General features: G+C 32.7%; 57 protein-coding genes (1 of these 57 running past the window's edge). 26 read left to right on the top strand and 31 right to left on the bottom strand.

What is annotated here, in order from left to right; all coding sequences use genetic code 11:
- The 9 genes from H6622_09890 to H6622_09850 all read left to right on the top strand — a co-directional run.
- Positions 1-242 carry the 3' portion of a hypothetical protein gene (locus tag H6622_09890; GenBank protein MCB9061821.1) on the top strand. The gene continues 220 nt to the left of window position 1, outside the view, so only the last 242 of its 462 coding nucleotides appear in the window; its start codon lies beyond the left edge, outside the window; the stop codon is at positions 240-242.
- Between the two features lie 120 nt (positions 243-362).
- The gene (locus tag H6622_09885; protein MCB9061820.1) at positions 363-899 is read left to right on the top strand and encodes a translation initiation factor IF-3; all 537 of its coding nucleotides are present in this window, start codon (positions 363-365) and stop codon (positions 897-899) included.
- Between the two features lie 88 nt (positions 900-987).
- A complete protein-coding gene (gene rpmI / locus H6622_09880; GenBank protein ID MCB9061819.1) occupies positions 988-1,185 on the top strand; it encodes a 50S ribosomal protein L35 in 198 nt (65 codons plus the stop codon).
- Between the two features lie 73 nt (positions 1,186-1,258).
- Positions 1,259-1,603 carry a 50S ribosomal protein L20 gene (gene rplT, locus H6622_09875; GenBank protein ID MCB9061818.1) on the top strand — a complete coding sequence of 115 codons (345 nt, stop codon included), beginning with the start codon at positions 1,259-1,261 and terminating at the stop codon, positions 1,601-1,603.
- Between the two features lie 248 nt (positions 1,604-1,851).
- A complete protein-coding gene (locus tag H6622_09870) occupies positions 1,852-2,628 on the top strand; it encodes a hypothetical protein (protein MCB9061817.1) in 777 nt (258 codons plus the stop codon).
- On the top strand, positions 2,621-3,607 hold the full coding sequence (locus tag H6622_09865) for a hypothetical protein (GenBank protein MCB9061816.1): 987 nt from the start codon (positions 2,621-2,623) through the stop codon (positions 3,605-3,607). Before H6622_09870 ends, H6622_09865 begins: the two co-directional genes overlap by 8 nt.
- Before the next feature lie 168 nt (positions 3,608-3,775).
- A complete protein-coding gene (locus H6622_09860; GenBank protein ID MCB9061815.1) occupies positions 3,776-4,732 on the top strand; it encodes an HD domain-containing protein in 957 nt (318 codons plus the stop codon).
- 54 nt (positions 4,733-4,786) lie between these two features.
- Complete coding sequence (locus tag H6622_09855) at positions 4,787-5,623, top strand: hypothetical protein (GenBank protein MCB9061814.1); 837 nt, start codon at positions 4,787-4,789, stop codon at positions 5,621-5,623.
- A gap of 14 nt (positions 5,624-5,637) precedes the next feature.
- Entirely contained in the window at positions 5,638-6,000 is a 363-nt protein-coding gene (locus H6622_09850) for a response regulator (GenBank protein ID MCB9061813.1), read from the top strand.
- Here the strand turns inward: H6622_09850 and H6622_09845 are convergent.
- The 6 genes from H6622_09845 to fsa form a co-directional block, all read right to left on the bottom strand.
- Positions 5,984-6,451: a DUF962 domain-containing protein gene (locus H6622_09845; protein ID MCB9061812.1), complete on the bottom strand. Its 468-nt coding sequence runs from the start codon at positions 6,449-6,451 to the stop codon at positions 5,984-5,986. The genes H6622_09850 and H6622_09845 overlap by 17 nt on opposite strands.
- Positions 6,452-6,505: 54 nt before the next feature.
- Positions 6,506-8,848 carry a hypothetical protein gene (locus H6622_09840; GenBank protein ID MCB9061811.1) on the bottom strand — a complete coding sequence of 781 codons (2,343 nt, stop codon included), beginning with the start codon at positions 8,846-8,848 and terminating at the stop codon, positions 6,506-6,508.
- Between the two features lie 362 nt (positions 8,849-9,210).
- The gene (locus H6622_09835) at positions 9,211-10,077 is read right to left on the bottom strand and encodes a sterol desaturase family protein (GenBank protein MCB9061810.1); all 867 of its coding nucleotides are present in this window, start codon (positions 10,075-10,077) and stop codon (positions 9,211-9,213) included.
- A 274-nt stretch (positions 10,078-10,351) separates the two neighbouring features.
- Entirely contained in the window at positions 10,352-11,209 is an 858-nt protein-coding gene (locus H6622_09830) for a matrixin family metalloprotease (protein MCB9061809.1), read from the bottom strand.
- Positions 11,210-11,302: 93 nt separating this feature from the next.
- Entirely contained in the window at positions 11,303-11,812 is a 510-nt protein-coding gene (locus tag H6622_09825; protein MCB9061808.1) for a hypothetical protein, read from the bottom strand.
- A 7-nt stretch (positions 11,813-11,819) separates the two neighbouring features.
- Positions 11,820-12,464 (bottom strand): fructose-6-phosphate aldolase, encoded by a 645-nt coding sequence (gene fsa, locus H6622_09820; protein MCB9061807.1) that lies wholly within the window; start codon positions 12,462-12,464, stop codon positions 11,820-11,822.
- Between the two features lie 65 nt (positions 12,465-12,529).
- Here fsa and H6622_09815 point away from each other — a divergent pair, with 65 nt between their 5' ends.
- Both H6622_09815 and H6622_09810 read left to right on the top strand, forming a co-directional pair.
- Positions 12,530-13,363 carry a hypothetical protein gene (locus H6622_09815; protein MCB9061806.1) on the top strand — a complete coding sequence of 278 codons (834 nt, stop codon included), beginning with the start codon at positions 12,530-12,532 and terminating at the stop codon, positions 13,361-13,363.
- A gap of 213 nt (positions 13,364-13,576) precedes the next feature.
- The gene (locus H6622_09810; protein MCB9061805.1) at positions 13,577-15,178 is read left to right on the top strand and encodes a hypothetical protein; all 1,602 of its coding nucleotides are present in this window, start codon (positions 13,577-13,579) and stop codon (positions 15,176-15,178) included.
- A 6-nt stretch (positions 15,179-15,184) separates the two neighbouring features.
- On the opposite strand, the gene H6622_09805 is transcribed toward H6622_09810, so the two are convergent.
- Together H6622_09805 and H6622_09800 are read right to left on the bottom strand one after the other, a co-directional pair.
- Entirely contained in the window at positions 15,185-16,675 is a 1,491-nt protein-coding gene (locus H6622_09805; GenBank protein ID MCB9061804.1) for a hypothetical protein, read from the bottom strand.
- Positions 16,676-16,785: 110 nt separating this feature from the next.
- Entirely contained in the window at positions 16,786-18,294 is a 1,509-nt protein-coding gene (locus H6622_09800; protein MCB9061803.1) for a hypothetical protein, read from the bottom strand.
- Positions 18,295-18,479: 185 nt separating this feature from the next.
- On the opposite strand from H6622_09800, the gene H6622_09795 reads away from it, so the two are divergent.
- From H6622_09795 to H6622_09780, 4 genes are all read left to right on the top strand, one after another.
- Positions 18,480-19,016 (top strand): hypothetical protein, encoded by a 537-nt coding sequence (locus H6622_09795; protein ID MCB9061802.1) that lies wholly within the window; start codon positions 18,480-18,482, stop codon positions 19,014-19,016.
- A gap of 183 nt (positions 19,017-19,199) precedes the next feature.
- Entirely contained in the window at positions 19,200-19,676 is a 477-nt protein-coding gene (locus tag H6622_09790; GenBank protein MCB9061801.1) for a hypothetical protein, read from the top strand.
- 328 nt (positions 19,677-20,004) lie between these two features.
- Positions 20,005-20,484: a hypothetical protein gene (locus tag H6622_09785; GenBank protein ID MCB9061800.1), complete on the top strand. Its 480-nt coding sequence runs from the start codon at positions 20,005-20,007 to the stop codon at positions 20,482-20,484.
- Positions 20,485-21,441 (top strand): hypothetical protein, encoded by a 957-nt coding sequence (locus H6622_09780; GenBank protein MCB9061799.1) that lies wholly within the window; start codon positions 20,485-20,487, stop codon positions 21,439-21,441.
- Between the two features lie 180 nt (positions 21,442-21,621).
- Here the strand turns inward: H6622_09780 and H6622_09775 are convergent, their stop codons facing one another.
- Complete coding sequence (locus tag H6622_09775) at positions 21,622-22,659, bottom strand: site-specific integrase (protein ID MCB9061798.1); 1,038 nt, start codon at positions 22,657-22,659, stop codon at positions 21,622-21,624.
- 194 nt (positions 22,660-22,853) lie between these two features.
- Here H6622_09775 and H6622_09770 point away from each other — a divergent pair, with 194 nt between their 5' ends.
- From H6622_09770 to H6622_09760, 3 genes are read left to right on the top strand one after another with little or no spacing between them, the layout of a single operon-like run.
- A complete protein-coding gene (locus H6622_09770) occupies positions 22,854-23,732 on the top strand; it encodes a hypothetical protein (GenBank protein ID MCB9061797.1) in 879 nt (292 codons plus the stop codon).
- Positions 23,733-23,740: 8 nt separating this feature from the next.
- The gene (gene era, locus H6622_09765; protein ID MCB9061796.1) at positions 23,741-24,715 is read left to right on the top strand and encodes a GTPase Era; all 975 of its coding nucleotides are present in this window, start codon (positions 23,741-23,743) and stop codon (positions 24,713-24,715) included.
- Positions 24,712-26,520 carry a 50S ribosome-binding GTPase gene (locus H6622_09760; protein ID MCB9061795.1) on the top strand — a complete coding sequence of 603 codons (1,809 nt, stop codon included), beginning with the start codon at positions 24,712-24,714 and terminating at the stop codon, positions 26,518-26,520. The genes era and H6622_09760 overlap by 4 nt, the downstream gene beginning before the upstream one ends.
- Positions 26,521-26,544: 24 nt before the next feature.
- Here the strand turns inward: H6622_09760 and H6622_09755 are convergent, their stop codons facing one another.
- From H6622_09755 to H6622_09740, 4 genes are all read right to left on the bottom strand, one after another.
- Positions 26,545-27,198, bottom strand: a complete 654-nt coding sequence (locus tag H6622_09755; protein MCB9061794.1) for a hypothetical protein — start codon at positions 27,196-27,198, stop codon at positions 26,545-26,547.
- 74 nt (positions 27,199-27,272) lie between these two features.
- Positions 27,273-28,283: a VOC family protein gene (locus H6622_09750; GenBank protein ID MCB9061793.1), complete on the bottom strand. Its 1,011-nt coding sequence runs from the start codon at positions 28,281-28,283 to the stop codon at positions 27,273-27,275.
- 58 nt (positions 28,284-28,341) lie between these two features.
- The gene (locus tag H6622_09745; GenBank protein ID MCB9061792.1) at positions 28,342-29,241 is read right to left on the bottom strand and encodes a trypsin-like peptidase domain-containing protein; all 900 of its coding nucleotides are present in this window, start codon (positions 29,239-29,241) and stop codon (positions 28,342-28,344) included.
- A gap of 137 nt (positions 29,242-29,378) precedes the next feature.
- Complete coding sequence (locus tag H6622_09740; GenBank protein MCB9061791.1) at positions 29,379-29,849, bottom strand: DNA starvation/stationary phase protection protein; 471 nt, start codon at positions 29,847-29,849, stop codon at positions 29,379-29,381.
- Positions 29,850-30,114: 265 nt separating this feature from the next.
- Between H6622_09740 and H6622_09735 the strand changes: the two genes are divergently transcribed.
- Positions 30,115-30,756: a hypothetical protein gene (locus H6622_09735; protein ID MCB9061790.1), complete on the top strand. Its 642-nt coding sequence runs from the start codon at positions 30,115-30,117 to the stop codon at positions 30,754-30,756.
- Here H6622_09735 and H6622_09730 read toward each other — a convergent pair.
- The 3 genes from H6622_09730 to H6622_09720 are packed head-to-tail and all read right to left on the bottom strand — an operon-like array spanning position 30,753 to position 33,285.
- Positions 30,753-31,319: a hypothetical protein gene (locus H6622_09730; GenBank protein MCB9061789.1), complete on the bottom strand. Its 567-nt coding sequence runs from the start codon at positions 31,317-31,319 to the stop codon at positions 30,753-30,755. The two genes, H6622_09735 and H6622_09730, sit on opposite strands and share 4 nt — an antisense overlap.
- 1 nt (position 31,320) lies before the next feature.
- Complete coding sequence (locus H6622_09725) at positions 31,321-32,601, bottom strand: hypothetical protein (protein ID MCB9061788.1); 1,281 nt, start codon at positions 32,599-32,601, stop codon at positions 31,321-31,323.
- Positions 32,602-32,625: 24 nt separating this feature from the next.
- Positions 32,626-33,285, bottom strand: coding sequence for a hypothetical protein (locus H6622_09720; GenBank protein MCB9061787.1), 660 nt, complete (start codon positions 33,283-33,285; stop codon positions 32,626-32,628).
- Positions 33,286-33,481: 196 nt separating this feature from the next.
- On the opposite strand from H6622_09720, the gene H6622_09715 reads away from it, so the two are divergent.
- Complete coding sequence (locus H6622_09715) at positions 33,482-34,804, top strand: metallophosphoesterase (protein MCB9061786.1); 1,323 nt, start codon at positions 33,482-33,484, stop codon at positions 34,802-34,804.
- Here H6622_09715 and H6622_09710 read toward each other — a convergent pair.
- Together H6622_09710 and H6622_09705 are read right to left on the bottom strand one after the other, a co-directional pair.
- The gene (locus H6622_09710) at positions 34,794-35,558 is read right to left on the bottom strand and encodes a hypothetical protein (GenBank protein ID MCB9061785.1); all 765 of its coding nucleotides are present in this window, start codon (positions 35,556-35,558) and stop codon (positions 34,794-34,796) included. The two genes, H6622_09715 and H6622_09710, sit on opposite strands and share 11 nt — an antisense overlap.
- 12 nt (positions 35,559-35,570) lie before the next feature.
- Positions 35,571-36,065 carry a hypothetical protein gene (locus H6622_09705; GenBank protein MCB9061784.1) on the bottom strand — a complete coding sequence of 165 codons (495 nt, stop codon included), beginning with the start codon at positions 36,063-36,065 and terminating at the stop codon, positions 35,571-35,573.
- Between the two features lie 134 nt (positions 36,066-36,199).
- On the opposite strand from H6622_09705, the gene H6622_09700 reads away from it, so the two are divergent.
- Positions 36,200-36,880 (top strand): hypothetical protein, encoded by a 681-nt coding sequence (locus tag H6622_09700; protein ID MCB9061783.1) that lies wholly within the window; start codon positions 36,200-36,202, stop codon positions 36,878-36,880.
- An 11-nt stretch (positions 36,881-36,891) separates the two neighbouring features.
- Positions 36,892-38,022, top strand: a complete 1,131-nt coding sequence (locus H6622_09695; GenBank protein ID MCB9061782.1) for a PQQ-binding-like beta-propeller repeat protein — start codon at positions 36,892-36,894, stop codon at positions 38,020-38,022.
- Here the strand turns inward: H6622_09695 and H6622_09690 are convergent, their stop codons facing one another.
- From H6622_09690 to H6622_09680, 3 genes are all read right to left on the bottom strand, one after another.
- Positions 38,023-38,853 (bottom strand): hypothetical protein, encoded by an 831-nt coding sequence (locus tag H6622_09690; GenBank protein MCB9061781.1) that lies wholly within the window; start codon positions 38,851-38,853, stop codon positions 38,023-38,025.
- Between the two features lie 66 nt (positions 38,854-38,919).
- A complete protein-coding gene (locus H6622_09685; protein MCB9061780.1) occupies positions 38,920-39,633 on the bottom strand; it encodes a hypothetical protein in 714 nt (237 codons plus the stop codon).
- Between the two features lie 25 nt (positions 39,634-39,658).
- A complete protein-coding gene (locus tag H6622_09680; protein MCB9061779.1) occupies positions 39,659-45,073 on the bottom strand; it encodes a hypothetical protein in 5,415 nt (1,804 codons plus the stop codon).
- 235 nt (positions 45,074-45,308) lie between these two features.
- On the opposite strand from H6622_09680, the gene H6622_09675 reads away from it, so the two are divergent.
- The 3 genes from H6622_09675 to H6622_09665 all read left to right on the top strand — a co-directional run bounded on the left by H6622_09675 (position 45,309) and on the right by H6622_09665 (position 47,207).
- On the top strand, positions 45,309-45,677 hold the full coding sequence (locus tag H6622_09675; protein MCB9061778.1) for a hypothetical protein: 369 nt from the start codon (positions 45,309-45,311) through the stop codon (positions 45,675-45,677).
- Positions 45,655-46,860 (top strand): metallophosphoesterase, encoded by a 1,206-nt coding sequence (locus H6622_09670; protein ID MCB9061777.1) that lies wholly within the window; start codon positions 45,655-45,657, stop codon positions 46,858-46,860. The genes H6622_09675 and H6622_09670 overlap by 23 nt, the downstream gene beginning before the upstream one ends.
- A 179-nt stretch (positions 46,861-47,039) precedes the next feature.
- Positions 47,040-47,207, top strand: coding sequence for a hypothetical protein (locus H6622_09665; GenBank protein ID MCB9061776.1), 168 nt, complete (start codon positions 47,040-47,042; stop codon positions 47,205-47,207).
- A gap of 25 nt (positions 47,208-47,232) precedes the next feature.
- On the opposite strand, the gene H6622_09660 is transcribed toward H6622_09665, so the two are convergent.
- Genes H6622_09660 through H6622_09635 form a run of 6 tightly spaced genes read right to left on the bottom strand, consistent with a single transcriptional unit; the run spans position 47,233 to position 53,146 of the window.
- Entirely contained in the window at positions 47,233-47,850 is a 618-nt protein-coding gene (locus H6622_09660; protein MCB9061775.1) for a hypothetical protein, read from the bottom strand.
- A gap of 3 nt (positions 47,851-47,853) precedes the next feature.
- A complete protein-coding gene (locus tag H6622_09655; protein ID MCB9061774.1) occupies positions 47,854-48,360 on the bottom strand; it encodes a chemotaxis protein CheX in 507 nt (168 codons plus the stop codon).
- Between the two features lie 15 nt (positions 48,361-48,375).
- Positions 48,376-48,891, bottom strand: coding sequence for a hypothetical protein (locus H6622_09650; protein MCB9061773.1), 516 nt, complete (start codon positions 48,889-48,891; stop codon positions 48,376-48,378).
- Positions 48,892-48,900: 9 nt separating this feature from the next.
- Entirely contained in the window at positions 48,901-49,299 is a 399-nt protein-coding gene (locus H6622_09645) for a response regulator (protein ID MCB9061772.1), read from the bottom strand.
- A gap of 17 nt (positions 49,300-49,316) precedes the next feature.
- Complete coding sequence (locus H6622_09640) at positions 49,317-50,351, bottom strand: hypothetical protein (protein MCB9061771.1); 1,035 nt, start codon at positions 50,349-50,351, stop codon at positions 49,317-49,319.
- Positions 50,351-53,146 (bottom strand): hypothetical protein, encoded by a 2,796-nt coding sequence (locus H6622_09635; protein MCB9061770.1) that lies wholly within the window; start codon positions 53,144-53,146, stop codon positions 50,351-50,353. The genes H6622_09640 and H6622_09635 overlap by 1 nt, the downstream gene beginning before the upstream one ends.
- A gap of 249 nt (positions 53,147-53,395) precedes the next feature.
- On the opposite strand from H6622_09635, the gene H6622_09630 reads away from it, so the two are divergent.
- The gene (locus H6622_09630) at positions 53,396-54,229 is read left to right on the top strand and encodes a flagellin FliC (GenBank protein ID MCB9061769.1); all 834 of its coding nucleotides are present in this window, start codon (positions 53,396-53,398) and stop codon (positions 54,227-54,229) included.
- A gap of 83 nt (positions 54,230-54,312) precedes the next feature.
- Here H6622_09630 and H6622_09625 read toward each other — a convergent pair whose 3' ends face one another.
- The 4 genes from H6622_09625 to hppD form a co-directional block, all read right to left on the bottom strand.
- Positions 54,313-54,741 carry a DUF523 domain-containing protein gene (locus H6622_09625; GenBank protein MCB9061768.1) on the bottom strand — a complete coding sequence of 143 codons (429 nt, stop codon included), beginning with the start codon at positions 54,739-54,741 and terminating at the stop codon, positions 54,313-54,315.
- Positions 54,742-54,750: 9 nt separating this feature from the next.
- Positions 54,751-55,947, bottom strand: coding sequence for an acetyl-CoA C-acyltransferase (locus tag H6622_09620; GenBank protein ID MCB9061767.1), 1,197 nt, complete (start codon positions 55,945-55,947; stop codon positions 54,751-54,753).
- Positions 55,944-56,405 carry a hypothetical protein gene (locus tag H6622_09615; protein ID MCB9061766.1) on the bottom strand — a complete coding sequence of 154 codons (462 nt, stop codon included), beginning with the start codon at positions 56,403-56,405 and terminating at the stop codon, positions 55,944-55,946. Before H6622_09615 ends, H6622_09620 begins: the two co-directional genes overlap by 4 nt.
- Positions 56,406-56,582: 177 nt before the next feature.
- Complete coding sequence (hppD, locus tag H6622_09610; GenBank protein ID MCB9061765.1) at positions 56,583-57,659, bottom strand: 4-hydroxyphenylpyruvate dioxygenase; 1,077 nt, start codon at positions 57,657-57,659, stop codon at positions 56,583-56,585.
- Between the last annotated feature and the right edge of the window lie 12 nt (positions 57,660-57,671).

Below are 57,671 nucleotides of genomic sequence, written 5' to 3'. Positions count from 1 at the left end.
CTGGTCTACAGAATACACTCTCACAGCTAGACGATAAGAATTATGGCAGTTATGATCTGTTTCGTGGAGAGTGTTTCAAGTATGAATTTATGCCTGTAAAAGAGCTATGTTTTCTTGAAATATTTGATAAAGTTAGTTCCATTTATTCGGATAACTCAGAAAAGTTTGGCCAAACCTGGAGTCTAAGCTGGCCAGCAAATGATATTGACGCAAATATGCAATTGCATTTTTTTCCGTTCTAAAAAAAACTACTTTCAAGGTGAGTTGCTTTTTGATATTTTACGGAACAGTTTTTGCTTATTTATACTTAAACTGTGCATAATACCTATTTATGGAGGTGGTTTATAAAAGGTACTAAGGAAATTAGGGGTAAGAAGAAAGATTTAGGCCCTAGAGTTAATGAAGATATACGCGTACCAGAAATCCGACTTGTCGGGGATGATGGCCATGCCTATGGGATTGTCTCATTAAGTGAAGCAAAATCAATCGCATTACAAAAAGAACTTGATCTTGTTGAAGTTTCTCCAAATGCAAAACCTCCTGTTGTAAAATTAATTGACTATGGCAAATTTAAATATCAACAGCAAAAAAAGGTCGCAGAGGCCAAGAAGAAACAAACTGTAATCCAACTTAAAGAAATCCAGTTTAGACCTAATATTGAAGCTCACGATCTTGAAACAAAGCTGAAAAGAGCTCAAAAATTCATCGATCAAGGTGACAAAGTTAAGATGGTTATGCAATTTCGTGGACGAGAAATGGCGTATAAAGATATTGGTAGGGACAAATTTACTGGAATTATTGAGAAAGTAATCGAAATGGGCGCGATAATTGAGTCTGAAATGAAAATGATGGGTAACAGAATTATTGCTATTCTAGCACCTTCTAAGAAACAAAAATAATAAGAAAATCTTTTACTAATGATTGCCTTTTGTGTATAACGAGGCGCTAAATATTGTAAAAATTTAAAAAGTTGGACAGGAGCGACAGATGCCAAAGATGAAGACGAAAAGGGCCGCGGCCAAGAGATTTTCCAAAACAGCATCAGGGAAATTTAAAAGAAAAAGAGCTAACTTAAGACACATTCTTGAGAAAAGGCCAAAAGATGCCAAAAAAAGAAATGGTAAAGCTGATTATATCCATACATCAGATGTTGGACGCGTAAAGGAAATGCTTCCATACGCTTAATTAATGAAAATAATAACTGAGTTTTGGGTAAAAGGATCTTGTGTCCCCCAAAAATCGTTTTGAAGGAGATATTATGTCTAGAGTACGTAGAGGATTTAAGGCTAGAAGAAGAAGAAATAAGATTTTGAAACTGGCCAAGGGATTTCATTTCGATAGGAGAAGAAAATACCGTCAAACAGCAGAAACTGTAAAAAGAGCATTACACTATACTTATATCGGTAGACGTCTTCTTAAAAGAGATATGAGAAAACTTTGGATCGTAAGAATTGGCGCTGCCGCAAAGGGACTAGGTCTTTCTTATTCAAAGCTTATGGGAGCACTTAAAAATAAAGACATTCAACTTAACAGAAAAATGCTTGCTGAAATTGCAGCCACTGATCTAAAAGCAATGGAATCTATTGTCGCTGCCGCAAAATAAAAAAATCTATCATTTTTATATTGAAGGGCCCTTTTTTTGAGGGCCTTTTTATTTAAATTAATAAAAGAATATTATTTAAGAACGATATTCTTAAAATCAAATAGTTACCGTATTTGTCAATTGAAAGCATTATAATACTAACCTACTGTGTAAAGTTATCTCATCTAAAGATAAAAATGTATCTCTGTGCTATACTCCGCACAAAACTTTAGGTAGATAAGGCAAATGAATTTTTTAGGTTTTTAAATATGGTCACTAAAATTAAGTTTTTGATTTTGTTAGTTTTAATTTCTCTAAACATCTACTCATCTACCGATGTGTGTGAACAGAAATTTTTGATAAAGAAAGGAACTCTTAAGAATGTTGCCGCTCTTATGCCTCCTAATAGAAAATATTTTGTTTTAGAAAATTTAATAAGAGTAGTTAGTCAAGATTCCGAATTAATTGTGAACATATTTGCAAATTATGATAAAGAGTTAAATGAGTTCAATGTTAAGAGTAAAACCCAAGAAATTATTAAAATAGTAAATATTCTCAATCAAAATAAAATACACCATCTTTTCTTAGGACTTATTGATAAAGAAGACATTGTAAAATTTATTGAAAAGAACAAACATCAAGCTACAAAACATATTCCACTAGAAGATGTTGGTCTTGCAACGGCCCAAAAAGATATTTTTTCTTCAGATCTTGTTTGGGAGTTGGACCGTAAGGGGCTACTACCTCCATTTGTGTCAATGTGGGAACTCCAAACCTATTCTCTAGTCATTGAACAAATTAAAAATATAGCAGATGTTTTTGAAAAGAATAAACTTGTCGCAAAAAATTTAGGTCTAGTCGTAAATGAAGATGGCATTGTAATGATCTCAAATATCGAAAACATTTACTTTGATGAAAATATGCAAAAACAATCCAACACTTTAATCTTCATTAATGAGATAAAAAAAGTTTCAAGTTCTTGGCATCAAGCTGTCTTTGAAAGAATGTTTCCAAATGCACTCTATAAGGATGTGATCCTTGATTAGAACAGTTTTGATAATTTCAATTTTGTTTTCATACATATTTTCATGTTACTCAATGTGCGAAGATATTTTGATAAAACAAATGAACACAAGAGAGCTCATCGAAAAAAAAATAATAACACAAGAAAAGATACCAGAGTTTATTAGACATCTGAACCCTGTTGTTGCTGATCGTGAAGATGAGGGCGTAAATAATCACGGAGTCTTTTCAGTTAACACATATCTCTCGCACTCTAGTGTAGCTTTAAAAGTTATCAAAGCTAATGTTTTTAACTATGAATTAAAAGGTTATAGCAGTGTTTTTCGACCTGATAAATTACTTAATGGATTACAACCTGGAGAAAATGCATATGGATTTCATCAATATGTTTTAACACACTATTTACTTGGACAGTTGTCCATCGCTCCTAAAATTTTGGGCATTATATCTCATAGTGAACTAATTGAATTATATGAAAATGAACAGAACGAATACAGCTACATTGCTTCTATGGGTAACAAGAGTAAAAAGGAAGATTATAAAGGCAATCTTAAGAAAAAGCCTGGCCACGTAGGAATATTAATGGAGGAATTGAACAGAGATTGGCAACTTTCTAGAAGACGAGGTGTAACGGATCAGTTTTTAGATTGGAGCGAAGAAGATATTGTTAATGGATTTAAACAAATGGATCATATTCGAAATATTCTTATTAAATACAGAATTTTTGCGGCCGATATGCAGCTAGTGGTCACCAAAGAAAAAAAAATTTACTTAATTGACCTTGATGGGTTTCACTTTTATGAAGACGATGAGCCTCTTTTGCCATACAGCTTTAAACAAGAATATGAAAGGCTAATTTATGGCTGGGAAGTCGCAAATAATAAATCACTTTCCGCACATATTCGAAAGGAATGGGATGAAAAATTTCCATCTTATGAGGGGTTTAATACCTCCACAATGCCCTCCGGAATGAGTAGACCTAGAGAAGAAGAGAACTACTAATATTTTCGTCTGGATACTATTGAGAGTTATTTTTGCAAATTATTCTTGTCGTTGGCATATTATGTCATCATATTGACGTCATAAATGATTTCAATTAGTTACCTGGATAGGGGTAGGAAAAAAAGGTCTATTTTAGTGAAATTATTAACTCTAACTTATAATTAAGTTATGAATAGTGAATATTTCATTCCAATTTCCCTGGAAGTCCTTAAGCGTTTTGATAAAAAACTTCTCTTCGATATATACGTCCGAAGAAGTGAAAGTAAATACACCAAGATATTTCGGGAGAGTGAGGCCTTAGATTGGGAAAGAGTAGAATTATATAAATCTCAAGGTGTAGACACCTTTTTTGTAACAAAGGATGATTACCAAAAATATTCTCTAGTAGTTAGAAAACTTGGTGATCTTCTTAATAAAGTTGATGGGCGTTTTCCTACAGAAGAGGCCATTAACATACTAAAAGAAATGATTTTATTTACTATGCGAGAAATCAGTTTTGTACAAAAGCTTAGTCACGCTGTAATAGAATCAGCAGGGATTGTCGTTCAACAGTCTATTAAGATACTTTTAAATGATCAGTCCCAGATTATGGGGCTTATAAAGGCCATGGCCAACACTCCTCAAATGTTTAAACACTCAATAATGACAAGTATCTTCTCTATTATTTTAGCAAAAGAAATTGGTATAGAGAGTAAGGATAATCTTTACATCATAGGAATGGGGGCATTTCTACATGATGTTGGTCAAACTCAACTTACATTTGATCCCGATGATAAAGAAATTCTCTCTCCTGATGAAAGAAAAGAGCTATGGCGACATCCTCAACTTGGTAAAGAAATGCTCGATGAAGTAAAAGGCATTCGGCAAGAAGTTGTACAAATTGTTATGCAACATCATGAGCAGCCAAACGGACATGGGTATCCAAACGGTTTAAAAACCGATGAAATTTATCCACCAGCAAAAATCGTCGCAATCGCTGATAATTTTTCTTCGCTCATTACGAAGCAAAGCTGGAGACCTGGATATGCTGTATCTGAGGCCATTCACCTCATGGCCAGCGATATTGGAAAATTTGACAAACACCTGTTAAGAGCTTTTGCAAAACTTTTCAAAGTTCAAATATAAAAACAAAACTTACCCTCTGACACATCGATTACTTTCTGATAAAATTAACTCATTATGAATATTTTTAATAAACTAGTAGATTTTTTTATTCCAAGTTTTCAGAAATCATTAAAAGATATGGCGCTTAATAAAATGATTGCTTTTTCTAATTATCGACTCTTAGTGACTTCTATACTAATCTCATCTACCGGATATCTTTTTTTCTATTTTATTCGGTCATTTGTGATCAATAATTTTTTATTTCCTCATTTTGCAAATGTTATTGTCTCTTTTGCTCTTATGATTTTACTCTTTAGGATAAAAAGAGGGGCAGACTATACACAATCTGCATTGACTTTTTTATCACTTCTAACCATTCAAATCGTTTTTAAATCTTTTCTAGATGGGGCCAAGGATACTGTGAGCTTTCAGCTTTTTCTCGTAATCATATGCCTCTCTTGGTGGTTACTAGGCAGAAGGGCCAGTGCAATATTTACAATTTTATCTATCATGCTCATGAGTTTCACCTTCTATATAAATAGTTATATCGTTGGAGTTGAACTTTATCCTCAATCTCCACTTGTTAAATATCTTATAAACATCGTCATGATTCTTTCGTTTAATGTTTTATTCTATTTTGTAGATGAAAGAAGAAAACTTTATGAAAAAGAAACTCTCAAGCAAAAATATTATCAAGGGATCTTAGAACAAATGGGTAATGAAATTCATGAAATAATTACTCCTCTAAATACTGCCCAAGGTTTTCTTAAGGAAATTGATATTAGTAATGAAACTGCTGAATATAAAAGAGATGTAGAAATGTCTTTGGGTATCATTGAAAAAAGAATATTAAAGGTTAATGAGCTGAGTTATATATTGAGAAAAAAATTTGAAAATAGACCAAATAAATAAGATGGTGAAAATATATGAAGATTTTGTTTGTTGATGATGATAAATTAATGCTTAAACTTTATAGAACTTTTCTAAAAGATGAAGCAGAAACTGAAATTTCATGTTTTGAAAATGTCGATGAGGCATTCAAAACAGCAAAGAGACATTATTTCGATATCATTTTTTCAGATATAAAAATGCCTGGCCAAGATGGAATAGAATTTTTAAACAAGATTCTTACTTCTCAAATAAAATATGGAAAATTTTTCTTTGTTTCTGCTGATAGAGAATTTACCACCTCTGATGCAACTGAAAATGGAGCTGATGGAATTATCTACAAGCCCCTCCAGAAAAAAGAACTGCTATCTCCAATTTCTGAAATTAAGAATCAAATTTAAATCTTTTATATAAAAATCTCATTGTCCATAATGGCCCTATTAGTAAAAATTGAAGGTCCTTGAAAAATGAGGGTTTTTTTCCTTCAATTTTATGGCCAATAAATTGACCTATCCAAGCAAGAATAAATATTGATAAAGATAACTCAAGCAAATCGAGTCTAGGTGTATTGTCAATTTTATCAATAAAAAAAAGCATAATAGATGTTTGTATAAACATCCCTAAGGTATATTTCAATGATAGTCTTAGATAAAAAACAAAAACAAATAATAAAAAGATTGTACACCAATTTAAGAGTGGTAATGATAAAAAAATATCAGGGGAGGGTATACTCCACAATAATCCTAGAACAGTGAACATTATTGTAGGGACACAGATTTTATGTATCAAAACATTTATGGGATTCTGGTGGGATTGTGAATATTCATCAAACCATGAATTCAAACTTCTCATAAAATTCCTTTTACCAGTAAATTATGACAAAGTGAAAATTAATTGTAAAAGATATTAATTTGATGAGATAGAAATTCCCGTTTTTTCAGCAATTGGCCAGTATTGAAACATAGGACTCTGATCATCAATTTCACGATACTCTACTTGAATCTCTGAAAGGTATTGAATCAAAGCTAATGAAGAAAAAACGAGGTTATTACCTTGAACTTTATAGTCTCTTCCGGCCTCCAGCTCAAGACTTTCATTATCTGCATATATAAGTTTAACTGAGTCAACAATTAATTCTGAAGGATAGGCGATATTTGGTATCGCAATACTCTTTTGCCCATGCTCAACAAGTAGATCGAGCTTATCTGAAGGATAACTTTTTGGTGAACAGATGGAGTAAAAAGCTCCAAAATTACCTAAGAAACCCACAAGTTCCTTAAATGCATTAGATTCATAATATCCTGGGAACAAACTCATGTTTTCTTCTAGATGATTACAATCACTTGAAGGAAGTTCTAAATCTAGATCTTCTGCAAGACGAATATCAGCAAGATTCATTTGCAAATCATTTGCAATGGAAACAAAAGTGGATTTTTGATAACTATTAAGTTTATTCTTTATTGCTTTAGGTAAAGTCTTTGTGCCTTCCTCATTTAAAAGAGTGTAATTCAAAGTTTTTTCTTCTAATTTATAAGAAGAACATGTCATAGGATCTTGGACAACTGTTTTTGACCCACTCCAAACCACTGAGCAATCTCTAGGATCATCTCCAAGATTCAAATTAGATACTGCTCCTGTAAGAAGTTGGTCGCATGTAAGATTTGTATTTGATTGATAAGGGGTACTTGAAACTGTACTTGTTGTGGTGGAGGCCTGTTGTGAAATATAACATGTTCCATTAACCATAATATCTGCATAATCAGAACAACTACCAAGTAAATTATTACATGCGTAGCTTTCATCCCTATATCCTACGACGGTGCTAGTTGTGTACTCTTCAGACACATTAGAGGCCTCTACTAGTGTCCAAGTTGTATCAGAGAAATTTTCACATGTAGTTTCAAATCTCTTATTATAGGCGTAGGTTAATTGACCAGTTGGAACCCATTCATAAATATCTTCGATGATTTTTCCAGATGGGTTATCAGGAGTACTTGCAACAGTTTTTTCTCTTTCTCCAACTTTTACATATTTAAGTTCTGGTGAACTAAAAGTACCTATACATACATTTCTTTGGGCCGTTCCATAAATAGGAACTGATTTTGTACATGTCCCACTTACTTTTTGTTGTATTTGATTAGTTCGAGTATATTTCCAATTAAATGTGAAATTTCCAGAACAGCCTTCTTCACCATATTCACAAGATACACTAGTGCTACATGAACTTTTTGGAACAAAAACTTTTCTTAGACCTGTAGTACAATCTTTATAGGCCCTTTCAAGATCGTTAGGGTGTTGCAATTTAGCGTTATAAGCATCTTCCTCATTGGAAATACTTACTATTCCCATATAGTCCATAGATTTTGCTTCACTAGTGTGTAGAAATCTCAATGTTTGGCATAGTAGTCTTTCATCGTCACTGTCATTTGCCACTCCAACCGGAAGGCCATCGATATAACTTAAGATTTGAGATTTTAGATTTGCCAAATTATCTAATCTTTCTTGAGAATTTTGACCTGAATAAGAAGCATTAACGTTAAAAAACTTCATAACATTGGCATCACTTTTTGGGATATAATCCCAATTTTCGATATATGCTCTACTGTCACCTGGATAATCAGGGTGTTCTGTTTTTACGTAATTGGCAGATTTATATCGGTTGTTTGAATTGATAAATGCAAGCTTCGCTCTAAAGCCACGATCAAATATTTCTTCGAGGAAATGGTCGATCGTCTTAGAAAGATGGTTAAGATAAGGTTTCATACTTCCAGAGATATCTAATGCAAACACAATCATAACACTTGAATCAGTTTTTTCCATGTCAATATTGTTCATTTTTTGGACATATTCTCTTGGGGGAGGAAGAACATTAACTTTAATTTTACCTTCTGAAATTTGATCTACTCTATTTTTAATTTTAAAATGAATTTGGGCCAAACCAACAAAATTTTCACGTGGCCGAAACAAACACTGAAATGATTTATTATCTGTTATTAAACAACTTTGAACTTGGCCATTATTGTTTTCAATAATAATATCTTCCTGAGAAAACTCTAGTTGATGGGCCTTTGATCTGTCATCAATCGCCGCATTCACTATAATTTCTTGATTGAACTCAGTTTCATAGTAGGGCTCTTCTATTAGTGCTTGGTACTCAAAACGCACAAATTCGTCTTCTTGCTTACAAGAGTTAATGACCAACATGAGCTGTATAATGAAAATAAATCTGAGATAATTATTTGCTTTCATATAATTATTATAAAAACTGGTAGGGTTTTATGCTTATTTTTTTGCGTAGAGCAGATTTATTTTTGCGCACTATTGAGTGATTTGAGAATGTTAGGTATAAATTAAAAATATTTAAAAGGAGCTAATCAATGCCACATATTGTTGCTTTTTACCTATTTTTAGATAGTTAGAACACTGAATTTTTTTGAGATTTATTAGTCTGTTTTTCTTCAAATTCTTGCAACATCTTGAAAATATGAAGAGGACTATTGATTTAAAAAAAACACGTACTAGGGACAACCACTTAAAAACTCATTAGGTTGACATTAAAGAAGACTTGTAGTTTTTGTATGGAAGTCATCAATTCACAAAAAAGATTAGTCCTACAAGATTCTTTTGTGTCCATCTATGGGCCCAACTCTTTGATCAGACTCAACTTTGCCTTTGGATGAATCAACGTTTTTTGTCCGTAGAATTTCTTCTGGAATTGCACTCCCAGGATAAACTTCTTTATAAATTTCAATGAAATCATTTTCGATTTCTTCTTGAGTTAATTGCTGAACCCCTTTTGGCCTTGCTACGGGATCTTTATAAATACCCTCAGATGTAGCACAAAGGGGATATTTTGGTCTTTGGTGAATTGTTTTCTTATTTGCATAGGTACCAAAAGCAAAATCCCAAATAGGAGACGTAACTCCAAAGTTAACATGTGGATAAACATGATGTATAAGATGATTTTTACGCAGATATTTACCAAGTTTAGATTTAGGAAGCATTACGTGGTTTGAAAAGTGGTAATAGTCATAGCTAATAAAACCCATCAAAAAATACGCCAAAAAAGTAGGCCCATATTTTTCACCAAATACCTGAAAAAAAACACCATAGAGTAAAACAGTATAAATGGCCGCGGGAGTAATGGGCATAATTGCTCTTCCTAGATCGTGAGCATCTTCATGATGAATACCATGTGAGACAAAATTAAATCGCTCTGATTTTGGTCCAAAGATCGGAAAGTGAAAAATAAATCGATGGAAAATATACTCAACAAGGGTCCAAACAATAAGGCCTATAAAAAACAAAGCGACATGTTCTTTGACGGTGATTCCTTTATCGCTGTTTGTATAGAAAAGTCCTCCTATAACAAAAAGCCAAAAAAGAGCAGGTGCCCAAGAATTTGTTCGAGAAAGTGATTCCCAAAAGTTACTATTAAAAAGTCTTAATTTTGCACGGTTATGTTTTAAATTATTCATATTCAGTCCTTGACGTTAATATTATACTCTATTCGTGATGAGTCCGTCATAAGAATTTTTTGATTTATATTTTTTGAAAATTATCAAAAAAAACTTGTTCTATATCACCAAAATAATGTGCAGTGAAAATGCTGCATAATATCGCTTTTTCTCATATGAAATTTCAAAACCAGAATTATGTGAGTAGTTTTGGGTAGGTTTCATTCAGCGGAAGAAATAAATCTGTTATAGATAAAATATCACTCGTCGAAGTTGCCATGAGTATATAAAACTCTTATTTTACCTTTAAATATTTTTCAAAAAGTTCAACAGGCATTGCATATCGGTTTTTTTCTTCAAATAATCGACGGGTACATTCTCCATCTGCCTTAATTTCAAAGTATCCATAGATTACTTCGGGCCGTTTACTATTTGACCCACTTGCAAATTCCACACTATTTGAAATTGCATGTATACTGTTTGAATAATTGTGACGTATTCTAGCAATATCATTTTCATGTAATGTGCGGCGCAATTGGTTTCTAGATATCGTAGGGTTCATAATGGCGTCAATTGAAGAATCCCACTGATGATCAAGACCTAATAAATGACCTAGCTCATGCAACACAATAGAAGGTAAATCAAACGTAAGCGGAGAATTGTCTAGCGAATAAGAGTGATCTCGGTAATTCACTATAATATCAACAAGATCAATTTCATAATATTCAGAGGGCCCTTCATTAATTAAGTATGCTCTTAAAACAGTTATGGCCAATGTGTTTGGCGAAATAGAATTGAACCAATCATAGGACTTATATATACCTATGATTTTATCCTCATCTCTGTATTGGTAATAATTTGGTAAATTTAGATTGGGAGTCGTTGTTGCGGGAAGACTAAAAAATTGAATATCTGATTGTGTTTTTTGCCATTCACCTAGGGTTTCTTGAATTGCATCTTGCTCAGTTGGCGAAAAGTCATCTGAGAGTTCTACTTCAAGTGGCATTACAGCTGCATCCCACTTATACATAGCTGAAGGTAAATTATTATTTGCCCTTTTGAAGTTGTAAGGGATTAGATGAGTTGGCTCTTGGTATTCTTTACAAGAAAAATTTAAGAGGATCAATAGACAAAAACCGATTGCGTTTTTCATATTACAAACGCATCGGCAAGATTTTCCTAATGGTTAATAAAAAAACAAATCACTTAGGTATCTAAATCGAAATGAACTCCAGATAGAAAATTTTCAATATTTTTTTTGACTAGCAAGGTGATTAGGCCTGAATTTTGGCATTTTATCATGTCTGATAAATAGAGTCTGATTACTGTATAGAGCGGTTTCATTTCCCAAATCATCAGTTTCTGGAGTTGAATCCAATACATGACGCTCTTGGTAATCTAATACATATCTATTGTCATTTGTCTTTAGGCCAATTTTAATTTTCCCTTCACCTTTTTTATGAATTTTGAATTGATTCATTGGAAGTTCTGTAAGCGGAGTATTTGCTTTCAACAAAATCGAACCAGGAAACTTATTAAAAAAATAGAGATAAAGCTGAAATCGTTTATAGTCTCTTCTCACAACCCATAAGGAAATCATGAAAATAGGAACACTAAAACCAAAGAAATAATAATGGGCCCTAACAATATCTAGATTGAGTCCAGTTACTATCACGCCGGCCCACATCGTAATATAGAGAAGTGCAATGATGAAAATATAATATCTATATTCCCATTGACCAAATATAAACTTCAATAATGAATTAATTCCGTGATTTTGCATGATCAGTTAAAAATTGTTCTAAACCAGAGTCCGTTAGTGGATGTTTAAAAAGTGATTCTATACATTTATAAGGCATAGTAGCAACATCTGCTCCTATCAATGAAACAGTTTTTACGTGAGCACTATGACGAACAGAAGCGGCCAAAATTTTAGTTGGAAATCCATAATTGTCATAGATGGTTCGAATTTCTTCGATTAGCTGTACACCTTCACTGCCAATGTCATCTAATCTTCCGATAAAAGGGGAGATATAAGTAGCACCTGCTTTGGCCGCAAGTAAGGCCTGGTTTGAGGAAAAACAAAGTGTAACATTGGTTTTAATATTGTTTTCGCTCAATTTTTTACATGCAGCAATACCTGAAGAAATGAGTGGAAGTTTAATGACAACATTTTCATGAATTTTAGCAAGGGACTCTGCTTCTTTTAACATACCAGAAACATCGGTTGAAATGACTTCTGCTGAAATTGGGCCATTTATTATTTGTGAAATTTCCCTTATTACATCTTCTTGCGTCCTTCCTGTTTTGGCCATTAAACTAGGGTTTGTTGTTACACCATCAATAATACCCCATTCATTTGCTTTTATAATTTCTTGAACATCTGCTGTATCTATGAAAAATTCCATGACGCTTCCTCCGGCTAAATCTTTTCAGTCTTTTATGTATACCGAAAGTAGATGATAATGGAAATATGAGATATATAAGGATCATATTAAATTTATCTTTATTGGGATTGTTTTGCTCAGCAAATAGCGATCTTAATAAAGCATTAGAGGAATTTGAGGAAAAAAATCGTAAGATAGATGAAAAATACTCACCATTTTATGATGAAAAAGTGGATTACTCAAAATTTACTGGTCGCGTTTCTGATCGGGACAGTTCTGCAAATATTCTCAAAATTCAATCTGAATACAAAAATATTAAATTCTTTAGGGCCGGAGATATGGTTCTCTTTAATGTCTCTGTCAAAGGGGAAGCAGAAGGTGAGGCTTGTACTGGATATGTCCGAGGAGTTGAAAATAGTTATTTTATACTTTATGTTCAAGCGCTCAATCGTTGTTGGGATGGAGATACTTATTTTAGAAGGGGGACTTTTTTACTTTTTAATTCAGAAGCATTATCTAAGAGAATAAAAGATGTAACTTTATATAGGGCCGTGTTGTTAAGAAGGCGCAAAGATTTTTTAGCACAACTAAACGATGTTAATACTTTTGTCTGGGGCTATGATCAAGAAAGAATAAAATTGGCGGCAGAATATGATAAGAAACTTGCAGAAATAGAAACCGCTAAATCACAGGCCATGGATAGGCTGTTATCAAGGAAACTAGACCAAATTAGACTAAGAGAATTACTTATTGAAAAGCTTACTTTTTTGGATAAAGATCTTGAGCACTATAGGGTAGATAAGGATGAGTTACTCTACGATAGGTGGAATGTTGATCATGATCTTGGTAAACCTGTAAAGCGTAGACCTCAAAAAATTAAGGTTCACAAGAACGACTACGATCCCCTTATTGGCATTTGACGTCTATATGGCGTAGAAAATAAATGAATCTTAAAAGATTGTCGATTGCTGTTTCAAAGGACTCTCTAGTTTTAAGTAAATTTAATAAATTCACAATTTTTTAGAAACAAATTTAATAGAATAAATCTTTTGTTTTTACACAACGTATTGCTCTAGGTTGCGAGTCTCTTCCAATTGTACTAAAGAGAAAATAAACCTATCAAGGAATAATAAATGAAACTTAAAAGCATTTTTTCGCGAGTCTTTGTCTTGTTTTTAATCATCAATTCATTACTTGCGACTGATCAAATTATTGAGGATGTTCAGCAGCAGATTTCTAGAATTGTTGAGTACGATAACATTGATAAAGATCTTATGAGTATCTTTACAGAAGAATTTTTAAGAGATGCTATGGCCGAAGTTGTTCCTCTTGTTGAAGAAATTTCACGTCGAAAGTTTCCTGAAATTCCCAAGTTAATAACTCAAAATTCAAACGAAGCATTTTTGAAAAATTTGATAGGAAAAATTTATGAACATCAGTATGTGAATATGAGATATGGGATAGGTATTCCAGTTGATGTAGAAAAAGAAAAACAAAATCTTGAAGCTGCGATTAGCAAATATTCTATGGATTATGTTACCTTAGCAAACGAGGCCTTAGATGAAAGTCTTGCTCATATTTATTTCACTAATGAAATTTTCATTAATCCTTACGTTTATGTAAAACTACAAAAACAAACAGCAGATTATATGAACATCACTTGTGATAAAGAATATCTCATGTCAGCTTTTAAAGCTCAACTAGCACAAATTCTCTCTTTAGCACTACAGATTAACACTGAAGATATTATGGATCAGAGATTTACCCTTGAAGAAGAGAGTATAAAAGTTTCAACATTAATACAGTCAGGATTTGCAAGTTATGTAGAATACAATGTAAGAAAAAAACTTGGACTTCCAAAAGTAAATTATAAAGAAAATTACGAAAAGAACTATCCAAAAGGCATCAATATAGCAGAAGCAGTTATTGAAAAACAAATTCCAGTAAATAAAAGGTTAGTTCAAAACTTCCAATTCGTTGAACATATAATTAATGAGTATGGTACAGATGAACTTTGGAAGATTATTGCCAGTCCATTCAAAGATTTTACTAGTTTTGACACTGTCTTAACTAATTTTTACACAATACAAAGAATTAAAAGTGGAAATGAACTTCCTGAACAAATAGCTAAAAAAATCGAAAATAATTTTAGTAAAACAAATATAGTAACTTTTAGTAAGGAACTTTTTTGGGAAAATCATTCGAGTTTTTTAAACGTATTTCCTGTGAATTATTTTGATATTGATTTTAAATATATCACCAATTTAAGGGCAATTGTTGGTGGAATGAGCGATCAAGTTTTCAATATTACTTTTTACGAAATCGGAAATGAGCAAGATGCGAGCAATTTTATGGATATTGATATGCTTGGTTTTCAAAGGTTTTATCAAGGAGCAATGAGGGCCGATATTGAAAGAAATATTGTCGATTTTGAAGGTATTGAACTACCAATAATAAAGACAACATATCCTAATTATCCTACACCTTCTTTTGATCTTTGGTTGAATAAAGGTACTATGATTGTCAGAATTTTCTTAAGGGATGGTACGATAGAAGATTTAAAGAAATTTGTAATAAATCAAACAGGCCTATTAAAATTACCAAATGATAAGCACTCATCAAAAATTAAAATAGTTAAAGAAATCAAAATCAACGAATTTGATGGGCCAACTAAGAAAAAGGGAACATTCAAAAAGCTTATTAAAAAATGTGCAAATTTATTTCAAAAGAAATAACCTCGCTTAAAACTTACAATCAGCAGAGATCGATCCACCGAATCCATTGCCTTTTTGGATCGATCCATCTGTGAATATGGCCACAGTTTGATCTTCACCTTCGAATATTGTGTTAATTACTGAACACTTGCCGTTTAATACATTTTTTTGCTCTAAAGAAATAGAGATACTTTTTTGATGTTCATAGTTTACTGATACCTTTCCATCTTCACCAATTTTTCTTTCCATCGAAAGATTTGAGATCATATCGTTTGTTATATCACCTTTTAACATAATTTTAACATCTTCTCCTAAAAAGCTATAATCTCCATTATTTTTAATAATCATTTTTCCATCAAAATTTCCTTCAACTTGAGTATTTCCATAGTTTGCGGTGACTAATTTATCATTTTGAGTTGTTGCTTCAATATTAACAGAAGCATCATTTGCTTTCCCTCCAAACTTAAAAAAACTAAAACTTTTGAAATTTCTAACAATATCTGCAAAACTATTTAAATCACAATTATTTTCAACTTTACACTCAACTCTAAACCCACTGCTTCCAAAAATAAAGTTGCCATCTTTTTCAAGCTTGACACTACCTTCAATACTTGTAAGTTTCTCAATAAGATCTCCTTCGGTTAGTTCCAACATGTTAGGTGAGTTGACAGAAAAATCGAAATGACCAGCTAATAATTTGGATTTGCTAGATTGATTCAAATTTTTATCTAAATCAATTTTTGATTTATTTATACCTAAAGTAGGGAGCTCAATTTTACTTCGTAAATCATGAGGATTATTTTTTTGAATAAAATCAACGATCGTCCTAATTTTAATTTGGTTATTGTGTATTGTTACTTCTACATAATTTCCTTCATTCGATTTAAAATAAATTTTTCCAAGATTTAATTGTGAAAATATCAAATTCAATCTCGCTGATATTAAAGGATTAATTGGAAGATCTTTTAAGATCACGACATTTGATTGATTTTCAAAAAAATCATTAACCGATTGATTTTCGCCATAGATAACTAAATTTGAATTACACCCTGATTCAGTAGCTTCAAGTGTTTCAAAAGCAGCGACTTCAAAATCTAAAATACTATCTACTGCAATGTGTGGATCATCGGTTTGAATTGTCGTATTTGCATTTTGTACTGATGGATCTGCAAGTTTGTTCCAGTTAAGTGTATTTAGATTTTTACTTAGCTCCCAAGCAAATATATCTCCAATATTCTTCACAAGAATTTTTACATCTTCACTGGTCAACTCTTTACCTTGTTCCACTTTTTGAGAGGCCTGATGTCCTAGTAGATAAAGTGTGTGTGTTTCAGCATTTATCTGTCTTTCATTTTCTTTTTCTTTTTGACTTAGATTTTCAAGAACCTCATCATTATGATTTTTGATTGATTGTTTTACAGTCTTGTAGAAATTTCCAACACCTGCTCCAGTAATTACTGATTCATCTGAAAGAAGTTGAGAATTTAGAAAAAATATTAGCAATATTGTTTTTTTCATGTGAGATTAATCGGAAAAAACGATGAATTATATTAATTTATTCTTTAATTATAAAAAAATGATTTAATGGGCAAAATATGACTTTAATTTAAAAAGACAGGTGTAGGGCATTAATAAATAATTTCATGTATTGTTTTTTCATTAATTCCAAGTGCAATAAGAACATTACTAAACTGTTCATGACCATATTTTCTTATAGCAATTTTAAGTCCAGAAGAATTTTTAAAAGATGAATTATAATACATTCGATAGACTAGATAAGATAAATTATTTGGAAAATCAAATCCAGACGCCTTAACAAATTTTTCAATGACAAAATCAGCACCAAATTTATTGAATTCTTTTTCTGTTGCTCTTTCCAAAGAACTAAAAAAATAATGATAAATAATCAGATTGCTATCTAAAAAATTAAAAAGTTTGTGTATAAATGTTTTAGACAAATATACATTGAATATTGAAGGTAGATTTTTTCCTAAATGAAGGGTTTTTAATGGGATATCAGTTCCAAATTTAAAAATTAAATAATCATCAAGAAATGATTTATAGAACCATTGTTGATCAAATTGATCATTTTTGGCAGCACTTAGAAATAGAGAATCTAATTCTTTGGCCTTGTCGTAAATGTTTAACTCTGATTTTTTTATTTGTTGAACAAGAGATTTAAATTCATACTCATGATAGACTTTTGTTTTTAAAATTTCTTCAAATTTAGGAAAGATCAGTCCTTTTTGAATTAATTTTTCTATTTCTTCTTCAGGTGTCTTGTCAATTACAAATTCAATTGGTTTGCCGACAAGTTTTCGTTTTGAATTTCTTCGAGGATAAATAATTAATGAAATTTTATTATGTTCAATTTTTGCCTGAATTCGACTGACAGAACTAAGCTCAATGGCATCATCTTTGGATATTTTGTTAAAAGTCGTCCATAGGGAAACACCTTCCCCTGGAAAAGCACGTTGTATTTCTTGAGCGATTGTATCTTTATAAGTAATCAAATCATACATGCTGTCCATAAATAGATCTAATGATGAGGTCGAAAGATTGGCCCGTCCATTGACAAGACTACCACTCACATACGAGATATACATAGAATTGTTACCATCTATTAAATTAGAAATTGTTCTATTTAAATTTATTGTTTGTATCGCCTTAAGAGCTTTAAGAACAGTATTAGCATCATAACCTCCATGGCCATTCTTGTTAAATCTAAAAACCTGCTGATTAAGCTTAGTTAGATACTCATCATATGCTTCTAAAGGAGTAAATCCTCTTTCGATGAAGAATAAAAATTCGTCATATGGATCAATTAATGAATTTATCCAGACATCTGCAGCTCTTTTGGGTGCAAATTGTGATATATCCTTATAATTAGTTGTGTGATACGAATTTGTTTTTTCCTTAGGGAGAGAGGAGTATTTTTTTCCAATCATTTTTGATTGGAATAATTTTGTTCTGTTACTTTGTTTTTTGATTCTGCCATAAAGGGAATAAAGCTCATCATGTTTTGGGCGGATTGTATCATCTAAAATTTCAAGAAGATAATTTTCACATTTAGAAACTTCCGCAAAAATACCAAGAGAAATAAAAAACCATAAAATAAACTTTATAATATTGAACATTTATAAATCCTAAACCAACTATATAGAACTTTTTCATAGCATTATTTTATATTAAAATATCTAAAAACTATGAAATTGAATTATTTACAGAGGCCAAAACATATATTGATTAAACATTTATTTATAAGGTATTTTCTTATTGATTAGTAAGTTATTAACATTTCAGTATCGTCCTAGATAATAATATGAATGTCAAAACCCGATTTGTAATCTATTTTTTATTTTCGATTGTAGTTGCAAATGCTATGGACAAATTTGAATGTGAAAAAAAAATTAGTACAAACCCTTTAAAGCCAATAGTGAGAAAGAATGAGTATAATGTATATGCTATCGATCATCCGACGATACGCCTTGAGGCCGAGCTTTGGAATGACGGAGGTTTAGAGGTCACAATAATAGCTAAATCACTAGACGGGAAAAATACTCGTTCTAAGACATTCTTCGCAAAAGATCAGTTTAAATACATGATGCAATATTTTAAAGGTGAAGTTAAGTATATTATTGGGTTTTGGCAGTCAGAAATACTTATTGATAATTTAATATTATTTGAAAATGCATACAAATTAGGTAAAAGTATTGAAGAGGCAGCACTAGAAACTTGGACAGGAAAACAAGCTAAAAAATTTGGGTATGGGAAAGTAAAAGTCATATCAATTGAAGAATTCGAAGTTAAAACTGATAAAATATTTAAAAAGGTTTATGTTCAATTTCACAAGGGTTAAAACAAACTATAAATATAGTCAGTTAGCTTTTTTCCAGGTTTTATTAATTTTCAAATACTTAATTAATTCACATTGAAAGTATAAAATATTTTTTTATGATTTAGATATTTTACATATTTCAACTTGAAATCTGATTATAGATATTATAGAAGTGTGCAAAAGTGGGTCATTTGGAGAATATTAGTGGCATTAATAATAACAAGAAGGAATTGTAGAGAATTTAATAATCATTTCAAATTTTATATGAATGAGATGAGTTTGCCTGTGCCTCAAAATGGTTTTGAAACGGCAGAGAAAGCAATTGGAACAATTGTCGCACTTACATATAATCTTGAAAAATATCCTCAAATAACTATTCGTGAAATAGCTGCCTCAATACCATTTGCGGCTGCCCCAGCTTCAGGAATTATTGAACTTAGTGTCGTTGCTGCTGGAATATTAGCAAGTACATACGCTGGAGCTGCGATTGGGGCCACTATGCGTTCACTCATCGATATGGGAGCATGTAATTACGCTACTCCAAATATATGGAGATTCTATACTGATGTAACTGAGTTTGTTGGAAGACCGCACTGGCTTAATGTTGAGATAGTAAAGAACCCAAAAATAGTTTCTATAAATTGTGAGAATACATTTTTGAAAAAAGAAGTTCATAAATGAAACTTAAAAAAGTTCTTAGTTCTCGTAAAAGTATAATTATATTTTTTTTGCTTATGGCTCAAATGTCCTATCGTAGTTTTTATGAGTATCATAATTGGTATGATTTCTCTTTTCTAATCTTATCGTTTATTGTTCTTATTGCAGGTCTTTTTGATTTTCTCAAATCTCGTTTCAGAAAATAGAATTTTAATAGCGCGATTAAAAACATTTAATGATGATAGTTCAAACGTTATATGGATTTTTAAATATAAGTACAGTTACTAAGTTTAAATATATTTTGGATTGCCCTTAGTTAGTCTCTTAAATGTAATAATTGAGGGAGAGACAAATGATGAAATTCGCGATTCTTTTTTTTTCGATTTTACCACTTGTTTTAAGGGCCGATGAAAAATGTCTTGAAAGAGGTTTTATTGGAATTTTGAGAAGTAATCAATGCGAGATTTCAAATATGGATAGCGAAACTCTGTACTCAAAAGATCAATTAGTTTGCAATAAATTATTGTTTGCTGAAAGCTTATGTATTACGAAAAATGCAAATGATGAAAACTGTTTTAACTTTCAAAAATCTTCAATTAAAGAAAGTTTAAAGAACAAAGAATTCTCCGATAGTTGGGACGATTTAATGGGTGAGATCTCCATAATGTGTGATGAGGATTTTGTGACAGATAAGATAAAAGATAAATGTCCACTATACTTGTTATACAAAGATTCATTTGATGAATATGAAAGTTCAGTTCTAGATGATCAATTACCTAACGTTAACTCAAATGGAGTACTCAACCAAATATCTTCTTGCATCCCTGAGTAGTTGGGTCAACTATCTAGTGGTATTCGAATCAAATTATTTGAAGAATTGCGAGATTTGCCGGATCTAATTGAAAAATCTGAAGAATCTAAAGACTTGACAATTATTGATACCGGAAGAGATATTCACCCCGAAGAAGTTGTTCACAAGTTTCCTGAAAATACATGGATCATTTCAAGAAATCCAAAAACATTTGAAACACATATTCAAAATAATGACTTTGAGTATTTTTATCATATGGATAAAGAAAGTTTTATTATGTTAAGTCAGGATTTGAAAGGTATTTCGATAAATGATGGGAAAATTAAAATAGATTACGGCATTTACCCAATTGAGCTTTCAAGAGTTCAATTTATTAGTTCTAATAAACTGGAACCATTAGAGAACCTTGATGTTAATAAAAGTTGTCTTGAGGAATTAAGTTGCTATATTCACAGTTCTAACTTCTCACAGGACGAGATTCAAAGTTTTTTAAAACTCCAAGCTGAACTTACTCTTAATAAAATTTCTTGGAGTTTCTTAAAAAATACCAATCACAAACAAAAAATTGAAACTCTGGTAGATCAACTTTTAAAAGAAAAATATAAGGATCGTCCAGAAATTGCCTCTGAGTTTGAAAACATATCCAAAAAGTCTAGAATATATATATCAAAAGCATTGCCATTAGTTAAAGATATATTAAGCGCGCAGACCTCACAAAATGATTCTGTTTACAACTTGGTCAATTCAGACCTGTTCTTAGTTTCCTTATACGCTGAAGACGAAACGAAAGCAAAAAACTATGGATTTTCTTCTGACCCAAAATCCATTTCAAGCATTTTGAACTTTAGTGCTTTGATTAACTCCACTTTTTTAAATTCAAAGGATAGGTTAACCTCTCAAGAAAAAATAGGCAAAAGAATGCTGACTTTATATATTCACAACTTGAAGTTCAAACAAAACAACTTAGTCACCAATTAAAAGAGATTGTCACTATGGCCTGTTTCAAAGATCTAATAAATCACTGTCCGGACGAACAAGTTGATAAGGTCGTCTTGGAATTTTTAGAAGTTAACTCTTAAAATTAATACAATTTATCCTAGAAGATGAAAAAACCAAGTTTAAACGGCTACTATTTGGCGATCTCTTGTCAAAAATTTCTCATTGAATAGATCTATGAATGAGATAAAATTCTTCAATAAAAGCATCATTGTATAAATTATTTTCAAGATGTTCCTTGTAAAGTTTCAAGGAGTAAGAAGGTGCAACTCCCATCCATTCTTTAACCAGGTTTTCAGGATGTTTTTTTGAGAGCCAATTGAATATACAAGATTGTCTAAGCGATTTAGGAGTTAAACGGATCCCTAATTTTTTTCGAATTTCTTCCATGATGGTTTCAATTCCTCTTGGAGATAGACCTCCTGAGAGTATTTTATAAGGATTGGCATTGAAGAGGATTTCTTCGAAATCTAAACCAGACTGCATTTTACAAGATTTTAGAAGAGAATAATATCGCTCAAAAACACTCGTAAATATTTTGGGAAGAGGAACAGAGTAGGGGTCTCGTTTTTTTGGTAAAATCATTACTCTTGGTGAGTTTCCTAAAAAGACATGTTCTTCCTTCAGATGCGCCAGATCAGAAACTTTTAGTCCACCGGAAAATATGAAGAGAAATAAAATCTGATTTCTTCTAATAACTAACTCTTCTATCGTAGATAAATCAGTGCGATTGCTTTCTTTGAGTAAAAAATCCCATAATTTCGTAACTTCTTCAAAACTGGTGGGTCTAGGTATATCTAAAAATTTTGGAGAAGTAGGTAACTTTCTTACGGGATTAGAGCTAAAGATTTCGCGTTCAACCAGATAATCAAAAAACAACCTTAATGCCTGGACTCTTCTTCTACGAGAATTGTCTGAATCATATTTTTTTTGCAAATACTCATCATAGCTGGCCACATGTTGTAAATTGAATTCGTTGAGCGATAAATCCCCTTTGTTTAACAACAGAAATTGATTAAAACAATCCAAATCTGTTTTATAGGTCTTCAATGTATTTGTACTTCTGCCCTTGTCCTTTAAATCATTGAAAAAACTTTTTTGTAATGATTGAGCATTTTCTGAAATGTGCCCAATAGAGAGAACTTGGCTTTCTTGGTGTTGAGTCGAAGTGATTACACTTTCAGTAGAGACTGAATCCATTGACTGATACCCTTTGACTAAGATTTAGAATTGTTAAACGGCCCAAGGATAACTCAAGTTATAGAAATTTGTACATGTAAAAAAACAAACTCTTGCGTTTGAGTTGTGTCAATGTTATTGTGCGCCCGATTAAATGTCTAAAAATTCGAATATTTGAAAAATAATCATCAGCTTACTTAGAGGAGAGATGATCGATGACCTTACAGAAATACAACGCAATATTGGATAGTAATGCGTCTCAGAAAACGAAAAATACGAATACAGCTGTAGGGAACCTTGATTTATCTTTTAGTGATATTCTTCAAACACTCCAATATGAAAAAAATAAAATTACTACTCAAAAACATTTTTATGAATTCTTTCAATACTCAAATCAACTTGAGAATCTTCAAAAAAAATTGAAATACAATTTCATAGAACCTGAAAAAGCGTTAGAAGGATTGACCCATTCATCTGTTTCACATGAATTTAAAGATCTAAATCTTCCCTATAATGAGAGAATAGAATTTTTAGGAGATAGTGTTTTAAATACAATTGTCACTAACGAAATCTGCAATCTATTTAAAAATATGAATGAAGGAGAGCTAAGTAAACTGAGAAGTGCACTTGTTAATGAAGATATCTTAACAGAGATGGCCCTGGCCTTGGAACTTGAAAAATATATTTTACTTGGAAAGGGTGAAAGGGAATTTTTTAATACAACAAGATCGGGAATACTTTGTGACACTTTTGAGGCAATCCTAGGAGTGATTTTTTTTGAAAGCGGTTTTGATAGAACAGTGGAAGTTTTTAAATCCATTGTCGATATCTACGAAAAACAATTTAATAAGAAATATTATTCAATTGAAAGACTTACTGATTATGACCCAAAGTCTAAACTTCAAGAGGAAATTGTCAAAATAACAGGTAATTTTCCAAAGTTTGAATCTTGTGAAATAGATCCGTCCCTTTTTGAGTTAAAAATAACTTTAGAAGGAAAAGTATTGGGAACCCTTATTGATACATCAAAAAAGAAAGGGTTTAAAAAATTGGCAAAAAAAATATTAATAGAAAGATCATATATTAAAAATTAGGAGAGAAAATGTTATTACAAGATCAGCATCCTTTGAATAAGGCCATTATGTGTTCGGTTCTTGGAGCGCCAAATGTAGGAAAGAGTACCTTAATAAATTATCTTCTCGGGATGGATCTTTCTATCGTCTCGCATAAAGCTCAAACTACAAGAAATAAATTCCATTGCGTCTTAACTGTAGATCGGACAGAAATTGTTCTCGTTGATACTCCAGGTGTTCATAAATCAAATAAAGAATTCAATAAGCGCCTCAATCAGCAGGCCGTTGAGGGACAAGAAGGTGTGGACATTAATCTTCTTTTGATCGATTTAACTAAGGAAGTGATCCCACAATTTACAATTTTCCATTCCATCTTTGAAAAAGAATTATCAAGAACTTGGGTCATTTATACTAAGGCAGATCTCATTTCTGATATAGACAAATTACCACTTGAAGAAATCACTCAAAAAGCTAAAGAGATTATACCTTCTATTGAAAAACATTATGTCGTCAGCTCGAAAACAGAACTCAATATGAATAAACTTATAGGTGACCTCTGTGATGAAGCTCAACCAGGTCCTCATCTCTATCCAGGCGGAGAGATTTCCAATAAAAATGAACGTTTTTTTGCAACTGAATACATTCGAGAGCAAGCGTTTAAAATGCTTAAAGATGAAATTCCCTATGAGATTGCGGTCGTCGTTGATGAATATAAAGATATGAAACCTAATGAAAAAAGACCAGGAGGAATTGTATGCTTTATCTCTGCTTCTATTTTAGTAAACAGACCCTCACAAAGAGCAATCGTTGTTGGATCTAAAGGAGCAATGATAAAAAACATTGGAACCGAGGCCAGAAAAAAGATTGAAGACTTAGTTGGGGGAAAAGTTCATTTGAATCTCCACGTTAAAGTAACTCCAAATTGGTTTAAGAATAATTGGGTTCTGGAAGAGATTGGTATCCCAAGAGCTGTGAATTCATCGAGAGTATGGAGACAAAAATGATTGAAAAAATCCAAAGAAATATGGTTATTTCCTTAATTGGTAGGCCTAATGTGGGAAAAAGTTCTCTTTTTAATAGACTGATGAAGAAATCGACAAAGGCCCTAACGTATGACAGACCTGGAGTGACAAGAGATAGACACTATGGTTTTGCAACATTCGATGATGCCAGAGGCGAGGATCCACAGGATATTATTCTGGTTGATACCGGCGGATTTTATCCTCAAAAACTTGAAGAATCTAAGGGCAATGGCCTGCACATGAATGAAGAACAAATTTATAATAAGTTTTTCAATATCATGACTGAACACGCAGAATTAGCAATTAAGGAATCTGATTTAGTATTACTGGTTGTCGATGTGAGAGAAGGGATACTCCCATCAGATAAAGTTATTGCTGATTTTATAAGAAAATGTAAAAAAGATTTTTTAGTTGTATGCAATAAATTTGACTCCGACTCACAATTTGGCCAGGAAATAGATGCATATACCCTGGGAATAGACGGAGATCAACTCTTTACGACTTCAGCAGCTCATGGTTATGGGGTGGAAAATTTAAGAGAAAAAATACACCGTGAAGCATCTTTATTTGCGGCCATTGAGCAATCAAATCCAGATCTACAAAAAGGTGTAACTCCTAGGGAGAGCGTTGTTTCCAGAGTTGCTATTATTGGTGCTCCTAATGCAGGAAAATCAACATTGCTCAATAAATTACTTGGCGCCAATAGAGCACTAGTCTCTGATATTCCCGGAACGACAGTAGATCCAATTGAAGGATATTTTGATTTGTACTTTGGTGAAGATGTAGCGAAACTTGATGAAGCAAATTCAAAAAAAGATTTTTCAAACCAAGAGCTTTTTGAGCAGTATGAAGACTTTAGAAAAAATAATCAGGATGTTTACCAAAAACTAATACTTTCATATGAAGAAGATCTTTTACATGGAAAAGATACTGTTGGACAATATGATGAAGACTTTGACGATGATGAGATCTCGAGTTTTGAAGAGCAAAATACTGAGCTCGAGGAATCGGCTTATGAACAAAAAATGAGTGAACTTCTAGAGGATGAGCAAGATTCCATAGAGGAGTTTGAAGAAAAGGGAAGTTATTGGAGATCCCTTCATATTGTAGACACTGCAGGTATTCGCAAAAAAGGAAATATTCATGACTTTATAGAAGAACAATCCGTATATCGTTCTTTAAGATGTATTTCTGAGGCCGATATAGTTGTGTACATGGTTGACTGTACAAAAGGAGTTGGACATCAAGATAGAAGACTCATTGATATTGCCTTAGATAAAGGTAAATCTGTTATAATTTGTCTTAATAAATTTGACCTGTTTAAAGGTAAATTTGCTAATGATAAAGAAAGAAGGGAGTGGTTGCTCGATCTTCGCGCTGAAATCCCATGGCTTAATTACTGTGATATTATTCCAATTTCTGCTAAATATGGAAAATCAATTGGCAGGTTGAAACAAGTCATTAAAAAAACAATTTTTATACGTTCTCAGAAAGTATCAGCTGGTCATTTAAACCGCTTTATATTTGATGTTATGGATCACCATGGGATTGTCGTTAAAAAGTCTAGAGGCCAGAGATTAAAAGTTAAATACGCTTCAATGATAAAATCGGCACCACCAACATTTCTTTTATATACTAATAAATCAAAGGGGATACCTGAGACCTATAAGAGATATCTCAAAAATTGTATCAGACAAGAATATGGAATTATCAATACTCCAGTGCATTTAATTTTTAGAACTGGAACTGATTTAGAAAAGAGGATGGCAAAAGTAAAAAGAAAATAGTGCCAGTCAAACTGGCACTATTTTTTAGATATCAAAAGGTGCACTTACACCGATAATGAGACTATTTCTAGTTCTCTCATATGAGCTAAAGTTTCCTGAAACATCTGTACCACCTGAATTAGTCGCCTTATCAAGTGTGTCGATTGTGACACTAGAATATTCCGCATATACCGTGATGAAAGGAAGTCCTGTCCATCCTGCCCCTAGCGAAAAACCATTCCCGCTCGATTCAGTTTTATAATTTGTTGTGTTATCAGCTACGCGATCGGCATCACTATCCCAAGAAACGTTGAAGTGATACGTACCCCAAAATCGAAGTAAAATTGGGAGTTTATAACCAACAGTGACTCCAAAAGCATTCTGATCCATTGAAATAGTATTTGTAGCATAGGAAGAACTTGAAACCCCTGCAATTTTTGTTGGTTTGTCATCAATGTCAAATGATGTCATTGAATAATTGAGGGCACCAAAAAAGCCCATAAATGTATAGCCAACTCTACCACCAAATTCAACAGCAGATCCTGGGTCTGAATCAAAGACATTTGAATTACCACTAACTGTTGAAGTATGATCACCCGACATTCCTAGGCCAAATCCTAGATAGGGTTCTATGAGAATTCCTGCATGAGATGAAAGAGACAGTGTTGAGAGAACCATGAGCATATAAATTTTTTTCATAACTTTCCTCCGTAAAAGTTCCAAGACTATTATAACATCATTTCAAAAAATATGAGTATTATCAAAAAAAATCATTATGTTGCAAGTTGACCTGAATACTCGGAGAAGAGTTTTGAATAAAGATCCATATCAGAATAATAAGCTAAATTTTCTAGTTCATCGTATGAGTTTTTGAGATTAAATATATGCCCAAAGGCCGGTTCAGTTTTTAAACCACCAGATTTTAAATCAATGATTTTTTTAGAAAGATTTTTACCAAAAATCTTAAGGAGTCTGCCTTCAACTAAAAAATGCAAATTTGAACGTTGATTATAAACAGGATAATCTTGAGTAAAAAGTTCAATAAGTAAATTATTATATTTAAAATTTACAATTAGAGATTCTTTATTTTGATGAATATTTTTTCTAATACAGAACCCAGGAAATGTTGAAAAGTGAATCTGAACTAACCTTAGAAATTCTTCAAATTGACTAGCTTGAAAAAGAATGTCTAAATCAGAACAAGATGTGTCTATACCAAGAGGAATTGTTCCTGACAGACAGGGATGGAAATTTCTAAAAACATTAAGAATATCAGTATCACATAGAAAATTCATAATATTCTTATTTTTTTCAATATTAATGATATGCTCTAGTGACTTGTGATGTAACTTTATCTGAAAAGTTTCAAAATCGAGCTTAAGCTCAGGGTTAAGAGTTTTACTTAAACTTGATAGATCGAATTTAATATGTGGATATTTTTGAACGAACTCTTGAAAATGACAATCTATCACAACTTCAAAATGCTCAAAACCCTCTGAAAATGTTGAGTTTTTTTTAGGAGAAGGTATTTCTATAAGATCAATAATATATTGATCAAAAAAAATCGGTTCACTCAACTTGATGATCGCAATTGGTCTACCTCTGACAATAGTTTCTGTGAGAAGACTTCCAAGTTCTAGGAATTTATTTTTGACTTCGATATAATTTTGATCACTCACAGTTCGGTAGCACAAATGATCGATTTCCCATGTTTTGAGATCTAGTTTGTTTTGGTAAACAGTCCTAAATGAATTTTTTAAGAAATCCAAAGCATTTTCAATCATATTGGATGGATATCATCTGGAGAATCTAAGTGACAAGAAAAATACACTGTGAAGTATACTAATTTGAAGTTATCGTAAGCAACATGCTTTCTTCATCTCTAGGAAATAGCTCATTGATTGGAGTGATAATCGCCATACCCATATCTTGATAAGATGCAGTCACCATACCAATGATTTCACCTTTCTCATTTGTTAGAGCACTACCAGATGATCCTGAAAAAATGCTGGTAGAATTAACAAGAATAAATTCATTTATAGTGAAGTCCTCGTTTATCCCTGCAATTTGATCTTGATAACCAGTTATCCAATTATTAACCACTCCAGTACTCCACTGGCCAGTATGTCCAAAGGGAGTAGAGACATTGTAGACTTTGGATGTAATAGGGGGTCTTTCATAGGATATAATTAGGCCATCTTTTTGAATATTTTTTTGATCAGGTGAAACCATCTCCAATAAAGCAAGATCTTTGGAATGGTCAATGAGTTTTATTCTACACAGAAATTTTTGATGTTCAGAAAAGTTTTCTAAAAAAGTTCTTGGTTCGTAGACTGAAATGATTTCATTAATAGTCTTTTGGCCATTTCTGATGCAGAAAAAGACGCCATCTTCCAAATATTCATCAACAACATGATAGCTTGTTGCAATTGTATTTTCATAATCTTTAAGTATAAAGCCCGAACCTTGCGAAAACAATCCTTCATCAGAAAATGAGTTATCCTTTTTTAAAAAAATAAATTTGAGTAATTCGATAAAAGTATTTTCATTATCACTTTCTTCAGGGGCGTATTTTCCTGCAATGATATTTTCATATTTTTCACTGGTAGTTGAGATCACTGTTACACTGGCATGACTAAGTTTTTTATAAAGTGCGCTTTCATCTAGTGGAAGAGCATACATGCCGTTAGAGATTGTATAAATAAAGACTATTAATAATATCAATCGAAACTTAAAAATCATATAATACCCTCTATATTTTAAGTTGTAAGACTTTAACTTATAAAGGATCTTTTACCAGTCAAAAAGAACATGTCTATAGAATTTACCCAATCGGAATTTTTTTGTATATAAATGGGGCACTGAGGTGCCCCAAAAGACTAACTAATTAAACTATTTAACATCCAAGCTGTTTTTTCATGATATTCAATTCTCGCACCAATTAATGAGTTTGTTCCTTCATCGTTGGCACCTTCAAGCAGAGGAAGGATTGCCTTGGCCGAGCGAGTAACCTGTTCATGATCAGCAAGTAGGTTTTTTATCATCTCTTGGGCGTCTACATCAATAGAGCTGTCTTCTTTAACATTTCCTAAATCTGAAAACTCCTTATAAGAACCAGGAGCTTTTACACCTAGAACTCTTATTCTCTCAGCTAATTCATCCACCGCAACAGAAAGATTGTTGTATTGTGTTTCAAACATGGTGTGTAATGTTTGAAACATTGGGCCAGTTACGTTCCAGTGATATTTGTGTGTTTTTAAGTATAAGGTGTATGTGTCGGCCAGGAGAGTTGAAAGTCCTTTTGCAATTTTGACTCTGTTTTCTTCGTTTATACCTGTGTTTAAAGACATAGAGATTCCTTTGTTAAGTTTGTGATTTGATAGTCTCACTTATTCGAGAGATTTTCCAATTAAAGATTTTTATAAGATGATTTATAATATAAATTAAATAAATAAAACAATTTATAGAGTGTTTTATAACTTATTGTAATCACAGGATAAATTTCAAACAAAAATACTGTTCACTTACAGTACAAATATGTAAAAAAAACAATGGTCAGGTTTAATTTAGAATTTGTTGTTATCCTATACCTAAGTTTATTTATTTGGAGTCCTCATGAAAATAGTCATTGCTTTATTAATCTTCTGCTTAAACTCTGCTTTTGCGTTGACATCTATAAAGATAGATTCTCATAAAGGTGAACAACTTCAAATTCAAACTGAGTTTGGTGTCAGTATTAACCAATTGAGTGTTCAAGAAGTTTCATCATCGAAAAGAGATAAGACTACAATGTCTCTTATTAATCTTGCTTTTAAACGTGAATTTTTAAAAAATAGTTTAATAAGTGTCACACCTTTTCTGGGTTTAAATTATGCTAATGGCCGTCCAGATTTTACAATTAACGGAATAAGAGGTGAAGCAACACGAATCACACTTTACTCTTCAATTGGAACAGATATTAATTTGAATATACAAAGTGAATATTATGGGATTCAACCTTTTGTGAAGTTTGAATTAAGACAAGGCTCAGAGAGATTCGAGTTTGATCGAACGTCATCTAAAATTGAATATGGACTCACGGATAATCCTTTAAACTATGGGCCAGTGTATGGAATTCGAGTGATAAACCTATTGGAAAGAGCATTTTTTTCAGTGGAATATACACCGAATTCATATACATATGATATTCCTAATCAAGAGACTTATACTTTTAAAAAATACGCAGGTGGATCAATTAAACTGGGGTTTGAAATTTAAATTTTCTTGGCATAACATTTTGTTCTATTTAGCCATGCACCTAAACGTATGTAGATAGGTCTGATGTTAGGGTTAATTTCCCAACCCATTCTGAGTAATTTATTTCCGTATTTGCTAAATGTTTCTAATACTATGAAATCACAATCAAGATGTTTCGCTATTAGTGGCATTTTAATATTGAGTAAATCATTGATGGATTGAGAACTTGTTGGAGATTGGTAGTCTTTAGCAATTTCAGTGATTCGAATTTGCTGGGAGTTTTTTAAATATTCAAAACAAATCCCAGATTCAAATCTTTTCTTCCGAGGATCTCTAGAAAATGATTTAATTTTTTTAAAGAGATTCTTGCGATAATTGATACTGAAAGTTTTTAACAGTTCATCAATTGGATTTCTCCATAACAATTCAAAGAATTTTTCTTTTCTGCTTGTATAAACTTCGAGCAATATTTTGTTGTCATCCAATGAAAATAATAATCCATTCTTAATATTGGTTGGAATTATACCAATGTTTAAAGGGTATATTGATACATTTGGCCCTCTTAATATTTTCCATAGACCCATATTATGTGCCCGTTTTTTTATGAGAGTTAATCATCTCAAGAATAGTTTGCCCTTCTTTTTTAACTTTAGAAAACTTGGAAATATAATAATCAAAATTTGGTCTTTCAGAAAAGAATAAAATATTGAAAGAATTTTTTATACTAAAAATATCTTCAGATACAAAGATTGTAGGGTCTATATTATCTTTATAGATGAAACTTTCAGTTGGTTTTTTTTCAAATTCTCTAATTTGGGATAAATAATCAGATATAATCAGGAAGTTATCTTCACTTAGCTTATTATAGTTGTACATATAATAGAGAACACCTGTACTCTTCATATACGTGTAGAAAAAATGATCAAGAATGTTGAGCTCTCCTTGAATATGAAGGGTTGATATTATGTTTTCGAGGCCAGAAAATGTTTGTTTCCTAGAAAAATCAAATTTCAATCCTTCCAACTCTATCGCCTCAATGATTGAATCATTTGGAATGAGTTTTTCAAACTCATTTGCAATTTCTTTGTACTGAGAAATGTTTTCAAAATTTTGAACAATATAAAAGAGGTAATTTATCCAAGTTTTTCTTATAAACTGAATTTGAGCTTTACCTAAAAGTGAATGCATATAGGGAAATGAGACTTTAAAAAGTGAATGAATCTCATTCAATGTTTTAGATATTTTTGACTCATTTCTTTGTTTGAAATAATAGAAATGTTTTACCATTAAAAATTTAAAATAAGAATCAATCAATATTCGATCACAAGAACTATCTTTGTCATTTAAACAGACATAATTATATTTATCATTCAAATAGTAGCTAAGCTTAACGGAATTTTGCTCTATGTAATTTTCAATTTCCAAAATATCATTCTTAAGCCCAGGTAGTTTCTTTTTTATATTATAGTCTATTTCTACTCGATTGTACTTTTCACTTAATATATAAAAAATATTGTGAGGAAATATTTCAACAAAATGATTATTCGAAAAATTTTTTAATAGATTGTTTAATTCTTTAAATTCATCCTTGGCAGTATTATCAAAATGATTTGCCCGTATGACATAGTCATTATATTTTTCATAAAATTTAAGCATACCAGAAGAAGTATTTGTGTTTGTTTTTTTATAATGATGAAAAATAATGTAAAAGCTTGGCCATGTTAAAATAAAAGCACTCAAAAATATAAATGGTAATGAGAAGAAGACCATTTTTTTTGATAAGATCATTTTTTTCTTACATAGATGAAATAATAAAAAGGAATAAATAAGAGTTAAAATAAATAAAATTACTAAAAATTCAATCATATATTCATTGTAGTAGAGTTTTAATTATGATTCAGCATAAAAACGCATCAAATTTTGAGAAGCTTGATATTCGTTTTGAAAATGACTTAAATGTCCTTTAATAAAGATCGGTAATTTATTTCTATCGAAAGATGAAGATTCTAAATATCTACAAAACGATTTTATACTATTGTTGGCCGTATTTTGCTTTGTAAAATCTCTTTCAGTCAAATAGTTGACTGTTTGAATAAAAAAATCAAGGACGTTTATATTATTATGAATAAATTTTAAAAAAAAAGGGGCCAGTAGAAACTTTAATAATTCCTTTTGATAATAATGAAAGAGTCTATCCAAAAGTAAATGAATCGACTCAATTTCAATTCCTATATAGATGTATAGGATTTTATCATGTTTGAGTCCTATTCCGCTATTATTCCATTTCCCATATAAGAAAATAACTTGCTCAAATGGCCATTTAGAGACGAGTCTTTTATATTTCTTGTTCCACCTTTTAAAATATTCGATTTTTTCTTTAGGTAAAATTAACGTTTCCTTGCCTTTTAGAAAGGACATAGTTTGGCAGAGGAGAAAATCGTGTTGACTAGATTCGTAATAATTCAAGCACCATGCCTGTAAATATGATTGAATGCTTCTTACGAAATTTTCATCATCGGAGATTTTTCTATATTGATACTTAATATCCATCTATATCCTCTGTTATTTTCTTTGAAAATTTCCATCTTTGGAGTTACTAATGTACTGATATTAGGGGCTAATTCAATTTAATCACAGTGGTTTTGATTTATATTTCATATATGATATGGCCGTCTTACAGAAATACCATCAATAATAATTATTTTTTTCTTTTGACCAAAATATAAAGTATTTGCTATTAAAAACTATGATTAAAAATTATTTGTCATTTTTTATTGCGCAATTTGTTTGTCTAAATTTTGCGTTGTCAAAAAATGAAGAAATCGTTCCTAAAAGTAAAAAATTATGCCAAGATCTCCTCTTTCGACCTTTCCATTTTGGCAAAATTAATGAAACACGAAATATTGCTCAAGCATTTATCAAAAATGAAATCATTTTAGATACTGATAAAATTATTAAAAAACTCCCTGTCAGTGTGAATCAATTGGAACTCTACAAAGATCTCATGAAACAAGAGTATTTCTCCAAACCAATCGGCAATTTTGCAGGACGTTTCCCAGATTTAAGACAGGCAAAACAGATTCGTTTTGCCGTCCTTGGTGATATTGGATACGGTCAGAGAAACCCATATAATCAAATCCAAGTTGCTAAAGCATTAAATGAGGTCTTCAAAATTTACAAAAATGGCGTTTACCCAGGAATTGATTTCGTGATCGTTCCCGGAGATTTTACTTATGACCCTAAATTTCAAAGTGCTATTCGCCCTCCAGTTCATATAACTCCTGAAGAATTTAGAAAAAGCTTCATCGAAGTCTATCCTAAAATTTTAGGCAATAACATTCCCTTCTACGTTTGGCCTGGAAATCATGAAACAGATCCAACAAGAAGAATTCAAGGCCAGCAGGCCATGATAGATATGATGTTACTCAATAAACAATATCTGTGCTTAAACGGACATTGGGGGGTGCCTAAATTACCAAAGTGGATCAAAATAGCAGGTATAAATACGACTATGTACAATAGAGAGGAAGACTACATCCAAGATTATCATGAAGATCAAATGAAATTTTTAGATCAATATTTCTCCCAATCAAATGAATTAACTCAAAATTTTCTTATTGTTCATCATCCTCCCACAATTTTAGGTAAACATACGGAAGATTATTCTCTTAATGGAGATGTTCCTAGTATTTCAAGAATCATTGATCCTATAATCTATAAACATAAGATTAATTTTGTTCTGGCCGGGCACACTCATGAGCAAGGAATTATTGCTCGCTTTGGTGCTTTCCCACATGATCTTATTATTGACGGAGCTGGAGGTGCCAATTTGTCACAAATAGACTTGAAAAAATATCCTATACGTGTTTATGGGGAGGGTGACAAAAATAAACTGTTTCTAGGACATTTCAAAAAATATGGGTTTTCCATTTATACGGTAAATGAAAACGGCTATACAATTATTGATAAATATGGATTTTCACAAGGTCAAAGTTTTAAAAAGGTTAAAAGATTATTAACTCAAATATACACCAAACCAAATTCAAGTGGATTGCCGATTACCAATTAAACACATAGGCCATCTTCATCGTTATTGCGTTTCCTCTAAAGTCTTCATATCCACCATTGTTATCAATTGGCCTGTATTTAGTTGTATCCTTATCAGGGAGATTGGCAATATGATAAAGGATTTCTAGGCCCAAGTACGATTCTTTTAATTTTATTGGAAACTCTAAACCGCCACCTAAACCTGTTCCAATTCCACCGCCAGTTTCATCTCCAACATCAGGGCGTTCGACAAATTTATTTCTTAATCTCCAATATTCTATTCTAAAAACAAAATAAGGATTAGAATAAGTGATAGCTGTTCCCAAGTTTGAAGTATCAATATAATGACGGTAACTCCAAAAAAAACGCAAGAGATTAACGTCGACTAATTTTGCACCTTGGCTGGGAAAACCAGAAGTAATGTTATCACTTACAAAGTGATGTTTTGAAAACTCTATCCCTAATCCAATTTGAGTTTGGAAATTCAAAAACTGGTGAAGAGATAAGCAATAAGTTGGATGATCATTTGAGTATGCTAAACCTCTATTCCCATAGAATTGAGTGAGACCCAACCAAATATTAAAAGTAAAAAAACGGCCGTATCGATAAAATCTTTCATCTTCCATCATTTGAGTGGACTCAATGTCCTCATTATAATCTTCAAAGATATCGCCTTCAACAGCGAGGTCATCTTCTTGGATCATACTCGTAGGGCCAAAATCCAAAGCAAAAGATCTGGCAGTAACTAAAAGAAAAAGTAATATCCTTAAAACCATATTTACACTTTATCAGATATCGTAAAAATGTATACCTGCCGATACAAAACTTTTTCCAACAGTTTCAAACACAAACTCATCAAGTTTATTCATAGAAGCACCAAATTCAAAACTAAAGCCAATACTTTCTAAACTAGGAAAGTGAAATTCTGAGCCTAAAGTTATATCAACTTGAAACCCTGTTTGAGTTTCTATTGCAGTTTTGCGAGTAATAAACGCTGCAAAAGCAGAAGTATAAAAATTTAAATATGGCTCTTCTATGAGATATCTATAAAATTTTAAACCGGCCCCTATTCCTCCACCAATTTCCTTTGTCGAAAGACCCAAAACTCCTCCAAAGGCCGTCGAACGTGACTTTCTTATTTTAAAAGATAGACCATCTAGACCATTAGCTAACTGATCAGTTAATCCGATACCTAGTTTTCCAGTATGGTCAACATCTGCGTATGTGCAGGGTGTAATAATGTAAGTTAAAGTGATTATGGCCATAATTAAAAACTGCTTCATATTTTAGACTCCGTCTTTAGGAAATTTGTGTAAAAATATTGTACCTGTACTTAACTGTTTTTGACAACTTGACTTAAGATTTCTAAACTGAGGATATTAATTTGTATGACAAAGCGTGTAATAAAGGACCGTTAATGAATTCGAAAACCACGAGCAATGTTTCCGCACCTAATAGAGGAATTGATGAAGTTTTAGAACAAACTGAATTAGGAAGTTTTGTTGCTAAACATAAGCCCGTTATTATAAGTGTAATCGTTGCCGCCGTTGTAGGTTTGGTTGCTCTGGCCGTTTATAGTGAAAGTAAAAGAAATCTTTTCGATGATGTTAGTAAAGTTGTTTATACTTTTGAAAAAGATGTATTGTCCAAATATGATGAAAAAATCAAAGATGAACAACTGAAGGAAGAGTTTCTAAAATTACTTGATAGTGCTAAAGGGACGAATTTAATTTTCGCAACAGGAATAAAGACAGTAGACCTATTGATGGAAAAAGAAAAATATCCAATTGCACTTGAAATTTTAGAAAAAATTTCCAAACTTAAGACTTCAAATTCTTATTTAACTTATCTAATCAACTCAAGGAAGGCAGTCCTTTTTGAAAATATCGGTGAAATAGATAAGGCCATAAGCACATTAGAGGGGATGTCTTTGTCAAAAACTAAGTTACTTGAATCTAAAAGATATTTCGATTTAGGCAGACTTTACTTGGATAAAGGGGATAAGGAGAAGGCCAAACTTAATCTTGACTATCTTTTAAAAGAGTTTCCTACGGAAGAGGAAGCAAAGTATGCAAAAATTTTAATTAAAAAAATCTAAAGAGGAACTTAATGAAATCTCTTCTATTTCTGAGCTTGGTTTTAATTTGTTCATGTGCAACAGTTGAAGAAATTGCTAGTAAACTTAAACCTGATAATCCTAAAAATTCAGTTTCAAAACGTTCTTATTTTAATCCTATTTGGATTAAAGATTTGAATGAATTTCTAATAGGAGAAACACACAATTACCCTGTGGCCCTCCAGTCTCCACTAGTGACAGACCGAATGCTTTTTTTGGGAGATCATACCTCTATTTTTAGGGCCTACGACATAAATAATGGAAGAATTATTTGGGAAAAAAAAGATAAGTCACATTTATCGAACGGGCCAATCAGTTATAAGGATTTTGTTATATATGGAACTATTGGGGGGAGGCTAATTTCACGTCACCGTTCTAGCGGAGAACTCAATTATGCTGTAGACCTTGATGCACCAATTGAATCAAATGCAACTATATATAAGGGAAGACTTTTTCTCCAATTGAGAAATCATAAGGTTTATTGTTTAGATGTTGAGACAGGTAAAATTCTTTGGGCCTACAAAAGATCAGTTCCTTATCTTACAACATTACAAGGAGCATCTAGACCTGTGGTCATTGAAGACAAGTTATATGTTGGATTTGCAGATGGATATGTCTTATCTTTTTCAATTGAAGAGGGAATACCTGTATGGGAAAAGCAAATCAGCGAAGTTGGTAAATTTTTAGATGTGGACTCCTATCTTGTTCAATTTAATAATGTTTTAATCACTGGTGGGCATGGTCAGAGTATGACTATTTTAGATACAAAGACGGGAAAAACAATTCAAAAATTGCCTTATAAATTTTCAAGATCTCCAATAATTAAAGATGAGAAGATGTATTTCGGGACAGTTGATGGACTCGTTGTTTTAATGAATAAAGATTATCAAACAATTAGTGAGCAAAAAGTAAGTCAGAATAATGTAACAGATTTAAGTTTTTGGCAAGGTAATCTACTCGTTGGAACGGTGAATGATAAAGTTCTCCTCTTATCACCAGAAAACTTGAAGATTTTAGACATTACAAGACCAGGTAATTCTCAATCTGCTATTTTTGGTGAATTCTCTGTCAGTGGAAAACATATGGCCTATATAACAGGTCGAAATCATCTTTACGTTTATTAACTATTTGATCGACTGAATATAGCTATTGGCCCACTCAGCTTTAAGGCGCTCTAGAGTTGCAGACTCAAAAGAATTTTCTGCAATGGCGGATGCTGGAGATCTAGAAGTTGAAGAGTTTCTCAGTGATTTCAATAGGGCCATGTTAGAAACTAATGTAGTTTTTAACAGTATATTCATCCCATCATGATTATTTATAACTTCACCTGTTTGGTGATGTGCAACTAAGTTTTCGAATATATAGTAATTAATACTATTTCCATGCTCACAAAGTTCATTTAACTCACTGTGAACTTTACTAATATGTATTTCAATTCCTTTTTTGAGAGTTGAAACTTTTTCTTCTTTGGACAGTTCTTTTCTGCTAATGATGTCCTTAACTGTTGGAAAGCTCTCTTGTTGGGAGAGTGGAAGGTTGTAAATAGGACGATTTTCATAATCAGATTGAGTAACAATTTTTTCAAAATCTATTGATTGTTTAGGCTGAATGATATTTTTTTTATTATAGTAAAATGTATGAAAATTTGGACAATGTCGAATTTCAGCGATGTTTTGTTGAGAGTAAGCACCTAATTGCTGATATTGATCTAAAAGAGTTAAAAAATATAAAGTTCTATTTGAGTATTCGTTACTTGTATTTTTATCTACAGATGCAATAGTCCTCTTGGCAATATTTGAATTTTGGTCCTTAGTCACTGAAAATTGAGGAACTCGATTTGTATTGGCCATATTAACTTCTAGCCTGGCCAACTTTTCAGCAAAACTCTCAGGCATATAGTTGCTAGCACAGCTTGATAAAAAGAATAGAAAAGATATTTTTATACATCTAGACATAAGCGCTCCTTGCCTTTCTCTTATCGGTGTAATCTTTTTCAACTTTAAAGTGGACTCAACAGAGTTCTAATTATAACAACGTTGGCCGAGCAAAATGGTATGGTAGGTTTGAGTAGAGTAGTTCCATATTTTTCGACAAGAAGTAATTCTATAAAAGTAGGTTAAGAATGCATCTTTTTTTGCATTTTCGATGAGCACATTTGGGCAAATGACTTTTTGTGATTTAATTCTTTCCTTATAGGGAGGTGGAACAATTTTAATATTTCCACTTTTTTCTAAAAGGTAATATAAGTAAATTCCATTATATTCTTTAATATAATACGGCCCGTTTTTATCGAAATAAACTGGAAATTCATCACGAGGCCTGTAATAATGATTGATTTTATCTCCATTGAGCAAAAGCATTCGATCTAGAAAAACACCTTCAGGTAATTGATTTATGTTCTTGAGAAAGGTTAGGTTTGTGAAGGCCTTTTTATTTTTGTGATTGATACAGTGTGATGTCCATGAAATTTGATCGGGTACGATATCTTTTGACCAGGTTTCAAAGGGGAAACCCCATTTTAAAACCTTATCTCTGATACGGGAAATTCTTGAGATATCTTTAAGCTTAAGTTGATCTATTGCCTGAATTTCATCATCCCAAGATTGATTGATTTGACCTGCTTTTTCATTACAAAATGAAAATAGTGGGCAACCTGGTAGGGCCTCTGTAGGAACAGCTTGTGAAAAAAGTGTTTTAGAATTTAATAAAAAAATGAATATGATCAGTTTCTTCATGAATTTATTTTAAAATTTAATTTTCTTATTGGCCACAATAGTAATGATGATTCCATTTGAAACCGATATCATAATTGGCCGCTCCAAACTCATTTTTATCATCATAATCATATTGACTATCGGCAAATAGCCACATTTTAAAATCACTAGTTGTCGTAGGCTCTGGAAGATAAGGGCCTGCAATTCCACCAGTTCGCACTACACCTGTTGGACAATAAACACTGCCTAATGAGATGAGTTTATTTTTGACAGTGTTTGTATTTTTCAACTCCCCAGTCTCTGGTATGAAATCCTCATCTTCTAATTTACCATCAGTGATTTCTTCATTTGTACCTTCTGAGGAGACAAACTTATTAAAATAAACATGCATGTCCGTTCCTGTAGGAAGCATACACTTATAAAGATTTGTACTTTCTGTTGGAATAGCGTATTGAGAACAACACTTATCAGGGTCACTTGTAGTTTTTCCTAATTCCACACAGCAGTTAAACTTGTCTGGAGAAAATATAGGGTCAATTGAAATTTGATCTTGGTAGACTATTTTTTGTTGTGGATTAGATATATCTTTTCCTGCTGCAATCTGGTTGTTTTTAGGTTCATAAATCTGACCCAGTGATCGACCTCCAAAAGTGCTTGAAACATAATTGGCGGCCACTGGCTCAATGGCAGAACGGGTTGTTTCTTTGAAAATTCCCTCAATAAGTTTATCTGGCCTTGTGGCACAATAGAGTGGCTCATAGTAGATCTGCGGAATTCCTAATAATTCTAATCTTCCTAGCTTAGTTAAGTAATAGAGATCGTTTCCTGGATAAAGTCCTACTGTCATTGGTTTAAATTTAATCTTGATTCTGGCACTTGACCAGTCCTCAACATCTGTGGAAGTTCCTGTCGATTCAGTGGATACAGTGGGGTCATTTCTAAGAAGTGCTTTGATATGTAAAATATCTCCTGAAGTATGGTTCTGAATACAAGCTCCCGACGCATCTGTATCTCCTGTTTGAGTTACGTTTTCTGGAAGTGTCCCCAGCTCGGAGTTTCCCAAAATACATGCAGGATTATAAATGACTGTCTTCATATCATTGACAACAGCATTTGAACCAGGTTGATAAAGAGGAGCGCAATCGTCATTTCTTTGAACCTGGCAAAAAGATTTTAAATTTCCAGAGCGAATAACTCTAACTTGCTTATCATCGTTTTTCCCACCTTTGAAAGTAATTTCAACTTCTATAAGATTGTCTCTATTTATATATGGCGGAAGATAGTAAGATACTCCGATTGTATCACAAATTCCTCTGCCACGGCCAACGCAACCTTCTTCGTTTTCAGTGGTATCTTGTATATCTCCAGTTGGAATAAATACAGGATATGCTGGCCAGTTTTCACTATATTCTTTAAGGGTTGCATAAAACCTAGGTAGAGGTGGTGTAATTAAACTACTTGGAGCAAGTGGATTAGTAAGTTTAAATTGCCCTTTTTCATCATCAAAATCAGACATATCGAGAGTAACATTGCCATCATTATCCACTGTGCCAGGTATCATATCATTAATATCTTGTGGTAAAACTATATTTTCTTCACTATTACCCATTTCGACTTGTGAACAACCTCCATTCACTGGATCAGCACATGATAGTCCTAAATTATGATACATATCAAAATTTGGTTTAGTTATACCTGTTTGTAATTCTAAGGAGTCTTCCGAAAGATATCCCAAACATTGAAAGCTTCTGATAGGGATTTGTAATCTATTTGTAACTTTCCAATCATGCCCGCCGTCTGAAAATTGTCGAATCCATCCTCCTCCACAACATGTTTTCTTACCAGTGTCATGAAAAGTTTTCCATTGAAATGGTCTGGGTGTTTTCAATTTTGTGGGAGTTGAACCTCTTTCAAGCTTTGGCTCTTCATTATACGGAACTGTAAAATCTGTAGATGAATACCCAGTTGGAACTCCAAGTGGGTAGACAATACTGTAGCGAGAATATCTTCCCACACCATTTGGGTCTAAAAATGAAAAAAGATTAACATCTAATATTCTATCTTCATCCTTTTGTCCTTTAATAAATTCAGGATCACCTGTAAGTCTTCTAAACTCTGTATACATCGTGAGTTCATTACCTAAAGGCATACAACATTTGTTTTTTGTCATGTCAAAACTATCAAAACTTGGAGCATTTAAAGAAGGGTTTTCCTGAGATTGGCCACAGATAAGTTTTTCTCTCCAGTAATTTCTCTCCGCAAAAGTACCTCCAAAAAAATCAAGGTCATTATTACCATCTGCTATATCTTTATGAAGAGAGCTGACCGAACAGTCTAAATCAGTTTGACAAACACTTCCGGGTCTTCTTAGACAAGCATCTCTGGCCAGGGTAGGTGTGTTTAGATAAGAAATGCTAAAAATACGATCAGCTTCAATTTCAGCAAATGTATTTTCTGCTGTATATGTACTTACACTTTCTCCTCCACAAGAATTTTGTCTGTGAAGCTTTTGTTTTTGATCATTTGTAAATGTAATATCATTCAAAACATAGTTTCCATCATCATCAATTAAAGGACATGTGTAAACTCTTGCATCTCCAGTTGCACCAGAGTCACATCCTCCAATTTGCGAAATATAATCGGTTCGGCCAAGCGTTTCTTCAGATTGATGAGATTGTAATTGTGAACTCAGTCCAAGTTGTCTTCCTGGAGTACAAAAACCAATCGTGTCACTCGTAAAACCAAGATGTGAAAAATTTTGGGCAATATTTTCTATGGCCTCGTTGGGCAATGCTTTATTAGCCTGAATATAATTCTTAGGTCTACCTAGTACATCAGCTTCCTGGCCAAAAAGAATGGTTCCAACATTGGTCGAGAGTCTGGCCAATTCAGAATTAAATTTTGAAACCGGATTGGTACTAGATGTTAATTTCTGGCAATAAAAGTTTGGAGCACAAGTCAGATTTTTTCTGAGGATTGTATTTGAAATATTTCCATAATTAGGAGAACAAATCGCACCCCTACCTCTGTATACACAACGCTTTGGAGTTCCATTAAATCCAGCTGCTAATATTGATCCCACCGTAATTTTTTGATCGCCTGATCCTGGATTTTTTAGTTCATTTGCATCTTCATCAAAAACTGGCCATTGAGTCTGCATATTCGTAACATCAGCACACATATACTCCCAACCCAATTTAGTAATACAATCTGAGTCTACTTCACATTGATGATAGTATTGACAGCTAGCTGCTTGGTTTTGTTCAGGATGTTCAAGGTCAAGTTCGGGGTTAAAGTCAAATAGGGCCGCTGACTCTACTCCGGCATCAACAACAATGTATGCCCCATGCGTAGTCGGGTCGGCCAGATCACCAAGTGGATTATTTAAGGCCAAGTATAGTCGTTTGGAAGTTGCGACTATTCTTCTGGCCTTGCCAATTGCAAACCAGTTTACACCATTAAAAGAACCAATTAGAGCACCTTTGTTAAAACCCCACCAGTCCCTTTGATATCCGTTAACATAAAAAGAAGCTTGCGTTTTTAGTCTCGACCTTCTCTGTTCCTCAGGGGTATCTTTTTGCTGGTGAGAATAGGGAATCATAGTTGGTGGAAGCCAACAAGCTCGACCAAAAATTGTGTCTTCATAATTTCCCTGAGTGATATTCGTTGAATTTTGATTTCTATTTGTTGTATATCCGTAAGCGGTTAATCCTATCCCGTTAGATGTTGGTGGATGAGAATAAAAATTATCGAACCAAGAGTCATTTGAACACTCTGGACAAGGTGTTAAATATCCAGTGGTGGCCATTACAATATAGGACTGACCGATTTCTAATCCTTTTATTACTTTTGCTGGACGTGAACCTGAGAGATCAACCGACATTGAACCTAAAACTTGGTTCATATTGGCCTCATTCTGGGATAGAGGAATTGTTTTGTTGGCATCAAGATATGAAAATGCCACACCTTCTTGAGTTTTATTGGCGACTCTCATATTGTCTAAAGTATCAAAGCGTTCGGTATTTTCTCCTGAAGCATCAACTCCGAAAAGAATATGTGGAACTGAACGCGAAGGCACAGAAACATTTCTCTCTTCAAAGGGTGGAACTTCTTCATTTATATTTGGGGCAGAACATTTGACTGAAATTATATTTTGATTGGAATCTTTAGTGGCAATCAACGTTAAAAATGAGCATTTTGCCTGTGATTCTTCTGACACATCTGTAGGAAATGGACTCGCATCACACCCACAATCTCTCCAAACTTGTAAAAGTGTTGAGGTATAATCTGTAGAGGTGCATGTACCAGTGTCGCAACATTTAGAAAGATCTTGTGGAGTTGATTCATATCCTTGCAAACATAGATATTTATTTTTTTGGAGTTCAAAATTTGCAGCATCGACTTGGTTAAGATCTTCTTCTGACTCTGTGTTCACTGGTATGTGAGCAATATTGGGGCAAATATTGTAGTACTGTTCGTAATCTAATTTGTAAGAAGCATTTTGTTGAACTTTTGTGAACATTGCCCCATAAGCACTTTCAATGATATTATATTGTGCCTTACTTCCTCCTGGACAATTAACTAAGGAACTTCCACTATTATTGTAAGTATCCCAACATTGAAATTCATCTTTGTATTCTTCCTTTATTGACAAATCTACTGCGCACTGAGTTCCTCCAATACAACAATCATAACCCTGGCCTAGAGCTTTACAACTACTATTGGTACAAGTATTTGTTGGGAGTCCACTTTCTCCTGGATTATTTGTCGTAGTCGACTGATAGTCTAAGTTTAAAAAGAGTGAATCACTGGAGATTTTTTTATTATCAGCAGTATTATTGTTTATGAATATCTGAATAGTACTAGATAATATGACTCCATCGCACGTTGTACATAATTCACTTGGCGAGTATCTCGGAGCAAAAGGTGAGTTTAGAGATGAACATGATGAATTATTCATTGAACTATTGGCCAGATCGACTTGAAAAGATCTAATAGCAGTGTCAACATTGTCTCCCGGAAACTGATCTGCTTGAGTTTCAACAACACTTGCTTTAACTCTTAATTCTTCATTGATCCCTGAAAATCTAATCGCAATACAGAAAGATTGTTCACTAACTTTTTGTGTTGAACCATCTAGTACACCTGCTAAATAATTACTCAGACCTCCACCATTTAAAAATAAAATATCAAGGTTCGAAGTAATCACGGTAAGTCTGGTCGCTCTAGAAACAACGTTTGCAGAATTTGACCAAAAAATGTCCTTATTGCTTGATGTCGGTATTGGAAGTTGAGAATTCGTAGTTGGAGTTGACTCATTAATTGAATTATTTTTTGAAGAACTTCTTGATGTTTTATTTCCACCACTAGGTACACACGAATCAATAAACAAGATCGCAATACTCAAGATAAAAATAGTTTTAAATTTCACCCTCTTCATCACAGTACCTTTATCGGCCAAAATCCCTCATCAATTTAAAAAAATTCATGACTTAGAAGTTATTTTAAGTCCAAATCGGGAAAAATTTGGGTAGTAGACTCAATTATTTTTTAACTATCTGAATTAACAAGCATTTTTGAAAATGGAACAAAAGGCCTCTTTTATCCACTTGCCAATAATTTATGTCAGTGCAGGAAAAGACTTCCATGATTTTCACCTTAAAATCCGAGCAGTTATAATAAATATGAGGTGCATCATGAAGTGGAAATTTAAAAGCTTTTTTCTTTTCGTCGTTTTAACAAACTTTGCTTTGGGTTTGGAGAAGTCAAATTCCTTTGTGATCACAATGTATGATCATAGCGTTAAAGTTGTTTCTCCAAATAAGGGACAGAAAAACCCAGGTCTCATCGTGAGAAACAAGACTCTAGGCCCTATAAGAGCAAGGATTGAACGCAATAATAGTGAAATTCTTGGACATATGATGATTCCTCCTCAAAAAGATAAAAGTATAGATCTGGAATATAGGCCGGGATATGATTTGAGATTCATTCCATTATCTCCACCTTTTCAAGATGTAAAGTTAATGTTAGGAAAGAAGGCTTATGAGATTCCTCCAAAAAAATAATGTAAAGAAAACGATCATTGTGATTTCAGATATCCATTTAGGTGCGGGAACCTATGTAGATGGGAGAAGAAATCATTTAGAAGATTTTACATCCGATCAAGAGCTCGTTGAGTTTTTGGCCTATTTTAGTGAAGACGAGTATGCAGACCGAGAGGTAGAGCTCATTATCAATGGTGATTTTTTAGACTTCTTGGCCGTACCTTTTGTTGAATATTTTGATGATGAATTTTGGAGTGAAAAGGCGGCATTAGAGAAATTAAAACTTATAATGAATGCGCATCATGAAGTATTTGAAGCATTGAATAATTTCATTTCAAAAAAGAAAAAGAAAGTTGTCTATATCATTGGCAATCATGACGCTGAATTTGTGTTTGAAGGACTTCAAACTCACTTTTTAAATAGCTTTAGTGAAGATGCAAAAAAAAATATTACGATAAGACTATCAGAAGATGGCGAATATATTCCTGTCAATGGAATCATTGTTAAACACGGTCATGAATATGAAATCGCCCACCAGTTTCATGTTAAAGAATCAATAGTCCAAGACGAAAAGGGGAATCAGTATTTTTTACCTCCATGGGGATCGTACTATGTGACAAGAGTCATCAATAAATTTAAAGAAGAGAGGCATTTTATAAATGCGGTAAGACCGATTAAAAAATTCTTAGTAGATGGACTTATACATGACACACTTTTTACCATTCGGTTTATTTTTAGTACTTGTTATTATTTTGTAATGGTTCGATTTATTTATTATTTTCGTCAAGATAAGAATTTTAAAAATTTAATGGCCAATGCTTCAAATGAATTAGAACTTTTTCAGGATTATGAAGAACTAACCGGGGAGTTTTTTCAAAAAAGAGATGATGTGAAAGCACTTATTGTAGGGCATACTCATGATCCTATTTTCAGGTCGAACTTAGATGGAACTATTTTTATTAACACAGGAACGTGGACGAAGATGTATAATCTTGATTTTGGCAAAAGGCAAAATGGAGAGTTGCTTACTTACGCACAAATCGATATAAGAGAAGAGAAAAAATCAAAAAATAACAAGAAATCAAAAAACAAGAATCTCGTAGAGAATACTGAAACAAATAAATCTTCAGGAAATTTTGAGCATTTAGATTTAGCTCTTAATATTTGGAAGGGGAGAAGTGATTTACCTTTCACTGAATTCTAAACAGTTCGACTAGATTGTGAAGTCCAAAAAGAAATTGAAAAATTTTTGAATAATAGGGATATTTATCTGGCCTATATGATAATGTACATTATTTAGCTTCAGAAAAACAATGTCAGTCTGAAATTGAGTTTTTATTTAAGTCTGTTTTTGTTGACCGGTATAATGAAGCTGTAAATGATATGCATCTCAATCTATTAAAAGCTTTTTTTAGTTCTTTAGGTTATTCTAAAAACAGTCTACAAGAAACTCATGAACTTATGCCAAGAAATTCCGGTGATGAATATATTAATAAAAATGATTTACCAAATACCGAAGAAAAGAAAATGTTTGTTCTTGGAACTTTTTAACAAAGAGAATTATTTTGCGAAGAAACTAATTTCCTAAGAGATAATTTTTTAAAGCATCTCTAAGTTTCTTAGCATCATTTTCTTTAATAATGAGAATTGGCCCTGAAATAACTGAATCATCGTTGATATTTTTAATCGCTGGCATTTTAAAACTGTAAACATTCATCTGACTTAAATCTGAAAACGAACGAATCGCTTCAATTTCAAAAATCTTTTGTACTCCAGCGTACCGATTTTCTTTTACTTTACAGGCGATAATATTTTTAAATTGTGAGGAGGAACCAATTTCAAATACATTTTTAAGATTTCTCTTGTTATTGTTTTCATCTCTCATAAAGTAAATAAAAGTTTGATAAAAATTTCTTAAATCATCATCGTTGAGAAGTAGATTACAAATATAATCCTTTCCTTTGGAAAAAACCATTCCAAGAATTGAGGGACCATTAGATTTTTTTGTTTTTGAGAAAACAAAATTTCCGGGAATAATTTTTTTATCACTATTATCTTCAAAGGCAATGTTTAAAGAAAGCAGGGCCGTTGTTTGCTGTTTTAGAAGAATCTGTTCACTTAAATCATCTAAGGTTTTTGATAAAATTTGATTTGAAAAAATCAAAAATATTAGAAAATGAAAAAAGAAATTCATTCTTTAATCTTCTCTGTAGCAAAGCTCCATGTAAAATGGGCCATGAGCAGACGTAATTGGAATAACAATAACCGTAGTCCCTTCAGGGTATTTTAAAGTATGTCCCGCACCTTCTACCATTGAAGGAATGGCCATATTTGAAGTGTAACCAAGTTCAGCAAGGTCTCTTTTTGCATTTCCCATAATCATATTTGAAATTTCACCACCAACATCTGCAATCTCTTCATTGTATTCAGTAAATGTATCCATTAACATTGCAGAGGCCACCTTAAAATATGTATCATAAGGCCAAGAAAGAACGAGCATCGCTTTGTAATTGGATTCTCGATCTGGCATCTTTACTTCACCTGTAAGTCCTAATACCGCGGAAACATCACCCATTGAAATATTATTTTTTTTGAGCCCAGGTTTTTGAGCATCCAACTTAGTAAAGACCATTGTTTCAAACACATTTTTGGCAGCTTCAATAAAAGGCCTTGAAAACTCTATAAAATTTTTGTTCGAACTCATTACTTCCTCTTTTATCTATAGGCCTAAACTTGCCATCAAATCATCAATTGATGATTGATCTAGTTCTTGTTTCTGTTCCTTATCATAACTTACCGAAGATCTTTCAATATCTTTAAACTTTTCTTTCAACCATTTGAGACGAGTTGCGAAGGCCTGAGTATTTAAATGCGCAAGTATGTCCTTATTCTTTGTTTCAAGAGACTTGACCATTTTTCTCAATAAATCTACTGCGTCAAATAGAACCGCAACCACAACTGATATAAGTGGTTCATCATCACTGGCCTGACTGGATTTGTAGCCAATAACTTTACCAAGTTCACAGAAAGTACCAATTTCTTCGGCCTGTATAGATCTCGCTGCCCCCATGATTCTGTCAATGATTTGTCCAAATGTTTCTAAACCTTCGTGAGCAGTAGATAGATCATCCTCAATTGTCTCTAGTGTGACTTCGAGTTTATCCAAAAGTTCATTTGTTTCATCACAGAAGTCATCTATAATTTCCCTCATTGAAGGATCATCTAACATTGACATATTAAAACCTTATTTATTAAAAATCTTATCAATTTTTTCTTTTAAAACTTGTGCTGAAAATGGTTTCACAATGAAGTTACTCACGCCTGCTTTAACTGCAATAACCACGTTTCCTTGTTCTGCTTCAGCTGTAATCATAAGAAAAGGGAGAGTTTTATATTCATCTGATGAACGTAGTTTTTCTAAAAGTTCTAATCCTGTCATTTGTGGCATGTTCCAGTCAGATACAATAAACTCATAAGGTTCACCTGAACTTTTTGCTTCTTGAATCATAGGCCATGCAGTAGCTCCATCATCTGCTTGTTCAATTTTTGTAAAACCGATTTGTGTTAACATATTCTTGATGATTTTTCTCATAGTGGCCATGTCGTCAACTACAAGGATTTTCATGTCAGCTTTCAGACCCATTTTGTTCTCCCTTAAGGTTAAGCAGCGTTTGAATTGTTATCTGTATTCATAATATTTTCAATGCTTTCTAATATTTTATCGCCAAACTCGAATTCAAGTCCAGGGGTAAAGTCTTTATTTTTGAATTTTTTAATGATATTTTTTATCGGATATTTTTGATCAACAACTCTACCAGAAGCAAAATCGAAAATATGTGAAATTGAACCTACAAACAATGCAGCACTTTCAATATGTTCACCTTTTAATTCACTCGGGTATCCAGATCCATCAAATCTTTCATGATGTTGTGAAATCGCCTGTAGGGCAGAATTTGACAGATTTAAACCACTTTTTCGAACTAAATGTTGAGATAAACCAGGATGTTTTCTGTAATCCTTCTTTGTCTTATCATCTTGAGAGTGGATAGGTTTATTTCCAAGGCTTAATTCTAACTGTGTTAAACCAATATGATGAAGAAAAGATGCTACTATTATATCACTTAATGTTTTCTCATCATTGAGTTTGTTAATCTTGGCAAGCATATATGCAAGTGCAACAATTCTATTCGTAGGTGTATCTTCAGTCATCAGCTTCTCACATAACGCCATCGCCAAGGAAACTGTATCTGACACCTTAACACTAAAACACATCACTTCATCATGAACTCTTGAAATTATCTCTGTAAAATTATCCTCTTCTATGGCATGAGCAATTTTTAAATCATAATGAAAAAAACCATCTCTTTCATCTCTTTGCTTGATGAGAGCTTTGTACATATTAGCATTTCTTTCGTAAGGATGTTCTTCTGGCTCTTGTAAAGAAGGAATATCTTCTTCTTCGTAATCCATATTTTTTAAAAACGTCTTTTTCTGTTTTCTTTCAATCGCTATTTTTCCACCTTTTGAAACAATAAACTCTAAAAATTCCTTTTTTTCTTCGTCTAAAGGGGAATTTCCATATAAAAAAGCTGAATATGTTTTACTTTGGGGATTGAATACATATATGTGAAATGGAAAAAGATTTTCATTTTTCAAATGTTCAAGTTCGATATGAAAGTAACTTTTTTTAGACATTAGCTGGCCCTTCCAAATAATTTACCTATAAATCCTTTTTTCTTTTTTTCTTCTTTCTTTTCTTTATTCTCGGCCTCGTACGAGCCTTCAATCCCTTTAAGCCTTAAATGTTCAAGATAAACACCTCTAGCTGTTTCAAGTATGACTTCAATTTTATTTGCATCTTTTTTCATCACGATCTTCTCAAAGTCTACGACAGAAAAACCGATGATTTTATTTCCTTCTACATAAGGATAAAAGAATTTATTGTTTACTTCCTGAAAAGTTTCATCTTTCCACTTTGGAAGATTGTAGGAAATCCATTTATCATAATTCTCGTCCCTCATTTTTGACCACCAGGCAAATTTATTTTCGTTTGTCAGGAAATGGGCCATACTTGTATGGCCATTAAAAAGTTCAATAAAAGGCTCTTTCTCATCATCAACTTTTTCAAAAAAAGTTGTTACTCCACGAGATTCGTCATAAACGGATTGTTGAACAAATTTAAATAGTTCATGTTCTTTTAGATCTTTTTTATAATAGAGATTTAAAACTTTAACAGCATATTCTAATCCTCTGGTCTCCGGTTCGAAAACAGTTTCTGATTCTGCGGTAGACTCTTTCGCTTCTCCATTTTCTTCAACCTCTAAATCAGCAACAGGTTCGTCAAATACTTCAAAATGTCCTTTTATTTCATTATCTATATTCGACTCATCTTGAAAATCGCTCTGACGTTTTTTTCCAGCTTGTGCAATATTTAGACTTTCAAACTCTTTTTTCATTTTTTCATAATCGATCGTTTGCTCACCTAAATCTTTTCTTTCTTTTTTGTCTAATTGGAAATCACTTTCTTTTTTCTTCTGATCATCTTTATAATTTAATGTCTGCGATTTTTCTTTTTTCATATCCCAATCATAAAAAGGATTTTTTTTATCTGATTTTCTCCCATAATGCGTTTGAATATGCTCTACGTTTCCTTTTCCAATTTTTTTCCCATCAGCATCCTCTAACTCAAGACCTTTTTGTGTTTTTCCAACCATACGATTTTCAAGTTTATCGTTTTTAATATCATTCTTCTTGTTTTCTTTTTTGTCTTCTGAAAGTTTTATCTGGGTATTTTGTACTTCTCTTTGATTTAGTTTTCCTTTGTCTTTATCTTTATCCTTTTCTGACTTTTTTTTCTCACTTTCTTCTAACTTTAACTTATTCTCAAGATCATTTTTTTTCTTATTTTCACCATCATCTAGTTTTAAGTGGGACTCATGCTTATTTTTAGAAGAATTTTCATCGGTTAAATCTAATTCATTTTTGTCATTTCTTTTTTTGGCATGCTCGTCTTGCAATATTAATTCAGCTGTTTTGTCTTTTTTATTTTTTTTGCTTGCATCTTCAATTTCTAACGCATCTACATCTTTTTGACCTTTTTCATCTTCAAAATTCAACTGAGCTTGTGCTTTTTCTAAGTCCTTTTCAATATCATTTATCAAATCTAATTCATGAGTTTCTTTTTCTTTTCGTCTTTTTTCATCATCTAACTGGAGCTTTTCTAAGTCTGATTTATTTTTCTTTTTTTCATCTGATAATTCAAGATTGTCTAAATTTTTCTTATCTTTATTTTTTTCTAGATCATTAGTAAGTTCAAGCTTATCACTAGCTTCTTTTTTCTCTTTTAATCTAGCATTTTCTAATTCCAATTTTGTTAAACTTTTTTCCTCGTCAGTTAATTCTAATTCTTCTGCTTTATCTTTGTTTTTCGATTTATTTTTCCCTTCTTCTAAAGCTAATTTGGAACTAAGATCTTTTTTATCTTCATCAAATAGGTCAAATTCTTGAGCATTTATTTCTTTTTTATTATTTTTTTCATTTTCCAAAATAAGTTCTTGCGAATCTTTTTTTGATCGCAATTCATTATCCTTATGGTCATCTAAATTATCACCGGAATTTGAAAGTTTTCCTTCATTTTGCATTTGTAATTTGATTTCTTCAATGGCCTTGGCCATCATATCATCTTTTGAATAATCAACAGGTCCTTGATTGCTATTTTTCTTTTTTTCTTTTTCGAATTCTAGGGTAATGCCACCAGTATCTCTTTGAGTCTTGTAGTAAGCTTCTAAATGGGAGTCATCAAAACGTTCTTTTGTATTGTTGGTATTTTCTTCTCCAAATTCAAGTTTGGTATCTTTTTTATCTTTGTTTCTATAAAAGTTATCAATTTTATTTAAATTACTTTTTTCTTTTTCTTCTTCTTCAGTTTCACTTTTATCAAAAACAAGTTGAGTTTTTTTATCCTTTGTCTTGTCGTGTATACCTTCGTCTTCACTACCTGTTAAAATGCCTTTTTCAACTCTTTGAGCTTCATCGTTTGAAATTGTATTTTGATTTTTTTCTGCTTTAAATGATCTAACTTCTTCCTCTTCATCATCATTATTTTCACCAAAAGGAAGAGATCTAATTTGAAGTTTTAACTTGTACAACAATGTTTTTGGCGCAACCGGTTCTTGAATAAACTCCGTAAGACCTAATTTTGTTAGTTTTTCTAATGTTTTTGGTGGTAATTTTTTATTTGAAATCAATATTATTTTTGATGACGATTTTTTCAAAAATTTTGTATTTGCAAGTAAGGTCTGAGCACATTTTTTTGGAGTGGCCATGAATGTAAGTGAAGGCCCCAATGTAGGAAGAAGCTGATTGATCTCTACTAAATCTTCAACCTCAAAAATTTCATAGTTCTCCTCTTCAGCAATTGCTCGTGTTGCTTCTAAAAGGTTACTGAGTGTGTCAGTAAGTGGATGTACGATTACAACTGGTCTTTTCATCGTAATATTCTTCGGATTTTCACTATATAATCTGAGAAAAACAAATCAGACTAATGTTGTCGGAATAATTGCAAGAGGCAAAATATTCCACTCAGTTAATTGTGGATAAGTTACTTAAAAAACTAGTCGATATATTGCTAGCAGATGTCAAAGTCTGCGTGGGTCAATATTAACCGAACTAGCAGTAAGCTTATCATCCTTATGGAGGGTTGAGTCTCAGAAAGAGGCAGATTAACCAAGGAGGATTCGATGGGTTTACGAATCAACACCAATGTAACTTCATTGGCCGCCCAACGATCTCTTGGAAAGACTTCTACTGAGCAGCAAAGTACGCTGGGTAAGTTATCGTCTGGTACAAGAATCGTAAGAGCTGCTGATGATGCTGCTGGTTTGGCAATTTCTGAAAAATTGAAAGCACAAATCAGAGGCACAAAACAAGCTGAGAGAAACGCTTCTGATGGTATTTCTCTTATCCAAACTGCTGAAGGTGGATTGGGTGAAATTTCTTCTATTCTTACAAGACTTAGAGAACTTTCTGTTCAAGCAGCTTCAGACACACTCGGTGATACAGAGAGAAAATTCACAAATCTTGAGTATCAGAATTTAAAACAAGAAATTGAAAGAATTACACAGGTAACTGAATTCAATGGTAGAAAACTTCTCAATGGTACTGGAGATAAATACGATTTTCAAATCGGAATCAACAATGATGATTTTCAAGATCGAATACAGTATGACGCTCAATTGACTAATTCCGGTCTTGAGTACATGGGAATAGGGGATGTTTCTGTTGGAACAAAAGAAGATGCTCAGTTCGGTCTGGCGCGCTTAGATGGTGCTATTCAAAGTATCTCTGGACAAAGAGCAACTTTGGGAGCAATCCAAAACAGACTCACTTCAACAATCAATAACCTGCAAGTAACAAGTGAGAACCTCTCTGAGGCAAATTCAAGAATTCGAGACACTGACTACGCTTCATCAACTGCAGATAACGTGAAGTTTAATATCTTGAAAGAAGCTGGTTCAGCTGTATTAGGACAAGCAAACGTAACTGGCCAAACAGCTCTTAAGCTAATTGGTTAATCTCTATAGTAATTTTGTTAATTGTTATGAAGAAGGGACCCACGAATGTGGGCCCTTTTTTTACTCACACAAGTCAATATATTTTACTTGATGTCTTCTTCTGTCACAATTGTAATTCCAAGCTTCTTTAGTTCTTTTACAAATTCTCCATCACCATCTACTAAAGATCCAGAAAAGTTTCCATCATAAACTTTATCCATCCCACACATTGGTGATTTACTCTTGAGAATGGCCGTATCACAAATATTTTCTTTTGCTATAAGAGCTGCTAATTGAGCACCTTTTTGAAATTGTTCAGTCACATCTTCACCATCAATTGTGAAATATCTCCCCTGCCTATTCTCTGAAGGGGGTCTGGGAGTCTGAAGTCCGCCTAACTCTTCAGGACAAACAGCAATTGCCAGTCCATCATCAACTAGTTTTTTCACTTTTCCTGACAATTTATTTTGACCATCATAACGACAATTGATTCCACACAGACACGATGAAACTATGTATTTGTATTTTTTCATAAGTCTTTTTTACATTTTTTGAATACTAAGTGCAATACCCTGGCCAACTCCAATGCACATACTGGCCAATCCAGTTTTTTGAGAAGAATCTCTAAGAAGATTATGAATGAGTGTTGTGAGAATTCTAGAACCACTCGCCCCAAGTGGGTGTCCGAGGGCTATGGCCCCACCATTAATATTAACAGTCGTAGGGTCTAAATCTAACTCTCTAATACATGCTAAACTTTGAGAGGCAAAGGCCTCGTTGAGTTCTATGAGGTCAAATTTAAAAGTACTGGTAAAAAACTTATTTTTTAATTTCTCTACAGCTTCTACAGGCCCAATTCCCATGATATTTGGATGAACGCCGGCCACTGCTGCTCCAGTAATCTCACAAAGGGGAGTAAGGTTGTATTTAGTAACAAAATCTTCACTTGCAACAAATAAAAGTGCTGCTCCATCATTGATACTAGAGGAATTTCCAGCAGTGACACTTCCATCATTTTTAAATACTGGACTGAGTTTTTGAAGTTTCTCAAGTGAAGTGTCGGTCCTAGGTCCTTCATCGTTTTCTATAATGGTGTTTGAATTTTTTTCAGCGATATTAATGGGTAAAATTTCATTTTTAAAAAGTCCACAACTTTGAGCTTTTAAGGCCTTTTGGTGAGACTGGAGAGCGAATTGGTCCTGATCTTCTCTTGAAATTTTAAACTGTCTGGCCACTTCCTCAGCAGTTTCACCCATGCCTAAGAGTGGAAAAATTTTTTCCATAGATTTGTTCGGAAATCTCCAACCTATCGTTGTATCGTAAATTTTCTGATTTCGACTAAAGCCATGCTCTGATTTGCTCAAAACAAGGGGTGCCCGAGACATACTTTCAACTCCACCAACAATTGCACAGTCTATGAGACCACTTTTAATTCTTGCATAGGAATCCATTACGGCATCTAAAGAAGATCCACAGAGTCGATTAATTGTTGTTCCAGGTATTTCAAAAGGAAGGCCTGCTAGGATACTACTCATTCTAGCTATATTTCTGTTATCTTCTCCGGCCTGATTCGCACAACCGACAATTACATCACCAATAAGTTTTAAATCAAATGTGGCCAGGTTTTTAAAGTCTTGGATTAAATATGTAAGAAGATCATCAGGTCTAACGTTTGAAAGAAGTCCTCCGTATTTTCCTATCGGAGTTCTTTTGGCATAGGTGATGTAAACTCGACTCAAGCAGCGTCCTTAATAACTAGAGATTCATCAATAAATATATTGTATGTTTTAAACCAATTTCTTAAAATTTGAAACTGAGATTTTTCAATTTTTTCTATGCTTAGAATTTTTTTGTTTATATCCAATGTGAAATGTTTTTTTAAAAAGATTAGAGAATCCTTATCAAAATAGTGGGGGATTTCATTATTCATTATGAAATCTAAAACTACAATTGGATTTTTAGATACACGTGACATATGTCTAGGAATAGCGTGATCTTTGTAAAATAGCACAGTCTTATATTCAATGACATTGTTCTTACTGGCCATATCCCATTCAACAAAAAGGTCTTCAATCATTTCTGCAGCGATTTCTGCTTTTGAAGATCCAACTTCAACAATAATTCCATGTTCGGCAAAAAAGCGAATATATTCTTTTGCTTCTACTGTGTCGGCCAAAATAACAATGGATTCTTGCATAACTTCTCCTAGGAAAGATCATTAGTAGACTTCTCGGAAGATAACATTAAATTCTAAAGCCTCTAATTACTTGATTTTTCTGACTATTAAAATTTGCTAAAGGAGTATATGCTGAAATCAGTGAAGTTCAAGATCAACACGAATAAAATATCTAACTTGTTGGAAATATTTATTTAATTATAGATATCCTCTTTTCAATTGATCTCTTTCAATCGCATCAAATAATGCCTGAAAGTTTCCCTCTCCAAAACCATCATTATTCTTTCTTTGAATAAATTCGAAAAAGAGAGGACCGATATAAGTTTCCGTAAATATTTGGAGTAAATATCCTTCTTTATCACCATCAACAAGCAACTTTCTTTCTTCCAAGACATTTACATCTTCTGTAATATGTATACCTCTTTTAGATATGTCTTCATAATAAGTGTGGGGTATGTCTAAAAATTGAATATCTCTATCTTGTAAATCACCAATAGTATTAATGATGTTTGAAGTAGTCAGGGCAACATGCTGAACCCCAGGGCCTTTATGAAGATCTAAAAATTCTTGGATTTGAGACTTAGATTGTTCTGCATCTGGTTCATTAATTGGTATGATGACAGTTCCATCCCCCAACTGAACAACTTCAGATTGAAGACCTGTTTTGATCCCTTTTATATCAAAATATTTTGTCACCTTAAAGCCATATACTCGTTCATAAAATTCAACCCATTTCTTCATCTCTCCCTTTGGAACATTATTGGTGAGGTGGTCAATTCTGGCCACTCTAGTGCTTAAAGGTCTGGCATTAGAATCTGAAGCAAGTTTTGTAAAGCACGGCCTAAAATAAGAGGCCGGTCTTTCAATAAATTCATTGGTTACATCACCAAAGCCTTGTATAACTGCTCTTTTGAAAGTTCCATGCTCACTTTCAATGATTTTTAGTTCTTCAACTTGCTTTGCGCCTCTTTTAATTGCTTCTGTAAAGGCATATTCCGCATTTTCAACAAGAAACGACATTTTAGATACTCCCTCACCATGTCTTTGAAAATACTTACGTGCGTGAGAATTTGGATCAGTATTGGCAGTTAATAGAAAACGAACTTGTCCCTGTGTAAATAATTCACTATTGGTTGGTTTGTGTTCGTATGTCTTCTCAAAACCAAAAGTGTAAAAAAGTTCACGTGTTTTGCTGCCTAAATCATCACAAGTAAACTCTAGGTGATCAATTGCAAGAATGCCTAGTGGATTATTTACAGTAATTTTAGAATTCATATTGCCGTCCTT

This window comes from Halobacteriovoraceae bacterium (assembly GCA_020635115.1).
Lineage (GTDB): Bacteria > Bdellovibrionota > Bacteriovoracia > Bacteriovoracales > Bacteriovoracaceae > JACKAK01.
Note: the sequence above shows the minus strand (reverse complement) of the source record. Positions and strands in the feature narration are given on the sequence as shown.

What these genes read in the sequence shown, in the direction of transcription:
- H6622_09655 (MCB9061774.1), bottom strand. Translation starts at nt 48,360, where the DNA reads ATGAGTTCGAACAAAAATTTTATAGAGTTTTCAAGGCCTTTTATTGAA.
- H6622_09745 (MCB9061792.1), bottom strand. Translation starts at nt 29,241, where the DNA reads ATGATTTTTAAGTTTCGATTGATATTATTAATAGTCTTTATTTATACA.
- H6622_09725 (MCB9061788.1), bottom strand. Translation starts at nt 32,601, where the DNA reads ATGATTGAATTTTTAGTAATTTTATTTATTTTAACTCTTATTTATTCC.
- H6622_09690 (MCB9061781.1), bottom strand. Translation starts at nt 38,853, where the DNA reads ATGTCTAGATGTATAAAAATATCTTTTCTATTCTTTTTATCAAGCTGT.
- H6622_09625 (MCB9061768.1), bottom strand. Translation starts at nt 54,741, where the DNA reads ATGAAAAAATACAAATACATAGTTTCATCGTGTCTGTGTGGAATCAAT.
- H6622_09860 (MCB9061815.1), top strand. Translation starts at nt 3,776, where the DNA reads ATGAATAGTGAATATTTCATTCCAATTTCCCTGGAAGTCCTTAAGCGT.
- H6622_09670 (MCB9061777.1), top strand. Translation starts at nt 45,655, where the DNA reads ATGAGATTCCTCCAAAAAAATAATGTAAAGAAAACGATCATTGTGATT.
- fsa (MCB9061807.1), bottom strand. Translation starts at nt 12,464, where the DNA reads ATGGAATTTTTCATAGATACAGCAGATGTTCAAGAAATTATAAAAGCA.
- H6622_09685 (MCB9061780.1), bottom strand. Translation starts at nt 39,633, where the DNA reads ATGAAGAAACTGATCATATTCATTTTTTTATTAAATTCTAAAACACTT.
- H6622_09635 (MCB9061770.1), bottom strand. Translation starts at nt 53,146, where the DNA reads ATGAAAAGACCAGTTGTAATCGTACATCCACTTACTGACACACTCAGT.
- H6622_09845 (MCB9061812.1), bottom strand. Translation starts at nt 6,451, where the DNA reads ATGAGAAGTTTGAATTCATGGTTTGATGAATATTCACAATCCCACCAG.
- H6622_09645 (MCB9061772.1), bottom strand. Translation starts at nt 49,299, where the DNA reads ATGGGTCTGAAAGCTGACATGAAAATCCTTGTAGTTGACGACATGGCC.
- H6622_09775 (MCB9061798.1), bottom strand. Translation starts at nt 22,659, where the DNA reads ATGGATTCAGTCTCTACTGAAAGTGTAATCACTTCGACTCAACACCAA.
- H6622_09840 (MCB9061811.1), bottom strand. Translation starts at nt 8,848, where the DNA reads ATGAAAGCAAATAATTATCTCAGATTTATTTTCATTATACAGCTCATG.
- H6622_09650 (MCB9061773.1), bottom strand. Translation starts at nt 48,891, where the DNA reads ATGTCAATGTTAGATGATCCTTCAATGAGGGAAATTATAGATGACTTC.
- H6622_09665 (MCB9061776.1), top strand. Translation starts at nt 47,040, where the DNA reads ATGCATCTCAATCTATTAAAAGCTTTTTTTAGTTCTTTAGGTTATTCT.
- H6622_09660 (MCB9061775.1), bottom strand. Translation starts at nt 47,850, where the DNA reads ATGAATTTCTTTTTTCATTTTCTAATATTTTTGATTTTTTCAAATCAA.
- H6622_09750 (MCB9061793.1), bottom strand. Translation starts at nt 28,283, where the DNA reads ATGATTGAAAATGCTTTGGATTTCTTAAAAAATTCATTTAGGACTGTT.
- H6622_09710 (MCB9061785.1), bottom strand. Translation starts at nt 35,558, where the DNA reads ATGGTTTTAAGGATATTACTTTTTCTTTTAGTTACTGCCAGATCTTTT.
- H6622_09740 (MCB9061791.1), bottom strand. Translation starts at nt 29,849, where the DNA reads ATGTCTTTAAACACAGGTATAAACGAAGAAAACAGAGTCAAAATTGCA.
- H6622_09735 (MCB9061790.1), top strand. Translation starts at nt 30,115, where the DNA reads ATGAAAATAGTCATTGCTTTATTAATCTTCTGCTTAAACTCTGCTTTT.
- H6622_09615 (MCB9061766.1), bottom strand. Translation starts at nt 56,405, where the DNA reads ATGCAAGAATCCATTGTTATTTTGGCCGACACAGTAGAAGCAAAAGAA.
- H6622_09810 (MCB9061805.1), top strand. Translation starts at nt 13,577, where the DNA reads ATGAAACTTAAAAGCATTTTTTCGCGAGTCTTTGTCTTGTTTTTAATC.
- H6622_09640 (MCB9061771.1), bottom strand. Translation starts at nt 50,351, where the DNA reads ATGTCTAAAAAAAGTTACTTTCATATCGAACTTGAACATTTGAAAAAT.
- H6622_09850 (MCB9061813.1), top strand. Translation starts at nt 5,638, where the DNA reads ATGAAGATTTTGTTTGTTGATGATGATAAATTAATGCTTAAACTTTAT.
- H6622_09760 (MCB9061795.1), top strand. Translation starts at nt 24,712, where the DNA reads ATGATTGAAAAAATCCAAAGAAATATGGTTATTTCCTTAATTGGTAGG.
- hppD (MCB9061765.1), bottom strand. Translation starts at nt 57,659, where the DNA reads ATGAATTCTAAAATTACTGTAAATAATCCACTAGGCATTCTTGCAATT.
- H6622_09795 (MCB9061802.1), top strand. Translation starts at nt 18,480, where the DNA reads ATGAATGTCAAAACCCGATTTGTAATCTATTTTTTATTTTCGATTGTA.
- H6622_09800 (MCB9061803.1), bottom strand. Translation starts at nt 18,294, where the DNA reads ATGTTCAATATTATAAAGTTTATTTTATGGTTTTTTATTTCTCTTGGT.
- H6622_09835 (MCB9061810.1), bottom strand. Translation starts at nt 10,077, where the DNA reads ATGAATAATTTAAAACATAACCGTGCAAAATTAAGACTTTTTAATAGT.
- H6622_09720 (MCB9061787.1), bottom strand. Translation starts at nt 33,285, where the DNA reads ATGGATATTAAGTATCAATATAGAAAAATCTCCGATGATGAAAATTTC.
- H6622_09785 (MCB9061800.1), top strand. Translation starts at nt 20,005, where the DNA reads ATGATGAAATTCGCGATTCTTTTTTTTTCGATTTTACCACTTGTTTTA.
- H6622_09815 (MCB9061806.1), top strand. Translation starts at nt 12,530, where the DNA reads ATGAGATATATAAGGATCATATTAAATTTATCTTTATTGGGATTGTTT.
- H6622_09770 (MCB9061797.1), top strand. Translation starts at nt 22,854, where the DNA reads ATGACCTTACAGAAATACAACGCAATATTGGATAGTAATGCGTCTCAG.
- H6622_09715 (MCB9061786.1), top strand. Translation starts at nt 33,482, where the DNA reads ATGATTAAAAATTATTTGTCATTTTTTATTGCGCAATTTGTTTGTCTA.
- H6622_09755 (MCB9061794.1), bottom strand. Translation starts at nt 27,198, where the DNA reads ATGAAAAAAATTTATATGCTCATGGTTCTCTCAACACTGTCTCTTTCA.
- H6622_09870 (MCB9061817.1), top strand. Translation starts at nt 1,852, where the DNA reads ATGGTCACTAAAATTAAGTTTTTGATTTTGTTAGTTTTAATTTCTCTA.
- rplT (MCB9061818.1), top strand. Translation starts at nt 1,259, where the DNA reads ATGTCTAGAGTACGTAGAGGATTTAAGGCTAGAAGAAGAAGAAATAAG.
- H6622_09855 (MCB9061814.1), top strand. Translation starts at nt 4,787, where the DNA reads ATGAATATTTTTAATAAACTAGTAGATTTTTTTATTCCAAGTTTTCAG.
- H6622_09805 (MCB9061804.1), bottom strand. Translation starts at nt 16,675, where the DNA reads ATGAAAAAAACAATATTGCTAATATTTTTTCTAAATTCTCAACTTCTT.
- H6622_09675 (MCB9061778.1), top strand. Translation starts at nt 45,309, where the DNA reads ATGAAGTGGAAATTTAAAAGCTTTTTTCTTTTCGTCGTTTTAACAAAC.
- H6622_09730 (MCB9061789.1), bottom strand. Translation starts at nt 31,319, where the DNA reads ATGGGTCTATGGAAAATATTAAGAGGGCCAAATGTATCAATATACCCT.
- H6622_09630 (MCB9061769.1), top strand. Translation starts at nt 53,396, where the DNA reads ATGGGTTTACGAATCAACACCAATGTAACTTCATTGGCCGCCCAACGA.
- H6622_09830 (MCB9061809.1), bottom strand. Translation starts at nt 11,209, where the DNA reads ATGAAAAACGCAATCGGTTTTTGTCTATTGATCCTCTTAAATTTTTCT.
- H6622_09705 (MCB9061784.1), bottom strand. Translation starts at nt 36,065, where the DNA reads ATGAAGCAGTTTTTAATTATGGCCATAATCACTTTAACTTACATTATT.
- H6622_09700 (MCB9061783.1), top strand. Translation starts at nt 36,200, where the DNA reads ATGAATTCGAAAACCACGAGCAATGTTTCCGCACCTAATAGAGGAATT.
- rpmI (MCB9061819.1), top strand. Translation starts at nt 988, where the DNA reads ATGCCAAAGATGAAGACGAAAAGGGCCGCGGCCAAGAGATTTTCCAAA.
- H6622_09695 (MCB9061782.1), top strand. Translation starts at nt 36,892, where the DNA reads ATGAAATCTCTTCTATTTCTGAGCTTGGTTTTAATTTGTTCATGTGCA.
- era (MCB9061796.1), top strand. Translation starts at nt 23,741, where the DNA reads ATGTTATTACAAGATCAGCATCCTTTGAATAAGGCCATTATGTGTTCG.